Source organism: Enterobacter sp. 01-M-02-SI-ECC (genome assembly GCF_047530595.1).
Lineage (GTDB): Bacteria > Pseudomonadota > Gammaproteobacteria > Enterobacterales > Enterobacteriaceae > Enterobacter > Enterobacter cloacae_M.
In genome coordinates this window covers 288,358-346,028 of record NZ_JBLKCZ010000003.1, presented here as the reverse complement: position 1 = coordinate 346,028, position 57,671 = coordinate 288,358, and the positions used below count along the sequence as shown (strand labels likewise).

The 57,671-nt window shown below is 55.4% G+C and carries 52 protein-coding genes and 5 tRNA genes (1 of these 57 running past the window's edge); 17 read left to right on the top strand and 40 right to left on the bottom strand.

Annotation, left to right across the window (positions count from 1 at the left end; translation table 11 throughout):
- Positions 1 to 991: the 5' portion of a 3-deoxy-7-phosphoheptulonate synthase AroG gene (gene aroG, locus ACMWLG_RS07320; protein ID WP_008501110.1), read on the bottom strand. Its footprint begins 62 nt before the window's first position; 991 of the gene's 1,053 nt are visible here — the first part of the coding sequence; the start codon lies at positions 989 to 991; its stop codon lies off the left edge, out of view.
- 304 nt (positions 992 to 1,295) lie between these two features.
- On the opposite strand from aroG, the gene ACMWLG_RS07315 reads away from it, so the two are divergent.
- Complete coding sequence (locus ACMWLG_RS07315) at positions 1,296 to 1,676, top strand: protein YbgS (protein WP_023310803.1); 381 nt, start codon at positions 1,296 to 1,298, stop codon at positions 1,674 to 1,676.
- Positions 1,677 to 1,782: 106 nt separating this feature from the next.
- Entirely contained in the window at positions 1,783 to 2,721 is a 939-nt protein-coding gene (gene zitB, locus ACMWLG_RS07310) for a CDF family zinc transporter ZitB (protein WP_045403816.1), read from the top strand.
- On the opposite strand, the gene pnuC is transcribed toward zitB, so the two are convergent.
- The 20 genes from pnuC to mngA all read right to left on the bottom strand — a co-directional run bounded on the left by pnuC (position 2,718) and on the right by mngA (position 19,722).
- Positions 2,718 to 3,437: a nicotinamide riboside transporter PnuC gene (gene pnuC / locus ACMWLG_RS07305; RefSeq protein ID WP_045357760.1), complete on the bottom strand. Its 720-nt coding sequence runs from the start codon at positions 3,435 to 3,437 to the stop codon at positions 2,718 to 2,720. The two genes, zitB and pnuC, sit on opposite strands and share 4 nt — an antisense overlap.
- A gap of 22 nt (positions 3,438 to 3,459) precedes the next feature.
- Complete coding sequence (gene nadA, locus ACMWLG_RS07300) at positions 3,460 to 4,503, bottom strand: quinolinate synthase NadA (RefSeq protein WP_008501105.1); 1,044 nt, start codon at positions 4,501 to 4,503, stop codon at positions 3,460 to 3,462.
- 222 nt (positions 4,504 to 4,725) lie between these two features.
- A tRNA-Lys gene (locus ACMWLG_RS07295) sits at positions 4,726 to 4,801 on the bottom strand.
- A 31-nt stretch (positions 4,802 to 4,832) separates the two neighbouring features.
- A tRNA-Lys gene (locus ACMWLG_RS07290) sits at positions 4,833 to 4,908 on the bottom strand.
- 141 nt (positions 4,909 to 5,049) lie between these two features.
- Positions 5,050 to 5,125, bottom strand: a tRNA-Lys gene (locus tag ACMWLG_RS07285).
- 3 nt (positions 5,126 to 5,128) lie between these two features.
- A tRNA-Val gene (locus tag ACMWLG_RS07280) sits at positions 5,129 to 5,204 on the bottom strand.
- A 126-nt stretch (positions 5,205 to 5,330) separates the two neighbouring features.
- A tRNA-Lys gene (locus tag ACMWLG_RS07275) sits at positions 5,331 to 5,406 on the bottom strand.
- 161 nt (positions 5,407 to 5,567) lie between these two features.
- A complete protein-coding gene (cpoB, locus tag ACMWLG_RS07270; protein WP_023310799.1) occupies positions 5,568 to 6,362 on the bottom strand; it encodes a cell division protein CpoB in 795 nt (264 codons plus the stop codon).
- A gap of 9 nt (positions 6,363 to 6,371) precedes the next feature.
- Positions 6,372 to 6,893 (bottom strand): peptidoglycan-associated lipoprotein Pal, encoded by a 522-nt coding sequence (pal, locus tag ACMWLG_RS07265; RefSeq protein ID WP_003858578.1) that lies wholly within the window; start codon positions 6,891 to 6,893, stop codon positions 6,372 to 6,374.
- Positions 6,894 to 6,928: 35 nt separating this feature from the next.
- On the bottom strand, positions 6,929 to 8,221 hold the full coding sequence (gene tolB, locus ACMWLG_RS07260) for a Tol-Pal system beta propeller repeat protein TolB (RefSeq protein ID WP_013097529.1): 1,293 nt from the start codon (positions 8,219 to 8,221) through the stop codon (positions 6,929 to 6,931).
- 134 nt (positions 8,222 to 8,355) lie between these two features.
- Entirely contained in the window at positions 8,356 to 9,627 is a 1,272-nt protein-coding gene (gene tolA, locus ACMWLG_RS07255) for a cell envelope integrity protein TolA (protein WP_045402223.1), read from the bottom strand.
- A gap of 28 nt (positions 9,628 to 9,655) precedes the next feature.
- The gene (gene tolR / locus ACMWLG_RS07250; protein ID WP_003858589.1) at positions 9,656 to 10,084 is read right to left on the bottom strand and encodes a colicin uptake protein TolR; all 429 of its coding nucleotides are present in this window, start codon (positions 10,082 to 10,084) and stop codon (positions 9,656 to 9,658) included.
- 3 nt (positions 10,085 to 10,087) lie between these two features.
- Complete coding sequence (tolQ, locus tag ACMWLG_RS07245) at positions 10,088 to 10,780, bottom strand: Tol-Pal system protein TolQ (protein ID WP_008501101.1); 693 nt, start codon at positions 10,778 to 10,780, stop codon at positions 10,088 to 10,090.
- Entirely contained in the window at positions 10,777 to 11,181 is a 405-nt protein-coding gene (gene ybgC, locus ACMWLG_RS07240) for a tol-pal system-associated acyl-CoA thioesterase (RefSeq protein WP_003858593.1), read from the bottom strand. The genes tolQ and ybgC overlap by 4 nt, the downstream gene beginning before the upstream one ends.
- A 148-nt stretch (positions 11,182 to 11,329) precedes the next feature.
- The gene (gene ybgE / locus ACMWLG_RS07235) at positions 11,330 to 11,620 is read right to left on the bottom strand and encodes a cyd operon protein YbgE (protein WP_045402221.1); all 291 of its coding nucleotides are present in this window, start codon (positions 11,618 to 11,620) and stop codon (positions 11,330 to 11,332) included.
- Positions 11,620 to 11,733: a cytochrome bd-I oxidase subunit CydX gene (cydX, locus tag ACMWLG_RS07230; RefSeq protein ID WP_003858598.1), complete on the bottom strand. Its 114-nt coding sequence runs from the start codon at positions 11,731 to 11,733 to the stop codon at positions 11,620 to 11,622. Before cydX ends, ybgE begins: the two co-directional genes overlap by 1 nt.
- A 14-nt stretch (positions 11,734 to 11,747) precedes the next feature.
- The gene (gene cydB / locus ACMWLG_RS07225) at positions 11,748 to 12,887 is read right to left on the bottom strand and encodes a cytochrome d ubiquinol oxidase subunit II (RefSeq protein WP_023334940.1); all 1,140 of its coding nucleotides are present in this window, start codon (positions 12,885 to 12,887) and stop codon (positions 11,748 to 11,750) included.
- A gap of 15 nt (positions 12,888 to 12,902) precedes the next feature.
- On the bottom strand, positions 12,903 to 14,471 hold the full coding sequence (cydA, locus tag ACMWLG_RS07220; RefSeq protein WP_023310795.1) for a cytochrome ubiquinol oxidase subunit I: 1,569 nt from the start codon (positions 14,469 to 14,471) through the stop codon (positions 12,903 to 12,905).
- 680 nt (positions 14,472 to 15,151) lie between these two features.
- Complete coding sequence (gene mngB / locus ACMWLG_RS07215; RefSeq protein ID WP_045402218.1) at positions 15,152 to 17,782, bottom strand: mannosylglycerate hydrolase; 2,631 nt, start codon at positions 17,780 to 17,782, stop codon at positions 15,152 to 15,154.
- Positions 17,783 to 17,805: 23 nt separating this feature from the next.
- Positions 17,806 to 19,722, bottom strand: a complete 1,917-nt coding sequence (gene mngA / locus ACMWLG_RS07210; protein WP_045402216.1) for a PTS 2-O-a-mannosyl-D-glycerate transporter subunit IIABC — start codon at positions 19,720 to 19,722, stop codon at positions 17,806 to 17,808.
- Positions 19,723 to 19,892: 170 nt separating this feature from the next.
- On the opposite strand from mngA, the gene ACMWLG_RS07205 reads away from it, so the two are divergent.
- Complete coding sequence (locus ACMWLG_RS07205; RefSeq protein WP_021241016.1) at positions 19,893 to 20,609, top strand: GntR family transcriptional regulator; 717 nt, start codon at positions 19,893 to 19,895, stop codon at positions 20,607 to 20,609.
- Between the two features lie 83 nt (positions 20,610 to 20,692).
- Here the strand turns inward: ACMWLG_RS07205 and sucD are convergent, their stop codons facing one another.
- From sucD to sdhC, 8 genes are all read right to left on the bottom strand, one after another.
- Complete coding sequence (gene sucD, locus ACMWLG_RS07200; protein WP_045402214.1) at positions 20,693 to 21,562, bottom strand: succinate--CoA ligase subunit alpha; 870 nt, start codon at positions 21,560 to 21,562, stop codon at positions 20,693 to 20,695.
- Positions 21,562 to 22,728, bottom strand: coding sequence for an ADP-forming succinate--CoA ligase subunit beta (gene sucC / locus ACMWLG_RS07195; RefSeq protein WP_006809579.1), 1,167 nt, complete (start codon positions 22,726 to 22,728; stop codon positions 21,562 to 21,564). The genes sucD and sucC overlap by 1 nt, the downstream gene beginning before the upstream one ends.
- Positions 22,729 to 22,810: 82 nt before the next feature.
- Positions 22,811 to 24,031, bottom strand: a complete 1,221-nt coding sequence (odhB, locus tag ACMWLG_RS07190; RefSeq protein WP_028019435.1) for a 2-oxoglutarate dehydrogenase complex dihydrolipoyllysine-residue succinyltransferase — start codon at positions 24,029 to 24,031, stop codon at positions 22,811 to 22,813.
- A gap of 14 nt (positions 24,032 to 24,045) precedes the next feature.
- On the bottom strand, positions 24,046 to 26,853 hold the full coding sequence (gene sucA / locus ACMWLG_RS07185) for a 2-oxoglutarate dehydrogenase E1 component (protein ID WP_045402209.1): 2,808 nt from the start codon (positions 26,851 to 26,853) through the stop codon (positions 24,046 to 24,048).
- Between the two features lie 270 nt (positions 26,854 to 27,123).
- Positions 27,124 to 27,840 carry a succinate dehydrogenase iron-sulfur subunit SdhB gene (gene sdhB / locus ACMWLG_RS07180; RefSeq protein WP_008501090.1) on the bottom strand — a complete coding sequence of 239 codons (717 nt, stop codon included), beginning with the start codon at positions 27,838 to 27,840 and terminating at the stop codon, positions 27,124 to 27,126.
- A 15-nt stretch (positions 27,841 to 27,855) separates the two neighbouring features.
- The gene (gene sdhA / locus ACMWLG_RS07175) at positions 27,856 to 29,622 is read right to left on the bottom strand and encodes a succinate dehydrogenase flavoprotein subunit (RefSeq protein ID WP_023310789.1); all 1,767 of its coding nucleotides are present in this window, start codon (positions 29,620 to 29,622) and stop codon (positions 27,856 to 27,858) included.
- On the bottom strand, positions 29,622 to 29,969 hold the full coding sequence (gene sdhD / locus ACMWLG_RS07170; RefSeq protein ID WP_008501088.1) for a succinate dehydrogenase membrane anchor subunit: 348 nt from the start codon (positions 29,967 to 29,969) through the stop codon (positions 29,622 to 29,624). Before sdhD ends, sdhA begins: the two co-directional genes overlap by 1 nt.
- On the bottom strand, positions 29,963 to 30,367 hold the full coding sequence (gene sdhC / locus ACMWLG_RS07165) for a succinate dehydrogenase cytochrome b556 subunit (RefSeq protein WP_020684965.1): 405 nt from the start codon (positions 30,365 to 30,367) through the stop codon (positions 29,963 to 29,965). Before sdhC ends, sdhD begins: the two co-directional genes overlap by 7 nt.
- A 639-nt stretch (positions 30,368 to 31,006) precedes the next feature.
- Here sdhC and ACMWLG_RS07160 point away from each other — a divergent pair.
- A complete protein-coding gene (locus ACMWLG_RS07160; protein ID WP_045402205.1) occupies positions 31,007 to 32,290 on the top strand; it encodes a citrate synthase in 1,284 nt (427 codons plus the stop codon).
- Between the two features lie 99 nt (positions 32,291 to 32,389).
- Here ACMWLG_RS07160 and nei read toward each other — a convergent pair whose 3' ends face one another.
- From nei to ACMWLG_RS07125, 7 genes are all read right to left on the bottom strand, one after another.
- A complete protein-coding gene (gene nei / locus ACMWLG_RS07155) occupies positions 32,390 to 33,181 on the bottom strand; it encodes an endonuclease VIII (RefSeq protein WP_023310787.1) in 792 nt (263 codons plus the stop codon).
- A 19-nt stretch (positions 33,182 to 33,200) separates the two neighbouring features.
- Positions 33,201 to 33,941, bottom strand: a complete 741-nt coding sequence (pxpA, locus tag ACMWLG_RS07150; protein ID WP_045402202.1) for a 5-oxoprolinase subunit PxpA — start codon at positions 33,939 to 33,941, stop codon at positions 33,201 to 33,203.
- Positions 33,928 to 34,860, bottom strand: coding sequence for a 5-oxoprolinase subunit PxpC (gene pxpC / locus ACMWLG_RS07145; RefSeq protein ID WP_414762968.1), 933 nt, complete (start codon positions 34,858 to 34,860; stop codon positions 33,928 to 33,930). Before pxpC ends, pxpA begins: the two co-directional genes overlap by 14 nt.
- A complete protein-coding gene (gene pxpB / locus ACMWLG_RS07140; protein WP_045402199.1) occupies positions 34,854 to 35,510 on the bottom strand; it encodes a 5-oxoprolinase subunit PxpB in 657 nt (218 codons plus the stop codon). The genes pxpC and pxpB overlap by 7 nt, the downstream gene beginning before the upstream one ends.
- Before the next feature lie 14 nt (positions 35,511 to 35,524).
- Positions 35,525 to 36,268 carry a type 2 GTP cyclohydrolase I gene (locus ACMWLG_RS07135; protein WP_045402231.1) on the bottom strand — a complete coding sequence of 248 codons (744 nt, stop codon included), beginning with the start codon at positions 36,266 to 36,268 and terminating at the stop codon, positions 35,525 to 35,527.
- A gap of 10 nt (positions 36,269 to 36,278) precedes the next feature.
- Positions 36,279 to 37,691 carry a deoxyribodipyrimidine photo-lyase gene (gene phrB / locus ACMWLG_RS07130; protein ID WP_045619228.1) on the bottom strand — a complete coding sequence of 471 codons (1,413 nt, stop codon included), beginning with the start codon at positions 37,689 to 37,691 and terminating at the stop codon, positions 36,279 to 36,281.
- 391 nt (positions 37,692 to 38,082) lie between these two features.
- A complete protein-coding gene (locus tag ACMWLG_RS07125; protein WP_023310781.1) occupies positions 38,083 to 38,289 on the bottom strand; it encodes a YbfA family protein in 207 nt (68 codons plus the stop codon).
- 309 nt (positions 38,290 to 38,598) lie between these two features.
- Between ACMWLG_RS07125 and kdpF the strand changes: the two genes are divergently transcribed.
- From kdpF to potE, 9 genes are all read left to right on the top strand, one after another.
- The gene (kdpF, locus tag ACMWLG_RS07120) at positions 38,599 to 38,688 is read left to right on the top strand and encodes a K(+)-transporting ATPase subunit F (protein WP_014069365.1); all 90 of its coding nucleotides are present in this window, start codon (positions 38,599 to 38,601) and stop codon (positions 38,686 to 38,688) included.
- Positions 38,688 to 40,367, top strand: a complete 1,680-nt coding sequence (kdpA, locus tag ACMWLG_RS07115; protein WP_023310780.1) for a potassium-transporting ATPase subunit KdpA — start codon at positions 38,688 to 38,690, stop codon at positions 40,365 to 40,367. The genes kdpF and kdpA overlap by 1 nt, the downstream gene beginning before the upstream one ends.
- A gap of 18 nt (positions 40,368 to 40,385) precedes the next feature.
- Positions 40,386 to 42,434 (top strand): potassium-transporting ATPase subunit KdpB, encoded by a 2,049-nt coding sequence (gene kdpB, locus ACMWLG_RS07110; protein ID WP_023310779.1) that lies wholly within the window; start codon positions 40,386 to 40,388, stop codon positions 42,432 to 42,434.
- Positions 42,435 to 42,446: 12 nt separating this feature from the next.
- The gene (gene kdpC, locus ACMWLG_RS07105; RefSeq protein ID WP_023310778.1) at positions 42,447 to 43,022 is read left to right on the top strand and encodes a potassium-transporting ATPase subunit KdpC; all 576 of its coding nucleotides are present in this window, start codon (positions 42,447 to 42,449) and stop codon (positions 43,020 to 43,022) included.
- Positions 43,023 to 45,710 (top strand): two-component system sensor histidine kinase KdpD, encoded by a 2,688-nt coding sequence (gene kdpD, locus ACMWLG_RS07100; protein ID WP_045619231.1) that lies wholly within the window; start codon positions 43,023 to 43,025, stop codon positions 45,708 to 45,710.
- A complete protein-coding gene (kdpE, locus tag ACMWLG_RS07095; RefSeq protein ID WP_008501074.1) occupies positions 45,707 to 46,384 on the top strand; it encodes a two-component system response regulator KdpE in 678 nt (225 codons plus the stop codon). The genes kdpD and kdpE overlap by 4 nt, the downstream gene beginning before the upstream one ends.
- A gap of 279 nt (positions 46,385 to 46,663) precedes the next feature.
- Positions 46,664 to 46,768 carry a leader peptide SpeFL gene (gene speFL, locus ACMWLG_RS07090; protein ID WP_003858645.1) on the top strand — a complete coding sequence of 35 codons (105 nt, stop codon included), beginning with the start codon at positions 46,664 to 46,666 and terminating at the stop codon, positions 46,766 to 46,768.
- A gap of 254 nt (positions 46,769 to 47,022) precedes the next feature.
- Complete coding sequence (speF, locus tag ACMWLG_RS07085) at positions 47,023 to 49,221, top strand: ornithine decarboxylase SpeF (protein WP_045402185.1); 2,199 nt, start codon at positions 47,023 to 47,025, stop codon at positions 49,219 to 49,221.
- The gene (potE, locus tag ACMWLG_RS07080) at positions 49,218 to 50,531 is read left to right on the top strand and encodes a putrescine-ornithine antiporter (RefSeq protein ID WP_045402182.1); all 1,314 of its coding nucleotides are present in this window, start codon (positions 49,218 to 49,220) and stop codon (positions 50,529 to 50,531) included. Before speF ends, potE begins: the two co-directional genes overlap by 4 nt.
- A 104-nt stretch (positions 50,532 to 50,635) precedes the next feature.
- Here potE and pgm read toward each other — a convergent pair whose 3' ends face one another.
- Positions 50,636 to 52,276 (bottom strand): phosphoglucomutase (alpha-D-glucose-1,6-bisphosphate-dependent), encoded by a 1,641-nt coding sequence (gene pgm / locus ACMWLG_RS07075; protein ID WP_045356603.1) that lies wholly within the window; start codon positions 52,274 to 52,276, stop codon positions 50,636 to 50,638.
- Between the two features lie 24 nt (positions 52,277 to 52,300).
- On the bottom strand, positions 52,301 to 52,849 hold the full coding sequence (gene seqA / locus ACMWLG_RS07070) for a replication initiation negative regulator SeqA (protein ID WP_045402178.1): 549 nt from the start codon (positions 52,847 to 52,849) through the stop codon (positions 52,301 to 52,303).
- A 183-nt stretch (positions 52,850 to 53,032) separates the two neighbouring features.
- Between seqA and ybfF the strand changes: the two genes are divergently transcribed.
- The 4 genes from ybfF to fur all read left to right on the top strand — a co-directional run bounded on the left by ybfF (position 53,033) and on the right by fur (position 55,645).
- Positions 53,033 to 53,806 (top strand): esterase, encoded by a 774-nt coding sequence (gene ybfF, locus ACMWLG_RS07065; RefSeq protein WP_045402175.1) that lies wholly within the window; start codon positions 53,033 to 53,035, stop codon positions 53,804 to 53,806.
- Positions 53,807 to 53,934: 128 nt separating this feature from the next.
- Positions 53,935 to 54,222 (top strand): LexA regulated protein, encoded by a 288-nt coding sequence (ybfE, locus tag ACMWLG_RS07060; RefSeq protein WP_023310772.1) that lies wholly within the window; start codon positions 53,935 to 53,937, stop codon positions 54,220 to 54,222.
- A 155-nt stretch (positions 54,223 to 54,377) separates the two neighbouring features.
- Positions 54,378 to 54,908, top strand: coding sequence for a flavodoxin FldA (gene fldA, locus ACMWLG_RS07055; protein ID WP_008501067.1), 531 nt, complete (start codon positions 54,378 to 54,380; stop codon positions 54,906 to 54,908).
- Positions 54,909 to 55,198: 290 nt separating this feature from the next.
- Positions 55,199 to 55,645 (top strand): ferric iron uptake transcriptional regulator, encoded by a 447-nt coding sequence (gene fur, locus ACMWLG_RS07050; RefSeq protein WP_023310771.1) that lies wholly within the window; start codon positions 55,199 to 55,201, stop codon positions 55,643 to 55,645.
- A gap of 141 nt (positions 55,646 to 55,786) precedes the next feature.
- On the opposite strand, the gene chiQ is transcribed toward fur, so the two are convergent.
- Positions 55,787 to 56,113 carry a ChiQ/YbfN family lipoprotein gene (gene chiQ / locus ACMWLG_RS07045; RefSeq protein ID WP_032668313.1) on the bottom strand — a complete coding sequence of 109 codons (327 nt, stop codon included), beginning with the start codon at positions 56,111 to 56,113 and terminating at the stop codon, positions 55,787 to 55,789.
- A 47-nt stretch (positions 56,114 to 56,160) separates the two neighbouring features.
- A complete protein-coding gene (gene chiP, locus ACMWLG_RS07040; protein WP_023310769.1) occupies positions 56,161 to 57,558 on the bottom strand; it encodes a chitoporin ChiP in 1,398 nt (465 codons plus the stop codon).
- Positions 57,559 to 57,671: the final 113 nt, after the last annotated feature.

Here is a 57,671-nt window from a genome sequence, read left to right as displayed (position 1 = left end):
AGCCAATGCAGGCATCGGTGACGCTTTTGCCATACACCAGCGGCTCGCTGCCTTCCAGGTTCTGGTTACCTTCAACCAGATGGCTTTCGATCATCACCCCAATCACCGCCTTCTCACCGCCGGCAATCTGCTGGCAGACGTCTGCACCCACTTCCATCTGCTTTTTAAACTGCTTGCTGGAGTTGGCATGGCTGAAATCGATCATCACCTGCGGTGGCAGCCCGGCTTTTTCCAGCCCGACCTTCACTTCTGCCACGTGTTTCGCGCTGTAGTTCGGCTCTTTGCCGCCGCGCAGAATGATATGGCAGTCACCGTTCCCGCTGGTGTTAACGATGGCGGAATGGCCCCATTTGGTTACGGACAGGAAGCAGTGCGGCGCACCCGCTGCGTTGATGGCGTCGATAGCCACCTTAATGGTGCCGTCAGTGCCGTTTTTGAAACCCACCGGGCAAGAGAGACCGGAAGCCAGCTCGCGGTGAACCTGAGATTCAGTCGTGCGCGCACCAATTGCGCCCCAGCTCATCAGGTCTGCCAGGTATTGTGGCGTAATCATGTCCAGGAATTCACCGGCAGCAGGCAGGCCGCTGTCGTTGATCTCCAGCAGCAGCTTGCGCGCAATGCGCAGACCGTCGTTGATCTGGAAGCTGTTATCCATATGCGGATCGTTAATCAGCCCTTTCCAGCCCACGGTGGTGCGCGGTTTTTCAAAATAAACGCGCATGACGATTTCAAGCTCGTCCTTCAGCTCTTCACGGAGGGTGAGCAGACGGGCTGCGTACTCTTTCGCAGCTGCAGGATCGTGAATGGAGCACGGGCCAATCACCACCAGAAGACGATCGTCATTACCTTTCAGGATCTTATGGATCGCTTTACGAGCATGAGAAACCGTGTTTGCGGCATTTTCAGTGGCGGGGAATTTCTCAAGGAGCGCTACAGGAGGTAATAACTCATTGATCTCTTTAATGCGTAAATCGTCGTTCTGATAATTCATCTTCGTTCCAGCTCTGCCATATCTTTAGTAATGAAAGCAATCCTTTCAATCTATCTTGTCGACCTGGAAGTGTAAACACGGTTTTACACTTCACGCAGATAATTCCTGGAATTCGCCTAAAAATCGCCACAAAATAGCGAAAAACGAGATCTAACCTAAGCTTTTTAACTGTAACAACCAATTTTAAACGCTTAAACGCGATTCCCTACTGACGTAAGTCCGTGAGGAGGAATCTTTCGCCTCTGAAACAGATGCACTGTTGGAGAAAGTTATCCAGCGTAACGACAAGAACAGGAGCACCATGATGAAAATGACTAAACTGGCAACCCTCTTCCTGACCGCCACACTCACTCTGGCAAGCGGCAGCGTCCTGGCCGCGGAAACGGGCACATCCGATAGCAACGGGGATGCCAATGCCGCTGCGGCAGCAGGCCAGCCCGCCCCTGATGCGAAACAGAACATCGCCCCGAATAATGTCGACAACAGCCAGATCAATACCGGTAACACCAACACCGGCGGCACTATGCTGCATCCCAACAGCAGCGGTTCCGGCACCATGAATCATGACAATATGAGTTCGGATGAGGTTCATAAGAACTCGATGTGTAAGGACGGCAAATGCCCCGATCCTAATGATAAAGTAGGGAACGACGCGAATACCAAAACCGATGGCACAACCCAGTAAGGGGTGGTAACCGGTAAGAAAAAGGAGAGCTCAGGCTCTCCTTTCTTTTTGGAGTAACCTATTAAAAACGCTACACTAAAAACAATAACACATCAGGAAAGCAGATATGGCGCACTCCCATTCCCACTCACACTCTCCCGGCAACGATAACGCTAAACGACTGATGCTGGCCTTTGGCGTCACGGCAACGTTTATGGTTATCGAGGTCATTGGCGGCCTGATTTCCGGCTCTCTGGCGCTACTGGCTGATGCCGGGCATATGCTGACCGATGCCGCAGCGCTGCTCTTCGCCCTCCTGGCGGTACAGTTTGCGCGTCGTCCTCCCAATGCGCGCCATACCTTCGGCTGGCTGAGGCTGACGACCCTTGCCGCGTTTGTGAACGCTATTGCGCTGGTGGTCATCACCGTTCTTATCGTCTGGGAGGCCGTACAGCGCTTCAGACACCCGCAGCCAATCGCCGGGACAACAATGATGGTGATTGCCGTGGCGGGGCTGCTGGCAAATATCCTGGCCTTCTGGATTCTGCACCGCGGCAGCGGAGAAAAGAACCTCAACGTGCGCGCTGCGGCTCTGCATGTCTTGGGTGATTTGCTCGGCTCAGTCGGGGCGATCGTCGCCGCGCTGGTGATCCTATATACCGGCTGGACGCCTGTCGATCCGATTCTGTCCGTGCTGGTGTCATGTCTGGTCTTGCGCAGCGCCTGGCGACTGCTGAAGGAGAGCGTGAATGAACTGCTTGAAGGGGCACCGACATCTATGGATATTGAAGAGTTGAAGCGCAACCTGCGCCGTTCAGTCCCGGAAGTCCGCAATGTTCATCACGTGCACGTCTGGCTGGTGGGGGAAAAACCGGTCATGACGCTGCACGTTCAGGTGATCCCGCCTCACGACCACGATGCGCTGCTTGAGCGCATCCAGCATTTTCTTGAACATCACTACGAAATTGGCCACGCCACCATCCAGATGGAATATCAGCCCTGTAACGGGCCGGACTGCCACCTCAACGAGGCGCAGTCCGGACATTCACATCATCATCACCACTAGCTGGAAAGCGCGCGAGAACCTCGCTCACGCGCGCTGTTAATCCACATCCGGCTGCCGTTCAGCGCGATGAAGGTCAACAGCAGATATTCCAGCGACATCGCATAGACGCCCTGCAGAGCGAAGATCGCTACGCTAATAACGTTGATGATGACCCACAGCAGCCAGTTCTCAACGTATTTTCGCGTCATCAGGATCATCGCCGCAATCGACAGTACCATCATGCAGGAATCCCAGAACGGGAAGGCATCCGGCTGGAGCTCGGGCATCGTCACGTTCAGGCCGAAACCGGACATGACCGACACGGCAACGCGGGTCAGGAACGCAAACACCGGGTTGATGTAGACGGTCATTAAGCCAATGGCCACCACGCAAGCGACGAACCAGGCGATAGCTTTGGGCAGGGGCAGCCAGCGGATCTGCAGCTCGGCCTCCTGCTGGCTGTTCTGACGCGACCACGCGTACCAGCCGTAAATATTGGCGGCAAAGAAGAACAGCTGCAAAAGCAGGCTGGCGTACAGCTGGATCTGGAAGAAGATAATCGCAAACAGCGTAACGTTAATCAGCCCGAACGCGTAGTTGCTGATCTTCTCCAGGCTTGCCAGCCAGATACAGAGTAATCCCGCCAGCGTGCCAACGGCCTCAATCCATGACAGGTCATAGCCACCTGCACCAATCGGTATATGAACCAGAATGTTCTGCGTGCTAAAAAAATCCATCTTTTCCCCGGGACGTTTTGAATTAAGTACGTAGTGTAGCCGCAAAATCCAGCATGCGGTTAAGCGGAATTAACGCACCTTCACGCAGGGCGGCATCCACATGGATTTCATGTGCCGCACCGCCTGTCTCGAGCCCTTCGGCAATGGCCTTCAGGCCGTTCATCGCCATCCACGGGCAGTGCGCACAGCTGCGGCACGTTGCGCCCTCACCCGCCGTTGGCGCTTCAAGGAGCTCTTTCTCCGGCACGGCCTGCTGCATCTTGTAGAAAATACCGCGATCGGTCGCCACGATGAGCTGCTTGTGAGGCAACGTCCTGGCCGCGTTGATAAGCTGGCTGGTTGAGCCCACGGCGTCCGCCATGTCGACAATAGACTGGGGTGATTCAGGGTGAACAAGAATAGCGGCGTCAGGATAAAGTGCCTTCATGCGCGCCAGCGCCTGGGTTTTGAATTCGTCGTGCACAATGCAGGCACCCTGCCAGCAGAGAACGTCAGCCCCCGTCTGCTTCTGGACATAATTTCCAAGATGGCGGTCAGGCGCCCAGATAATTTTCTCGCCAAGGCTGTCCAGATGTTCAATCAGCTCAACGGCGATGCTGGAGGTGACAACCCAGTCTGCACGCGCTTTTACCGCCGCAGAGGTGTTGGCGTAAACCACCACGGTCCGGTCAGGGTGGGCGTCACAGAAGGCCGTGAATTCGTCAATCGGGCAGCCGAGATCAAGGGAACACTCCGCATTAAGCGTCGGCATCAGAATGGTTTTTTCAGGGCTCAGGATCTTTGCCGTTTCACCCATAAAACGCACGCCAGCAACCAGCAGCGTGGAAGCGGGATGTCTTGCACCGAAGCGTGCCATCTCCAGTGAGTCAGAAATACAGCCCCCGGTCTCTTCCGCCAGCTGCTGAATTTCCGGGTCGGTGTAGTAATGGGCCACCATCACCGCATCTCGTTCTTTAAGAAGACGTTTGATCTTCTCACGGTAGAATTGCTTTTCGTCCTGGCTTAGCGGGACAGGCTTTGGCGGAAACGGATAAATTGCGGCTTCAGGATCAAACATCACACTCATTATGGCTTCTCGTTTTACGGGCTTAACAATATTGCCTTTCTTTTGCATGACATAGCAAAACGCATGGCAATTGTGTTTTGTATACTAAACAAGATAGCGAATATGAGAGGAAAAGTCACCGGAAATAGGTGCGGATAGCATTTGTCGGCCGGCGGCTTCGCCTTGCCCGACCTGCACAGACGGCAGATAGCAAAAAGGCGCCTTTAGGGCGCCTTTCTACACTGGTGGGTCGTGCAGGATTCGAACCTGCGACCAATTGATTAAAAGTCAACTGCTCTACCAACTGAGCTAACGACCCCTTGCGGGATGTACTTCAAATTTATTCAGGCTGGTGGGTCGTGCAGGATTCGAACCTGCGACCAATTGATTAAAAGTCAACTGCTCTACCAACTGAGCTAACGACCCTTTTGGGTGTTGCCTGAATTATCACTCGGAACCAATAAAATTGGTGGGTCGTGCAGGATGACTCGGCTTCGCCTCGCCCTTCGGGCCGTTGCTAAAGCAACGTTATCCTTCACGTTTAATATCTGAGTAAGACATTAAATTTGGTGGGTCGTGCAGGATTCGAACCTGCGACCAATTGATTAAAAGTCAACTGCTCTACCAACTGAGCTAACGACCCGAGTGGTGGGTGATGACGGGCTCGAACCGCCGACCCCCTCCGTGTAAAGGAGATGCTCTACCAACTGAGCTAATCACCCACTCTGTACTGCCGATATGCGTTAAGTGGTGGGTCGTGCAGGATGACTCGGCTTCGCCTCGCCCTACGGGCCGTTGCTGACGCAACGTTATCCTTCACGTTTTACTACTACTTCCACCTGACTTAGTGGTGGGTCGTGCAGGATTCGAACCTGCGACCAATTGATTAAAAGTCAACTGCTCTACCAACTGAGCTAACGACCCACTTTTACGCTGTTTTCACGTTGTTTGATATCCCGTGGCAACGGCGGCATATATTACTGATTTAAGAATTCAGCGCAACAAAAATTTCGATGAAGATCACTTAACTGCTTACGAATCATGCTGCACGACCAGAAATAACGCGATTTCTGGTCATGCGATAATCATCCCATCGAATTCAGACGTTTTTGCGCCTGCTTAGCACCTTCGGTACCCGGGAATTTGGAGACTACCTGCTGGTAAACCGCTTTAGCTTTCGCAGTGTCGCCTTTGTCCTGCATGATGACGCCCACTTTGTACATCGCATCAGGCGCTTTTGGCGATTTCGGGTAGTTTTTTACCACGGAGGCAAAATAAAACGCCGCATCGTCCTTTTTACCCTTGTTGTAATTCAGCTGACCGAGCCAGTAATTCGCATTTGGCTGATAAGTGGAATCAGGGTATTTCTTAACAAAGTTCTGAAACGCAGCAAGCGCGTCATCCTGACGAGATTGATCCTGCACCAGGGCAATGGCCGCGTTGTAGTCCGTATTCGCGTCACCGCTCTGTACAGGCGCACCTGTTGAAGCAGAAGCATCCGCAGCCGGAGCTGATGTCGCCGCACCGGTCTGATCGCCCGCGGCTGGCTGTGCTTGTGCTGCTGCACCACCGCTGCTCAGGCTATCCATCTGCAGCAAAATCTGCTTCTGACGTTCCACAACCTGGTTCAACTGATACTGGCTTTCCTGAATCTGGCCGCGGAGAGAGTCAATATCGTTTTGGTTATCGGAAAGTTGTTGCTGGAGTTGGGTTAAAAGCTGGCTGTGAGCGTTAGAAATACGCTCGAGTTGAGTGACCCGGTCTTCTACCGAGCCTGAGCCGACACTACTGATTGGTGCCTGAGCAAAAGCGGCCCAGGGGGCCGCTATTCCAACCAGTAACGACAGACTCAACAGATGATGTCTGAAGTTACTGCTCATGCAATTCTCTTAGTAAACCAGTACGGCACGACGGTTTTTGGAGTAAGCCGCTTCGTCGTGACCCAGTACTGCAGGTTTTTCTTTACCGTAAGAAACGATGGAGATCTGGTCAGCAGAAACGCCTTTACCCTGCAGGTACATTTTAACAGCGTTAGCACGACGTTCACCCAGGGAGATGTTGTACTCTGGAGTACCACGTTCGTCCGCGTGACCTTCTACGGTGACTTTGTAAGATGGGTTGCTACGCAGGAAGTTAGCGTGAGCATCCAGCATGGCAGCGAAGTCAGAACGGATGTCGTATTTATCCAGATCGAAGTAAACGATGTTGTTCTGCTGCAGCTGCTGCATCTGAAGACGCGCTTGCTCTTCAGAAGACATGTTGCCATTGCCGTTCGCGTCCATACCGGTGCCGGCACCCATCATGCCTTCGCCGCTCTGGTCATTGCTGGCGTTCTTGTTAGAAGAACACGCTGCGATTGCCATTACAGGCAGAGCGATCATCAGCCCCTTCAGCACTTTGTTCAGTTGCATTTCTATGATTCCTTTAGTAATCAATTAATTATTATTTACAGATACGGCGACCAGGCAGGTGATTTTACCTGTCCATCAGTTGCCGGAATACGCGCTTTGAAACGCCCATCTGTAGAAACCAGATTCAGCACAGATCCCATCCCCTGAGAAGAGCTGTAGATTACCATCGTGCCGTTAGGTGCCAGACTTGGCGTTTCATCCAGGAACGTTGACGACAGAACTTGAACGCCACCCGCTACCAGATCTTGTTTGGCAATGTGCTGCTGCCCACCGTTGGAGCTCACCATTACCATAAATTTACCGTCGCTGCTCACGTCTGCGTTCTGGTTCTGCGAACCTTCCCAGGTAATACGCTGCGGAGCACCGCCGTTGATGTTGACTTTGTAAATTTGTGGACGGCCAGCCTGGTCAGAGGTAAACGCCAGGTTTTGACTGTCCGGGAACCATGAAGGTTCGGTGTTGTTGCTGCGACCGTCGGTCACCTGACGAATCTGGCCAGAGCCAATGTCCATCACGTACAGGTTCAGGCTACCGGTTTTTGACAGCGCAAACGCCAGTTTGGACCCGTCCGGAGAGAAGGAAGGCGCACCGTTGTGACGTGGGAAAGAGGCCACCTGACGAACAGCACCGTTTGCCAGCGTCTGGATAACCAGCGCTGAACGACCGCTTTCGAAGGTTACATAGGCCAGTTTAGAACCGTCCGGAGACCAGGCTGGAGACATCAGCGGCTGAGAAGAACGTTTCACCAGGAACTGGTTGTAGCCGTCGTAGTCAGATACGCGCAGCTCATACGGGAACTGACCACCGTTGGTCTGAACCACATAAGCAATACGGGTACGGAACGCCCCTTTAATGCCGGTCAGTTTTTCAAATACCGCATCGCTGGCAGCGTGTGCCGCGTAGCGCAGGTACTGCTTAGTGACCTTGTAAGAGTTCTGTGCCAGAACGGTACCCGGTGCACCGCCGGTATCGACCAGCTGCCAGGCCACGTTGTAAGAGCCGTCCGGGTTAGGCGTAACCTGACCCACAACCACGGCATCAATACCCAGTGCAGACCATGCTGCAGGCTGTACTTCCTGCGCGCTGCCCGGCTGCTGCGGCAGACGAGAACGATCTAACGGGTTGAATTTACCGCTGTTACGCAGGTCAGCCGCCACGATGCCACCGGCATCTTCAGGTGCAGCGCCAGGACCGGCCCACTGGAACGGAACAACACCGATTGGGCGTGCCGAGTCCACCCCCTGGGTGATCTCGATACGTACTTCTGCGTGCAGTACTGCTGCCCACAGCATTAAAAAACTAAATGCTACACGTAATGCCTGCTTCATCATATCTCCCTTATCCGGGTAACCTTACCCACGATAATTTAGCAGAATGTTAACAAACTCAAATAGACAAAACTACCAGAACCCTGTGACTAAACCTGGTCTATTTTTCCCCGTTTGCACGGGGAAAATGTAACTTAAGGTTTGAAGTCCAGCGGCGCATTTTTGAAGACTTCGTAAACTGCCTGAGACGGCGGTTTAGGCATCTTCGCCTGACGCGCTGCAGCCAGGGCCGCAGTACATAAAGCCGGGTCGCCACCTTCAGACTTAATATCCAGCAGCATGCCGTCCGGAGCCAGTTTTATACGCAACGTACACGTTTTACCGGTATAGGAAGACGCATCATAGAATCGGCTTTCAATAGCGGATTTAATCTGCGCGGCATAACCGTTGATTTCAGCCCCTGTCGCACCGTTACTCTTAGTGTTACCACTTCCCGTCGGCGCTGCGTTGTTTCCTTTCGCCCCACCGCCCGTTTTCGGTGCATTCTTACCGGAGCTCAAATCGCCCAGCAGATCGTCAACCCCTGCGGCGGCAGCGGCTTTTTCAGCAGCAGCGGCCTTTTTGGCAGCCGCTTTATCAGCAGCAGCTTTCTTATCGGCAGCGGCCTTCTCAGCTGCAGCTTTCTTATCGGCAGCAGCCTTCTCAGCTGCAGCTTTCTTATCGGCAGCAGCCTTCTCAGCTGCAGCTTTTTTATCGGCAGCGGCTTTTTCAGCGGCGGCAGCTTTTTCTGCAGCCGCTTTCTCAGCCGCAGCCGCTTTCTTCGCGGCCTCGGCAGCAGCTTTCTTCTCTGCTTCCTGAGCGGCTTTTTTCGCGGCTTCCGCTTCGGCTTTCTTCTGAGCATCAGCTGCGGCTTTCTTCGCGGCTTCCGCTTCAGCTTTCTTCTGGGCATCAGCAGCGGCTTTCTTCGCCGCTTCTGCCGCTAATTTTGCCTGGGCATCAGCCTGTGCTTTCGCGTCCGCTGCGGCTTTTGCTGCCGCCTCTTCCGCCTGCTTTTGCTGTTCCTGGGCTTTTTTCGCGGCCTCTTCGGCTTGCTTCTGCTGTTCCGCCTGCTCTTTCGCAGCTTCCTGCGCCTGCAAACGCTCCTTCTCAAGCTGCTTCAGACGCTCCTGCTCTGCGGCCTGCTTTTCACGCAGTTCTTCCGCCTGCTGTTGCGACTGTTTTTCACGCTGCTCTTCAGCCCGTTTGGCACTCGCCTTCTGCTGTTGTTCGCGATTATAGTTCTGTACTACCGCACCGGGATCCACCATCACGGCGTCAATGGAAGACCCTCCACCGCCGCCGGCTGATGCATCAATATGCTCGTCGAACGAACTCCAGATCAGCGCTGCAAAGAGAATCACGTGCAGCACTGCGGAGACGATTATCGCTCGCTTAAGCTTGTCGTTCTGTTCGGTTGCCTTTGACACTATCGGTTCCCAAAAACTACGCGGATGATCAAATAGGTTGGGTCATTAAGCCAACTGACTTAACACCCGCACTATGTAGCAAGTTCAGCGCTTTAATAATTTCATCGTAGGGTACGTCTTTCGCGCCACCGATTAAGAAGACCGTTTTCGGATTTGACTCGAGGCGACGCTGCGCTTCAGCAATAACCTGCTCAGGCGGCAGCTGATCCATACGATCTTTCTCTACCACGACGCTGTATTGCCCTACGCCGGAAACCTCAATGATAACCGGAGGATCGTCATTGGTGCTCACCGCCTGTGATTCTGTCGCATCCGGCAGATCCACTTCCACACTCTGGGTAATGATTGGCGCTGTCGCCATGAAGATCAGCAGCAGTACCAGCAGGACGTCCAGCAGTGGAACGATATTGATTTCGGACTTGAGCTCGCGACGACCTCGTCCACGCGATCTGGCCATGGTTTACCCCTTGTTGCTCTCGGTGCTGGTAAACGCCTGACGGTGCAGAATCGCAGTGAACTCTTCCATAAAGTTGTCGTAGTTCAGTTCCAGTTTGTTCACGCGCTGGTTCAGACGGTTGTAAGCCATAACCGCAGGAATTGCCGCAAACAGACCGATAGCGGTCGCAATCAGTGCTTCAGCGATACCCGGTGCAACCATCTGCAACGTTGCCTGCTTCACCGCGCCCAGCGCGATAAAGGCGTGCATAATCCCCCACACGGTACCAAACAGGCCGATATACGGGCTGATGGAACCAACAGTGCCGAGGAATGGAATATGCGTTTCGAGATTTTCCAGCTCGCGGTTCATAGAGATGCGCATCGCACGCGAGGCACCTTCTACCACCGCTTCCGGAGCATGATTGTTTGCACGATGCAGACGAGCAAACTCTTTGAAACCGCTATAAAAAATTTGCTCGGAGCCTGTAAGGTTTTCACGGCGTCCCTGGCTTTCCTGATACAGACGAGAAAGCTCAATACCCGACCAGAACTTATCTTCAAACGCTTCAGCTTCACGGCCAGCGGCATTGAGGATACGCGTTCTCTGGATGATGATGGCCCAGGATGCGATTGAAAAACCAATCAAAATCAACATGATAAGTTTAACCAGAAGGCTTGCCTTCAGGAACAAATCAAGGATATTCATGTCAGTCACTGCTTAAACTCCGCGACAATAGACTTAGGAAGCGCACGAGGCTTCATTATGGTTGGATCAACACAAACAATCAGCACTTCAGCTGAGTTCAGTACGGTATTCTCTGCGTTGACTATCCGCTGCGTGAAAACCAGTGAGGTCCCGCGCATTGATGTAATTTCAGTTTGGACTTCGAGCATATCGTCGAGTCTGGCAGGCGCAAAATACTCAAGCGTCATCTTGCGTACCACGAAGGCAACTCGCTCAGCCAACAGCACCTGTTGACTAAAGTGATGATGGCGCAGCATCTCTGTGCGTGCCCGTTCATAAAAAGCAACGTAGCTGGCGTGGTAAACCACACCACCGGCATCGGTATCTTCGTAATAGACACGAACCGGCCATCGAAACAGCGTTGTATTCACTTTACATCCCGGTAATGCAACAAAAGTTAATGCTTTTAAACTTCGCTACTATACGCGCGGGAAAGAGGGTTGGGAATGGGAGAAAGTAAACGGAGAGTAAATTTTTATGGGCTCGGGTAAGCCCATAACGTTAACGGACATTTCTTATTCAGAAGAAGAAGAAAATCAAACCGGCGAGAAGCACCAGCTCGGCAATCAGCGGGCAGAAAATTCCCTGCCAGTGAACGGCTTTCGGACGAAAGCCCACGCCGTGGATCACACCTGCACACACCGCCCACATAATGAGGAAGCCGTGCCAGATTTCAAGCTCGCTGGTTTTCGCTGCAAAGCGCGAAGGGTCCCAGAAGATACAACCTGCCAGCAGTAATGCCATCACTAAAGAAAGCGCCCGTAACGGGCGCTTGTCCATTACCGCGTAAAGCGTCGCGATAATATTCATCAGTGTTTTTCTTCACCCGCTTTGGTCGCTTCGACGTGCTCAAGCGCCAGGGCAGTGATGACACCAAATGCACAGGCAAGAAGCGTCCCTAAAATCCATGCGAAATACCACATATTCAGCTCCTTACTTAGTACATAGAGTGGGTGTTGCTTTCGATATGTTCTTTAGTGATACGACCGAACATTTTCCAGTAACACCAGATGGTGTAGGCCAGAACAATCGGAACGAACACGCAAGCAACATACGTCATCAGGTTCAGCGTCATATGGCTGGACGTTGCGTCCCACATGGTCAGGCTAGCATTCAGCATGGTGCTGGATGGCATGACGAATGGGAACATCGCGATACCCGATGTCAGGATGATGCACGCCAGGGTCAGTGATGAGAACACGAACGCCAGCGCGCCTTTCTCCAGACGAGACGTCAACACGGTCAGCAGCGGCAGCAATACGCCCAGAGCCGGGATAGCCCACAGCGCAGGGGTATTGTTAAAGTTCACCAGCCATGCACCTGCCTGACGCGCCACTTCTTTGGTCAGCGGATTAGACGGCGCAGTATGGTTGATTGCAGACGTCACCACGTAGCCATCGATGCCGTACACCACCCACACACCGGCCAGTGCAAAGCAGACCAGCGTGACCAGCGCAGCGACCTGAGCCGTCGCGCGCGAACGCAGGTGCAGTTCACCAACCGTACGCATCTGCAGATAGGTTGCGCCCTGAGTGATGATCATCGCCACGCTCACCACGCCGGCCAGCAGGCCAAACGGATTCAGCAGCTGGAAGAAGTTACCGGTGTAGTAAAGACGCATGTATTCGTCCAGGTGGAACGGTACGCCCTGCAGCAGGTTACCGAACGCCACGCCGATCACCAGCGGTGGAACGAAGCTACCGATGAAGATGCCCCAGTCCCACATGTTGCGCCAGCGGGTGTCTTCAATCTTGGAACGGTAGTCGAAACCAACCGGACGGAAGAATAAAGAGGCCAGCACCAGAATCATCGCCACGTAGAAGCCGGAGAACGCAGCCGCGTAGACCATCGGCCAGGCAGCGAACAGCGCGCCGCCAGCGGTGATCAGCCACACCTGGTTACCGTCCCAGTGAGGGGCGATGGAGTTGATCATGATTCGACGCTCAGTGTCATTACGACCGAGGAAACGGGTGAGCATCCCCACCCCCATGTCGAAACCATCCGTGACGGCGAAACCGATCAGCAGAACGCCGATCAACAGCCACCAGATAAAACGCAATACTTCATAATCGATCATTTGATGACTCCTGTCTTAGCGTGCCGGCTGAGTAGTCGCAGTGGACTGCTCGTAGTGATAGCGACCGGTTTTCAGGCTGCTTGGGCCAAGGCGCGCGAACTTGAACATCAGGAACAGTTCAGCCACCAGGAACAGGGTGTACAGACCACAGATCAGCAGCATGGAGAAGATCAGGTCGCCCGCTGTCAGGGACGAGTTAGCTACCGCCGTTGGCAGTACCTCACCAATCGCCCATGGCTGACGGCCGTACTCCGCAACAAACCAGCCGGATTCGATCGCGATCCACGGCAGTGGAATACCGTACAGCGCGGTGCGCAGCAGCCATTTTTTCTCGCCGATGCGGTTGCGAATCACGGACCAGAAGGACGCCGCAATGATCAGCAGCATGATGATGCCGCAGCCCACCATGATACGGAATGCGAAGTACAGTGGCGCAACGCGTGGAATCGAGTCTTTGGTTGCCATCTGGATCTGCGCTTCTGTCGCATCAGAAACGTTCGGGGTATAACGCTTCAGCAGCAAACCGTAACCCAGATCTTTCTTCACGTTGTTGAACTGGTCGCGAACGGCCTGGTCGGTAGAACCGGCACGCAGCTGTTCCAGCAGCGAGTAGGCTTTCATACCGTTACGGATACGCTCTTCGTGCTGAACCATCAGCTCTTTAAGACCTGTCACCTGCTTATCAACAGAACGGGTGGCGATGATACCCAGCGCGTAAGGGATCTGAATGGCGAAGCGGTTTTCCTGCGCGTCCTGATCGGGAATGCCGAACAGCGTAAAGGCAGCAGGCGCCGGTTGGGTTTCCCATTCGGCTTCGATGGCAGCCAGTTTGGTTTTCTGCACGTCACCCATTTCGTAACCGGATTCATCACCCAGAACGATAACAGAGAGGATTGCTGCCATACCGAAGCTTGCAGCGATAGCAAAGGAGCGCTTAGCAAACGCGAAGTCACGACCGCGCAGCATGTAGTAAGAGCTGATGCCCAGTACAAACATCGCACCGCACACGTAGCCAGAGGCGACGGTGTGAACGAATTTAACCTGCGCAACCGGGTTCAGGACCAGCTCGGCAAAGCTGACCATCTCCATACGCATAGTTTCGAAGTTGAAATCAGACGCGATAGGGTTCTGCATCCAGCCATTCGCCACCAGGATCCACAGCGCGGACAGGTTCGAACCTAATGCCACCAGCCAGGTCACCGCCATATGCTGGACTTTACCCAGACGGTCCCAGCCGAAGAAGAACAGACCTACAAAGGTGGATTCGAGGAAGAATGCCATCAGACCTTCAATGGCCAGCGGCGCACCGAAGATATCCCCGACATAGTGGGAATAGTAAGACCAGTTAGTCCCGAACTGGAACTCCATGGTCAAACCGGTTGCCACGCCCAGTGCGAAGTTGATACCAAACAACTTGCCCCAGAACTTGGTCATATCTTTATAAATCTGTTTGCCGGAGAGAACGTATACCGTTTCCATAATGGCCAGCAGGAACGCCATACCGAGCGTCAGTGGCACAAACAGGAAGTGGTACATCGCGGTCAAGGCAAACTGTAAGCGCGACAGTTCGACTATATCTAACATCATGACTCCTTGCTCATCGCATGAAGACTCCGAGAGTGAACCCCGTCAGAGAGAGATCCACACGCATGCCCCAATACAAATTATTCGCATCCTTGTCGTCGTTATTACCCTGAAGAAGGATAAAAACGATGACGTGAGGTTACAAATACGTTAATAAAAAACTCAAATTGATCCCGCAAATATAATACGCTGCAAAACCCTTACAATAAACAGGTTTTTATTGAATCACATTTACGTTTTTCGACGGCGATCAATTTATAGCAAAATTACCACTTTTCGGCCATTTTGATCGGGGATCAATTTAGCGCTTTTCGACACCTTTTTCCAAGGATTAAACTTTGATTTAAATCAAAAACAAACCTTGATGTTAACTATGTTTAATCGTGGTAAGAATGGTAAAAACCATGTTAATGATATGTGCATGTAAAGATGTGATTGGTTATCGAAGACGAAAAAAAATATAAACAGAAGTGATTTTAATTAACGCGAAACAAAAGCCTCATTTCGATGCGCGGCAAACAATAAAGCACAGTCAGGCCGGGTTATTTTTCCATGGCATTTATGCAACCCTTCGTAATTACATTTATTTTACTTTTACCCCCCCCTAACTTAACACCGCGGAGTGACTATTAATGAAAAAGGCCGCAAACAGTGCAGCCTTTTAATGATATCAGCGGTTCTCAGGCAAGAAGAAGGCTAAAGGTTCGCGACTGTCCCGGTTTGAACGCCCCGACAATGCCTTCGTCTTCACCGTGGTCCTTCAGCCGTTCATTCATGTCCGTTTCGCAGCACCGCTTCACCCCCGGATTGACGGCTAGCGTCGCGTCACATGCTCTGGACTGCGAAGGGTTGAACAGACGAAGAATGAGCTCATCGCGATCTTCCGCTTTTTTGATCGCACTGAGTACGCATCCCGTTGGCGAAAGCGCTAACAGGCTGTAACTTTCCGGCGTGGTCAACGAGGCGCGATTCAGCTTCATTGCATCCCAGGGGATCTTGTTATAACACTGCACCGGCGTTAACCACGATTGAGCCTGCTGCGCGACACCCGCGTTTTCCGGCGAGCCGCTGAAGCTGAAGAGGCTAAAGCGACAGCTTAGCGGACCACGCACCTGAGAGTCCGGGACCGGCATTTTGATACCGGATGGTCTGCCGGGGCGCAGGAGCAGATCTTCTTTGCCGAGTACCCCCACGCCGCGCAGCAAGGTCAGAGCAAATGCTTTTTGTTCATCGCCCACGACTTCAAATTCACGCAGCCCCTCGGTAAATAGCGCAAGCCCGTTTCGTTTTTCCTGCAATACGGCGTAGTTAAGTAAATTCCAGACGGGAACCGGCGCTTCTTTCCACCCCTCCTCCCGCCAGTTTTCCATCGCCGCGTCCTGCACCGGGCGAGTGATCGAGCCAAACTGCGTATCCGCTAACACTTCCTCTGTCATAAACGGCGTTGGGATCAGCACGCGAACGCGGTGGTCGTTGGCCTGATTATCCAGGCGCACCGCCACGTCAATGCGTCTGCTGTTATGGCTTAGCGTAATCTCAAATTCAGCGTCGAGATAGCCGTTTCGCTGGCGCGCCGCGCGTTCGGCCAGGTTCGCCGGAACGGCTATTCGATGGCGGATAACCGCCCTGCTCTGCCAGCCTTCATGCGTAACCTCAAATTCATGCTCGCCCTGCGTGGAAGTGAGTCTCCACTCTTCCCGCGAAGGTGAGTAGTCGTACTCATCGCCATCATCCGAGCTCTCTTCGATTTCCAGCACGCGGTCATAAACAAGCCCGGTTTCTTTGTCGCGCAGGCGCAGCGTACCGTCGTCATTTAAGTCAATCTGCCAGAAGGCGTTTTCAAGTAAGGATGCGGTATTTACCCCCGGAGAGAGCACCTTCCCGGCCACGTTAGGTTCGATAAACAGCGTACGGTAGCCCATCGCCGGCAGTATCTGGCTGAGCTGAATATCAAACTCCATAAACGGTTCGTAATTGCCGTAGTGAACAATCTGCCGGTCAATGAGGCCCGGGTCTAGGTCGCGCGCGCTGCGAATGAAATACGGGATCTCATTGCCTTTGTCATCCCGCAGACGGAACTGGCTGGCGCGCAGTCGAATCGTGGTGTTCATCACCTCTTCACGCGGCCAGGGCATCAGGTTGAACATCACCAGCTTATCGGCGTCGCTTTGCGGCATGTTGTCGACAATCTTGCGCATAAAGAAACGCGCCAGGTTATCTGCCATGTCCTCAGCCAGTTCAAAGCGGGAGACAATCTCGCGATGCACCTTGTCGCTGCAGCAGCAGCCGATGCTGTCGTGAGCGTGGTTTTTCAGGATCTCTTTCCACATTTTCTCCAGCAAGCCGTGGTGATAGTCGAAGCCCAGCGTCCAGGCAAGCGTCGCCAGCGGCTCAAGGATATTGACAATTTTGTTCTCAATACGCGCATGGGCGATTTTGATATCCATGCGCGTGGAGCCGATGGTCCGGTGCACGCGCATGTATTTCCCGTCGATAAACTCACCTTTTAAGGTTGCCAGGTCATCGCGGTGCGCGTCGATGCGATCAAAGACCTCCTCAAACCGGCTCATCACAAATTGACGCTGCGGATAGATTTCACGAAGCTTATCCATCACCGCGAAAATGTTCTGCTGCAGCGGCATCTGGTCGTGGCCGTTGGGCAGCAAAATCGCTTTGGTGACGGACGCCTTTTCCAGAACCTCAAAATAGCTGTCGAGCCGTTTTCGCAGCCCCGCTTCGTCCTCCGGTAAGTACTTACCAATCGCGTAGCCCAGCGGCAGCACCTGTGCCGTCACTTCACTGCCGTCCTGGCTCTGCCAGAGAAATTCGGTTTTATCGGTCCCGTGGCGTTCAGAACAGCCGCGCCAGAACATCGTGCGGGTAATGCCAAACCCGTTATAGATATGCGGAAGCTGGCAGGACATGCCAAACGAATCCGGCAGATAGCCGATTTTCATCGGCTCGCCGAAGGCCATACAATCCCGGATGCCGTACATCAGGTTGCGGACAATCGACTCGCCGCTCACAATCGTGGTATCGGTCTGGGTATACCAGGGGCCGATAATCAGTTTTCCACGTTCGACAAGCGCCTTCACGCGAGAGCGGTTTTCGGGCACAACGGCAAAATAATCCTCCAGCACCGCCGTCTGTCCATCGAGGACGTAGTATTTGTACTCATCATCCTGCTCCAGACGGGTCAGGATCTCTTCCATATTATTGACCAGAAGAATACGCGACTCTTCGGTGGTGAAGTACCACTCACGGTCCCAGTGCATATGCGGCGTGATATGAACGCGAGATACAGCTTTCATCTTCGTTTCCTGTTTGTGCGTTTTTACGATAAGGCGTCTTCAGTGACGTAGTTGCCCTTTTTTACCGCCTGGCGTCGCCAGAGCAGCAGAACCAGGGTGGAGATAGCGGTACCCACCAGCGCCGCGCCAAACCAGCCCGCCGCAGCAACCACACCACCCAACCCGGCATCGTGAAGTAAAAAAAGAGAGAAAATCCCGGCCCCCGGCGTAGACAACCCGATCCCCATCGCACCGACAGCCGCGCCTGTCACCATGGATCCGAGTACAAATGAGCCAATAACGCGAAGCGGATCTTCTATCGCCATCGGAATCGCCCCTTCGGTAATGCCCGCGAGGCCGAGCAGCCAGGTCGATTTGCCGGTTTCAATTTCAAATGACTTGAACAGCTTCGGTGCCAGCATCGTTGACGCCGTGACGGTAAAGGCTGAGACCATTTTGACGGAAGCAAAGATGGCATAGGGACCGTATAACCCGTTCGCCATCGCCCCCAGGCAGAACGCGTAAGAGGCTTTGTTGACTGGGCCACCCAAATCGAATGAGCACATAAACCCGAGGATTGCCCCCAGAAGCAGCGCATTCGCGCCGGACAGACCGTTAAGCCAGACGGTGAGCGTGTCATTGAGCCAGGCCACCGGTTCGCCAATCACAAACAGCATCAGGCTGCCCGCGCCCAGCACGCCAATCACCGGATAGAGATAAAAAGTCAGAAAGCCGTTGTAGCGGCTACTAAGCCGGATGTGGTTTTTCACCCAGCGCATCAGATAGCCCGCGATCAGCCCGCCGACGATAGCGCCGAGAAAACCGGAGCCGATCATGTTGGCAGCCAGACCGGCCGCAAAGCCCGGCGTCAGCGCAGGTTTATCCGCCAGCGAGTAGGCGGTGTAGGCCGACAGGACAGGCACCATCAAAATGCCGAGCATGCCGCCGCCAAGCTTACGGTACATCCACAGCCATGAGTTTTCCTGGTCAAACAGGTGCTGCAGGCCAAGGATTTGCGCCAGCAGTACCGATACGGCCAGCACCGTACCGCCGGCGACGATCAGCGGCACCGCAAAAGAGATGCCGCTGAGAAGCGCCTGCTTGAGTTCAGCTTTAACGCGCTTTTTCGTTTCGGTATCGACCTGGGCATGGCGCGCATCGGTAGAAGGCTTTAGCGCCAGCGCGCGCTCAATCAACGCTTCAGCATTGCGCAGGGGTTCCGCGACGGGCACGGAAATGGCGGGGATGCCCTGAAAGCGCTCGCTCTCTTTGATCGCCACTTCTGCGGCAAAAATACATGCTTTCGCCTCCAGCAACTGCTGGGCAGTAATACGCCCTTCAATACCGTTCGCACCCTGCTTTTCGACCACCACGTTGACGCCGAGCTTACGTCCCGCTTTTTCCAGGTACTCTGCGGCCATATAGGTATGCGCGATCCCCGCCGGACAGGCAGTGACACAGACGACGGTTGGTGCATTCACCCGCGTATCAGCCTCGTCTTCCTTCGAGACACCGTTCAGCGCATCAAGCAGATCCTCTGCCGTCTCTGCAGCCATAACGCGTTCCCGGAGGGCATCATCGGCAAGGCGAGACGTCAGCGCCGTCAGCACCTGGATATGCGTGGATCCTGCTTCAGCTGGCGGGATGCCAAGCAGGACGATCAGCTCTACGCGTTCAGGGCCATCCACCCCCTCCCACTCCAGCGGTTCGCGCAGCGTAGCAACCGCAAAAGCCGCTTCGTTCACCGCGCTCGATTTACCATGCGGGACAGCCAGCCCTTCACCCAGGGCGGTTGGCCCCTGCGATTCGCGACGGTAGACCTCCGCCAAAAATGCATCGCCATCTGTAATTTTGCCCAGCGCCACCAGCCGCATTGTAAGCTGGCGAATGGCCTCATCACGGCTGGCATAGTGCGCCTGCACGCAGACAGCACTGGTGTGGGTCAGAGTCGTCAGGTTCATAAGATCCTCACACTTAAGTTGTTATTGTCTGGCGGCAATTGTGGCAGGTCGCACAATACATTTATGTGATCATTTTCACTAACAATGCAAATTTGTATTTAAGTTGTATTATTTACAAATTTTAAGTGAGAGGCATAATTCCATGCAAAGGTATTAGAAAGGCAGATTCGATGGGTAACAAACCGATGTACCGGCAAATAGCCGATGCGCTTCGCGAAAAAATCAGCGCGGGAGAGTTAAAGCCTGGCGATGCGTTACCGACGGAATCCAGCCTTCAGGAGGCATTCAACGTGAGTCGCGTCACGGTTAGACAGGCGCTAAAGCTGCTTACGGAAGAGCAGATCGTCGAGAGCATTCAGGGCAGCGGCACCTACGTAAAAGAAGAGCGCGTCAATTACGACATTTACCAGCTCACCGGGTTTTACGAAAAACTGGCGGACCGGAACGTGGATACCCACAGTGAGGTGAGCATTTTCGAAGTGCTGAAAGCCGATGCGAAACTTGCCGAAAAGCTGAATCTCTCTCATGACGATAAAGTCTGGCACGTCAAACGCGTCCGCTTTATCAAACAAAAACCGGTAAATCTGGAAGAAACGTGGATGCCGCTGGCCCTGTTCCCCGACCTCACCTGGGAAGTGATGGAGAATTCGAAATACCACTACGTTGAGCAGATCAAAAAGCTGGTTATCGATCGCAGCGAACAGGAGCTGGTGCCGATCATGCCGTCAGAGGAGGCGATCGCCGCGCTGTCGCTCGATCCGGCAAAGCCGATCCTGGAAAAAGTCTCCCGCGGGTTTCTGAAGGACGGACGGGTATTTGAATACAGCCGCAACGTGTTCAATACCGACGATTACAAGTTCACGCTAGTCGCCAGACGCAGGCAATAAAAAAGGCCGCTTTACAGCGGCCAACCATGTCGAAACGGACATTTTTATACTTCAACGCCCCCCTTCCGGGGAGCAGAGAGGACTTACTTAATGATGGATTTCAGTGCTTCGCCGATATCCGCCAGGCTGCGAACGGTTTTCACGCCTGCGGCTTCCAGCGCTGCGAATTTCTCATCAGCCGTACCTTTACCACCGGCGATGATCGCGCCCGCGTGACCCATACGCTTGCCTTTCGGCGCGGTCACACCCGCGATGTAACCGACAACTGGTTTGGTCACGTGTTCTTTGATGTAAGCAGCGGCTTCTTCTTCCGCGCTACCGCCGATCTCACCGATCATCACGATCGCTTCGGTCTGTGGATCTTCCTGGAACAGCTTCAGGATGTCGATGAAGTTAGAGCCCGGGATCGGGTCACCGCCGATGCCCACACAGGTGGACTGGCCGAAGCTGTAATCGGTGGTCTGTTTGACCGCTTCATAGGTCAGCGTACCGGAACGGGACACGATGCCCACTTTGCCCGGCTTGTGAATGTGGCCTGGCATGATACCGATTTTGCATTCGCCTGGAGTGATAACGCCTGGGCAGTTCGGGCCGATCATACGCACGCCAGCTTCATCCAGCTTAACCTTCACGGTCAGCATATCCAGCGTCGGGATGCCTTCAGTGATGGTGATGATCAGTTTAATACCTGCATCGATCGCTTCCAGAATGGAGTCTTTGCAGAACGGTGCCGGAACGTAGATCACGGTCGCGGTTGCGCCCGTCGCTTCTACAGCTTCACGCACGGTGTTAAACACCGGCAGACCCAGGTGCGTAGTACCGCCTTTACCTGGCGTTACGCCGCCAACCATCTGCGTACCGTAGGCAATCGCCTGTTCGGAGTGGAAAGTCCCCTGGCTACCGGTGAAGCCCTGGCAGATAACCTTGGTATCTTTATTAATTAAAACGGACATTATTTCCCCTCCACTGCGGCAACAACCTGCTGAGCTGCATCCGTCAGACTTTTCGCTGCAATAATATTCAGGCCGCTGTCAGCCAGTTTTTTCGCGCCGAGTTCAGCGTTGTTACCTTCCAGACGTACAACTACCGGAACGTTAACACCCACTTCTTCCACTGCACCGATGATACCGTCGGCGATCAGGTCACAACGCACGATACCGCCGAAGATGTTAACCAGAACGGCCTTCACGTTGTCGTCAGACAGGATGATTTTGAACGCTTCGGTTACGCGCTCTTTGGTTGCGCCACCGCCTACGTCGAGGAAGTTTGCTGGCTCACCGCCGTGCAGCTTAACGATGTCCATGGTACCCATTGCCAGGCCCGCACCGTTAACCATGCAGCCGATGTTGCCATCCAGCGCCACGTAGTTCAGTTCCCACTGTGCAGCCTGCGCTTCACGCGGGTCTTCCTGGGACTGGTCACGCATTTCGCGCAGATCCGGCTGGCGGAACAGCGCGTTGCCGTCAGCGCCCAGCTTGCCATCGAGGCAGATCAGGTCGCCCTGAGTGGTGATCACCAGCGGGTTGATCTCGATCAGCGCCAGGTCACGCTCCAGGAAGATGGTCGCCAGACCCATGAAGATCTTGGTGAACTGTTGAACCAGTTTACCTTCCAGACCCAGTTTGAACGCCAGCTCACGACCCTGGTAAGGCATTGGGCCTGCCAGCGGATCGATAGCCACTTTGTGGATCAGGTGCGGGGTTTCTTCTGCCACTTTTTCGATTTCCACGCCGCCTTCGGTAGACGCCATGAACACCACGCGACGGGAACTACGGTCAACAACCGCACCCAGGTACAGTTCTTTCGCGATGTCGGTCGCGGCTTCTACCAGGATCTGGTTAACCGGCTGGCCGTTCGCATCTGTCTGGTAGGTCACCAGACGCTTGCCGAGCCAATGTTCAGCAAACGCACGAATCTCTTCTTTGCTCTTAACAACCTTCACACCGCCCGCTTTACCACGGCCACCAGCGTGAACCTGACACTTAACTACCCAAGGGCCGGAACCGATTTTAGATGCGGCTTCTTCTGCTTCACGCGGGGTAGTACAGGCATAACCCACCGGAGCCGGTAAGCCATACCGGGCAAACAGCTGTTTGGCCTGATATTCATGTAAGTTCATGTGTTCTATCCATCCTTCAGGTAATCGTTAGGTCGTGCTTTTATAGGCCCGGCAGCTATATGCCGCCGGGCAAGACTGCAAACTAGACGTCGAGCAGCAGACGCGTTGGATCTTCCAGCAGCTCTTTAATCGCCACCAGGAAGCCCACGGACTCGCGGCCATCGATCAGACGGTGATCGTAAGACAGTGCCAGGTACATCATCGGCAGGATCTCAACTTTACCGTCTACCGCCATAGGACGATCTTTAATGGCATGCATACCCAGGATCGCGCTCTGCGGCGGGTTAATGATTGGGGTAGACATCAGCGAACCGAATACGCCGCCGTTGGTAATGGTGAAGTTACCGCCGGTCAGGTCATCTACGGTCAGCTTGCCGTCGCGGCCTTTCACAGCCAGCTCTTTAATATTTTTCTCGATATCAGCCATACCCAGGGTATCCACGTCACGCAGTACTGGGGTCACCAGGCCACGCGGAGTAGATACCGCCATGCTGACATCGAAGTAGTTGTGGTAAACCACGTCATCACCGTCGATGGACGCGTTCACTTCCGGGTAGCGTTTCAGCGCTTCAACCACCGCTTTCACGTAGAAGGACATAAAGCCCAGACGGATACCGTGACGTTTTTCAAACGCGTCACCGTACTGCTTACGCAGGTCCATGATTGGCTTCATGTTCACTTCGTTGAAGGTGGTCAGCATCGCGGTGGAGTTTTTCGCTTCCAGCAGACGCTCAGCCACACGCTTACGCAGGCGAGTCATTGGCACACGTTTTTCGCTGCGGGCACCCAGAGCAGGCTGTGCTGCTGGCGCTGCCGCAGGGGCTTTTGCTTCTGCTTTCGCAGGCGCTTTCGCCAGGTGCTTCTCGATATCTTCACGGGTCAGACGACCACCCACACCGGTGCCTTTAATGGCCGCCGCGTCCAGGTTGTGCTCAGCCAGCAGGCGACGGATCGCCGGGCTGAGCGCATCGTTGGTCTGCTCTTCCAGAGAAGCCTGCTGGCGTTGAGCCGGCGTAGAGGCTTTCTCTTCAGATTTCGCGCTGGACTCTTTGCCCGCGCTGTTGCCTTCGCGCAGGCGACCCAGGATCTGACGAGAGGTTACGGTTGTGCCTTCATCTTCCAGCACAGCATCCAGAACACCATCCGCCGAAGCCGGTACTTCCAGTACCACTTTGTCAGTTTCGATTTCTACCAGCACTTCATCGCGCTTAACGGCATCGCCTGGTTTTTTGTGCCAGGTAGCGACGGTCGCATCTGCTACGGATTCAGGCAGGTCGGGAACAAGAATATCTACGCTACTCATTATGTATCCTTTAATTAATCGACGTTCAGCGCGTCATTGACCAGATCTTGTTGCTGCTTCTGGTGAACGGACATATACCCTACCGCCGGAGAGGCGGAGGCCGGGCGACCTGCATAACGCAGGGCTGACCCAAATGGAATCACTTCACGGAAATGATGCTGGCTGCAGTACCATGCGCCCTGGTTAAGCGGCTCTTCCTGGCACCAGACAAAATCATGAACGTGAGCGTACGGTTTCAGCGCTTCCTGCACCGCCTGGTGCGGGAACGGATAAAGCTGTTCGATACGCACGATGGCGACATCTTTCTGATCGTTCTTACGGCGCTGTTCCAGCAGGTCGTAATAAACCTTACCAGAACACATCACCACACGCTTCACGGCCTGCGGATCCAGCTCGTCAATTTCACCGATGGCCGGCAGGAAGGTGCCGTTTGCCAGCTCATCCAGGCTCGACACCGCCAGCGGGTGACGCAGCAGGGACTTCGGCGACATTACCACCAGCGGACGGCGCATACCGCGCAGCGCCTGACGACGCAGCATGTGGTAGACCTGCGCCGGGGTGGACGGCACGCAGACCTGCATGTTCTGCTCGGCGCAGAGCTGCAGATAACGTTCCAGACGCGCGGAGGAGTGCTCCGGACCCTGACCTTCATAACCGTGCGGCAGCAGCATTACCAGGCCACACATACGGCCCCACTTCTGCTCGCCGGAGGAGATGAACTGGTCGATCACCACCTGCGCACCGTTGGCGAAGTCACCGAACTGCGCTTCCCAGATGGTCAGGGTACGTGGTTCAGCGGTGGCGTAACCGTATTCGAAGGCCAGAACCGCTTCTTCAGACAGCACGGAGTCCCAGACCTTGAACTGGCCCTGACCGTTGTGCACGTGCTGCAGCGGGGTGTAGGTTGAACCGTTGGACTGGTTGTGAACAACCGCGTGACGGTGGAAGAAGGTCCCACGGCCGGCATCTTCACCGGACAGACGAACAGGAATGCCTTCGTCAACCAGCGTTGCGTAGGCCAGCGTTTCCGCGCCGCCCCAGTCGAACAGCTTCTCGCCTGCCGCCATGGACTGACGGTCAGCGTAGATTTTCGCCACGCGAGACTGCATCTCGATAGCGTCCGGTACGGTGCTGATGCGTTTAGCCAGCTCCTGCAGGCGCTTCATCTCAACCTTGTTCGGGTAGCTCTCATCCCACTCGTGGTTGAGGTACGGCGACCAGGTAAAGGAGTGCATGTTCATCGGGCGCAGTTCTTTCACCACGCATTCACCTGCATCCAGCGCGTCGCGGTAGAGGTTGACCATTTCGGTCGCATCTTCCAGCGTCGCCACTTTGTCGCTCTCCAGCTTGTCAGCATAGATTTTGCGCGGGGTCGGGTGTTTTTTGATTTTCTGGTACATCAGCGGCTGGGTTGCACTTGGCTCATCCGCTTCGTTGTGGCCGTGACGGCGGTAGCAGAAGAGGTCAATGAACACATCGCGCTTGAAGGTGTTACGGAAGTCCAGCGCCAGACGGGTAACAAAAGCAACGGCTTCCGGGTCATCCGCGTTAACGTGGAAGATTGGCGCCTGCACCATCTTACCGATGTCGGTGCAGTATGGGGTAGAACGCGCGTCAAGCGGGTTAGAGGTGGTAAAGCCCACCTGGTTGTTAATCACGATGCGAACGGTACCGCCCACTTCGTAACCACGCGCTTTCGACATGTTCAGGGTTTCCTGAACTACGCCCTGCCCTGTTACCGCCGCATCGCCGTGGATGGTGATCGGCAGCACTTTATTGCTGCTCGGCTCGTCCAGACGATCCAGGCGCGCACGCACGGAACCGATAACCACCGGGCTAACGATTTCCAGGTGTGACGGGTTAAACGCCAGCGCCAGGTGAACCAGACCGCCTTCAGTTTCGATATCTGACGAGAAGCCCATGTGGTACTTCACGTCGCCGGTGCCGAGGTGTTCTTTATGTTTGCCCGCGAACTCGTCAAACAGGTCCTGAGGTTTTTTACCCAGCACGTTGACCAGCACGTTCAGACGACCACGGTGCGCCATGCCCAGTACCACTTCGCGGGTGCCGCTCTTGCCTGCGTGACGAATCAGCTCTTTCAGCATCGGCACCAGCGCGTCGCCGCCTTCCAGCGAGAAGCGTTTTGCGCCCGGGAATTTCGCGCCCAGATAGCGCTCAAGCCCTTCCGCTGCGGTCAGTTCGTTCAGGAAGCGTTTTTTTTCGTCAGCCGAGAAGGTCGCGTGGCCCGCTACGGATTCGATGCGCTGCTGGATCCAGCGTTTCTCTTCGGTAGAGGTAATGTGCATGTATTCCGCGCCGATGGAGCCGCAGTAGGTTTGCTTGAGCGCGTCAATCAGATCGCCCAGCTTCATCGTGTCTTTGCCGATGGCAAAGGAACCTACGTTAAAGCTTTCCTGGAAATCGGCCTCGGTCAGATCGTGATATGCCGGATCGAGATCGGCCACACGGTCTTGTTTCCACAGTCCCAGCGGATCGAGATTCGCATGCTGGTGACCGCGGAAGCGATAAGCGTTGATAAGCTGCAGGACTTTAACCTGCTTCGCATTGGTGTCAGGGTCGGAAATCGCAGAAGAGTAACGTGAGGCATCCTTCGCCAGACGACGGAAATAATCACGTGTTTTGGAATGGAATTGATCCGGTTTGACCCCTGTGCCAGGCAACTGCTGGAACATGGAACGCCAGTTAGCGTCCACTGAGTCAGGATCGGTTAAGAAGTCTTCATAGAGCTGTTCAATCCAGCTCTGGTTCGCACCAGAAAGGAAAGAAGAGTCCAGCCAGGCTTTCATTGCGCCGTTCTGCATCGTGATCCCTTAAGCATTTTTATGCTTACTTTCGCCGTAGAAACTACCACGCACACCACGTGTACGTGCCGGGGTTCACCTGCGAGCTCTTTTCATTTGGCCCGCGAAGGAACCTTTAGAAACTGTCTAAGGGTCTTTACCCTCACCCCTACCCTCTCCCTAAGGGAGAGGGGGAATGCCGTCGGCAGTTTTTAAAGATTTCCTGCAATCTGTCCCCTCTCCCTTTGGGAGAGGGTTAGGGTGAGGGGAACACCGCTCCCCTCTCACTACTTACGCACTGCGCTGCAGCAGCATCGACTTAATATGGCCGATGGCGCGCGTCGGGTTCAGCCCCTTCGGACACACACTGACGCAGTTCATGATGCTATGGCAGCGGAATACGCTGAAAGCGTCACTCAGTCCTTCCAGACGGCTATCGGTTTCGGTGTCGCGGCTATCGATCAGGAAGCGATAGGCAGCCAGCAAACCGGCCGGGCCGATAAACTTGTCCGGGTTCCACCAGAACGACGGGCAGGACGTTGAACAGCATGCGCAGAGAATACACTCGTACAACCCATCGAGTTTTTCACGCTGCTCAGGAGACTGTAAGTGCTCGCGAGCGGGTGGATTTTGCCCATTATTCAATAAGTAAGGCTTAATCTTCTCATATTGTGCATAGAATTGCCCCATGTCTACCACCAAATCACGCACGACCGGCAGGCCAGGCAGAGGACGGATAACAATTTTCTGACCAGGACGCTGCAACGCTGAAATTGGCGTGATGCAGGCCAGGCCATTTTTGCCGTTCATGTTCACACCGTCAGAGCCGCAAACCCCTTCACGGCAGGAGCGGCGAAACGACAGCGTTGGATCTTTTTCTTTAAGCTGGATTAAGGCATCCAGCAGCATCATATCGCGACCTTCTTCCGCTTCCAGGGTGTAGTCCTGCATACGCGGAGCGTCATCAACATCCGGGTTATAACGATAAACTGAGAATTCGAGTTTCATTATCCTGTCTCCGCATTAGTAAGTACGAATCTTCGGCGGGAACGCCGGACGCAGTTTCGGTTCCATGTTGACGCTACGACGCGTCATGGATTCCGACTCTGGCAGATACAGGGAATGGCACAGCCAGTTTTCGTCATCACGATCCGGGAAGTCGAAGCGGCTATGCGCGCCACGGCTTTCGGTACGGAAGTTTGCCGACATCGCCGTCGCGAACGCGGTTTCCATCAGGTTATCCAGCTCCAGGCACTCAACGCGCTGGGTGTTGAATTCGCTGGAGGTGTCGTCCAGACGGGCATTTTTCAGACGCTCGCGGATCGCTTTCAGCTGCTCAAGACCTTTGGCCATCGCGTCGCCTTCGCGGAATACCGAGAAGTTGTGCTGCATACATTCCTGCAGCGCTTTACGGATTTCCACCGGATCTTCGCCGTTGCGGTTACCGTTCCAGCGGTTGAGGCGCTCAAGAGAGGCATCAATTTCGTCGTCGGTCGCGTCACGCAGCGCGCCCTGCTCGGCAATGGATTCCTGCAGATGCAGACCGACTGCACGACCAAACACCACCAGGTCCAGCAGGGAGTTGCCACCCAGACGGTTTGCACCGTGTACGGATACGCAGGCAATTTCGCCTACCGCGAACAGGCCAGGAATAACCACGTCTTCGCCCTGCTCGTTTACGGTCAGCGCCTGACCGGTCACTTTGGTCGGAATACCGCCCATCATGTAGTGGCAGGTTGGGATAACCGGAATCGGCTCTTTCACCGGGTCGACGTGTGCGAAGGTGCGGGACAGTTCCAGGATGCCCGGCAGACGGGACTCCAGAACTTCTTTACCCAGGTGGTCGAGCTTCAGCTTCGCGTGTGGACCCCATGGGCCGTCACAGCCGCGGCCTTCACGGATTTCGATCATGATGGAACGCGCCACCACGTCACGACCCGCCAGGTCTTTCGCATTCGGGGCATAACGCTCCATGAAGCGCTCGCCGTGTTTGTTCAGCAGGTAGCCACCTTCACCGCGGCAGCCTTCCGTCACCAGAACGCCCGCACCGGCGATACCGGTTGGGTGGAACTGCCACATCTCCATATCCTGAACCGGCACGCCCGCGCGGATAGCCATACCGACGCCGTCACCGGTGTTGATGTGGGCGTTGGTGGTGGACTGATAGATACGGCCTGCGCCGCCGGTAGCCAGCACGGTAGCACGGGCTTTGAAGTAAACCACTTCACCGGTTTCGATGCACAGCGCGGTACAGCCGACGATTGCGCCATCGGCGTTTTTCACCAGATCCAGCGCGTACCACTCGGAGAAGATGGTGGTATGGTTTTTCAGGTTCTGCTGATACAGGGTGTGCAGCAGTGCGTGACCGGTACGGTCAGCCGCCGCCGCGGTGCGTGCCGCCTGCTCGCCGCCGAAGTTTTTCGACTGGCCGCCAAACGGACGCTGATAGATAGTGCCATTTTCCAGACGGGAGAACGGCAGCCCCATATGGTCCAGCTCCAGAATCGCTTCCGGGCCGGTTTTACACATATATTCGATGGCATCCTGGTCGCCGATGTAGTCGGAACCTTTTACCGTGTCGTACATGTGCCATTCCCAGTTATCTTCATGGGAGTTACCCAGCGCAACGGTGATACCGCCCTGCGCAGACACAGTGTGGGAACGGGTCGGGAAAACTTTAGAGAGCAGCGCACAGGTCTGGCCGCTCTGGGAAATTTGCAGTGCGGCACGCATACCTGCGCCACCGGCACCAATTACAACAGCATCAAATTCTCTGACTGGCAGTTTCATTACACACCCCACACCACAACGAATCCATAAATAACGTAAACCACCAGTGCAACAACAATGGCCAGCTGCAGTGGGAGGCGAATCGCCAGCGGTTTAACGTAATCGGTCAACACCTGCCACATGCCAATCCACGCATGAATAAGGATGGAGAACAGAGCCAGCAGGGTGAACACTTTGGTGAAGGCGGATCCGAAGAACCCACTCCAGATTTCCCACGTCAGCGTGCCGCTGGTCGCGAAGAAACCGATCATATAGATGATGTAAAGAGTGAGAACGATGGCGGTAGCACGGACCAGAATGAAGTCATGTACGCCGTTGCGTCCTAATGCGGAGGCGTTGCTTACCATACGAGAACTCCTGCGAGAAGTGAAAGCACGACAGTAATCACAAATGAAATGTTAGCGGAGCGTTTTCCGGCTTCGAAAGTCTCTTCCAGGTAGCCAAAGTCCATCAGCATATGGCGAACACCCACAACGACGTGGTACGCCAGCGCGGTCAGAATGCCCCACATGATGAATTTCACGAAGAAGCTGTTCATGATGGCAGAGGCCTGGAGGAATCCTTCAGGGGAAGAGAGGCTGGTGCCCAGTAACCACAGCAAAATACCGACCGCCACAAACGTAATCACACCAGAAACACGGTGCAGAATGGACGCTATTGCTGTTACAGGGAACCGGATCGTTTTGAGATCCAGATTGACAGGTCTTTGTTTTTTCACATTTCTTATCATGAATAACGCCCACATGCTGTTCTTATTGTTTCCTTCCTCCGGACTGCGATGCGGGTCAAGCAGCGTTCCTTTTCTATAACTGCGCGTCATGCAAAACACTGCTTCCAGATGCTTAAACGACACGTTACAACGCTGGGTGGCTCGGGATTGCAGGGTGTTCCGGAGACCTGGCGGCAGTATAGGCCGTTCACAAAATCATTACAATTAACCTACATACAGTTTGTCGGGTTTTCTCTGGAACAGTGATCAGGGTCACGATAACAACATCTTTTTAATTTTTAATCATCTGATTTGACAAATGTTAAACAATATTGTTACAAACGTCATTAGAAAAGGCATATAATGCGCAAAAGTTATGAGGTCTCTCTTTCACCTGACAAATAGTTATGTAACAGTGTGATGGTATTGACCGAAGTTATCAGGACAGTTATTAGTGATATACAGGTTTGAATAATTCGGACTGCAAAAACGCTGATTTGCTGTGGTTTCACTGATATTTCATTCGTTTACCTGCAAGGCGCCATAGCTCTGTACCCTGGTTTGTCCTCGTGAGCTGAGCGGAAAGCCAAATAACAATCTGGTAACGGTGATTAACAGCTGAAAGCAAATCCGGTAAAGCGCAGTCTTAAGCATAAGGCGCTAAGGAGACCGTAAATGGCTGATACAAAGGCAACGCTCACCCTAAATGGTGACACTGCTATTGAACTGAATGTGCTAAAAGGCACGCTCGGTCAGGATGTTATTGATATCCGTACGCTGGGCTCTAAAGGTGTATTCACCTTTGACCCTGGATTTACCTCTACCGCATCTTGCGAATCCAAAATCACCTACATTGACGGTGACGAAGGTATCCTGCTCCATCGCGGCTTCCCCATCGATCAGTTAGCCACCGAATCCAACTATCTGGAAGTGTGCTACATCCTGCTGAACGGCGAAAAACCAACGCAGGCACAGTACGATGAATTCAAAACCACCGTGACCCGTCACACCATGATCCATGAGCAGATTACCCGTCTGTTCCATGCGTTCCGCCGTGACTCTCACCCGATGGCGGTGATGTGCGGTATCACCGGTGCGCTGGCGGCGTTCTACCACGACTCCCTTGACGTGAATAACCCGCGTCACCGTGATATCGCGGCGTTCCGCCTGCTGTCCAAAATGCCGACCATGGCGGCGATGTGCTACAAATACTCCATCGGCCAGCCGTTTGTGTATCCGCGCAATGACCTCTCTTACGCGGGTAACTTCCTGCGCATGATGTTCTCCACACCGTGCGAAGAGTACGAAGTGAACCCGGTGCTGGAACGCGCAATGGACCGTATTCTGATCCTGCACGCTGACCACGAACAAAACGCCTCTACCTCTACCGTCCGTACCGCGGGCTCTTCAGGCGCGAACCCGTTCGCCTGTATCGCTGCGGGCATCGCTTCCCTGTGGGGACCGGCGCACGGCGGCGCGAACGAAGCGGCACTGAAGATGCTGGAAGAGATCAGCACCGTTGAGCACATTCCTGAGTTCGTGCGTCGCGCGAAAGACAAGAATGACTCCTTCCGCCTGATGGGCTTCGGTCACCGTGTTTACAAAAACTACGACCCGCGCGCCACCGTCATGCGTGAGACCTGCCACGAAGTGCTGAAAGAGCTGGGTACCAAAGATGATCTGCTGGAAGTGGCGATGGAGCTGGAACACATCGCACTGAACGACCCGTACTTCATCGAGAAGAAACTCTACCCGAACGTCGATTTCTACTCTGGCATTATTCTGAAAGCGATGGGCATTCCGTCTTCCATGTTCACCGTGATCTTCGCTATGGCCCGTACCGTAGGCTGGATTGCGCACTGGAACGAAATGCACAGCGAAGGCATGAAAATCGCCCGTCCTCGTCAGCTGTATACCGGCTACGAGCAGCGTGATTTTAAGTCTGACCTGAAGCGCTAAAAGATGTTGGGTGCGGCCTGATGCCCTCACCCCGGCCCTCTCCCACAGGGAGAGGGTGAAAACATTAAAAACGGTAACCCAAGGGTTACCGTTTTACTTTTATTTCTGGCAGTGCGGGCACCAGTAAAAAGGTCTGGAAGAGAGCATAATCCTGTCGATAATCCCGCCGCATCGCTCGCACTTCTTCCCCGCCCGATGAAACACCTTGAACCGGAACAGCGCCCCGTGATGCGTGTTCTCATCCGCCACGCCGCGCGTGTTGTACGAGAGCCGGGGAATATCCAGCAGCGCGTGGGACAACGCCTCCAGCTGTTCATCATTCAGCTCAGACGCTTTATGCTGCGCCGCCAGCCCGACTTCCCAGAGGATCTCTACCCGCAGGTAGTTGCCCAGCCCGGCCAGAAAGGCCTGGTCGAGAAACAAACCGGAAAACTGTCGGTTACGAAATTTAGGTGATAACAGCCGGGCCTTCACGTCGCTCGCCGTCAGGCGCATGTCCAGCACGTCCGGCCCGACCCGCTGCAGAAACGGGTGCGTCAGCAGCTGCTCCGGCGTAAGCATTTCGATATCCGACGCGCTATAGAGCAGGATCGCCTTATCCGCCGTTTGCAGCCTGACGCGCAGCACGCGAGTGGTTTGCGGCTGCTCGTCCGCCTCCACCACGCGCCAGACGCCGTAAAGCTGGTTATGGCTATATAAAGTCAGGTTATGGGAAAAGTGCGTAAGCAAGGCTTTGCCGCGCGTTTCAATATGGGTCACCGTCTGGCCCACCAGCTGTGATTCAAACGGTTTCAGTTGAGGAAAAGCAAACCAGACATCCGTCAGGGGTTTGCCCTTTATCGCCGCCTCCAGGCTATCCGCCGCGCGGCGGATCTCCGGACCTTCAGGCATTTTTGTGTCCTTATCGTCATTATTCGGCGCTGACGAGGATACCCTCTTCAGAGAACGCTGCCCGCAAGCGGCGCGCGAACTGGAGCGCATGCTCGCCGTCGCCGTGTAAACATACCGTATCGGCCTGCACGTTTGCCGGTGTTCCGTCCACGGCGATCACCCGCCCGGCGCGCACCATCTCCAGCGTCTGCGCCAGCGCTTTAGCTTCGTCGGTAATCAGCGCCCCGGCCTGCGTCCGCGGCACCAGGCTGCCGTCCGGCTGGTATCCCCGATCGGCAAACACTTCCTGACGGGTGGTCAGGCCCAGCCGTTCTCCGGCACGAATCAGCTGGCTGCCCGCAAGGCCTACCAGAATCAGCTGCGGATTACAGTCCCGCACCGCGCGGGCAATGGCGTCCGCCAGATCCGCATCTTTCGCCGCCTGGTTGTAGAGCATGCCGTGCGGCTTCACGTGGCGCATCACGCCGTTCTGGGCGCGCACCATCGCCTCCAGCGCGCCGATCTGGTAGAGCACCTGAGCGTAGACCGTCTCAGGGGGCAGATCCATCGCCGTGCGGCCAAAGTTTTCCCGATCGGGAAAGCTGGGGTGAGCCCCAATCGCGACGCCGTTTTTAATGGCATTACGCACGCTCTCCAGCATGGTTTGGGCATCACCCGCGTGAAAGCCGCAGGCGATATTGACCGAGGAGACCAGGGTCATCAGTTCCGAATCAGCGCTGCTTCCCTCCCCCAGATCGGCGTTCAAATCAATCTTTACCATCAAGCCTCCACGCCAGCTGTTCAAGATAACGCTGCTGATCCTGCCGCGCCTTAAGCGCCTCCTCCAGCGAACACTGCACGAAGTGAATCGGCTGGCCGAGGGGAATTTGCGCCAGATGGTAGCGATCCGCTTCAATGATGCAGGCAATGCGCGGATAGCCGCCGGTAGTTTGCGCATCGTTCATTAATACGATGGGCTGACCGTTTCCCGGCACCTGAATAACCCCAGGCAATAAACCGTGGGAGAGCAGCTCCCGGTCCGTCGTGCGGGTCAGCGGCTGCCCCTGAAGGCGGTAGCCCATGCGGTTACTCTGCGGGCTGATCTTCCACGGCGCACGCCAGAAGGACTCTTTAGAAGCCTCGTCAAACTCATGATATTCCGGCCCCGGTAAGGCGCGGATCTGGTTTCCCCACAGCAGCTGTTTTACGCCCTGCGTGGTCGAGAAATGGCGCGCGGAAGGTTTGATTGCCAGCCGATCGCCGTCGCGCAACAAACGTCCTTCGTTACCGCCGATCCCGGCCTTCTGATCGGTACTGGATGAACCCAGCACCTCCGGCACGTCAATGCCGCCAGCCACCGCGAGATAGCTACGCACGCCGTGCAGCGGACGTTTGAGCGTCAGGCGCTGCCCGGCTTTCGCCCGCAGCCGCCAGCCGGTCCACACCGCTTTGCCATCCAGCGTCGCATCACACCCTGCGCCGGTTAAGGCAAACCAGGTTTCCTGACCAAACTCAATCACACACTGACCCAGCGTAATTTCTAGCGCCGCCGTGCTGCCTTCGTTGCCCACAAGCAGGTTGGCAATCTCCAGCGAAGGACGGTCAAGCGCACCGCAGTAGCTCACGCCCGACTGGCGCAGACCAAAGCGACCGGCATCCTGTACGGAGGTGTAAAGCCCGGCGCGAATAAGCGTTAACATACCCCCTCCTTCTGCGGAATAAAGCGAAGGGTATCCCCGGGACGCAAGAGTATTGGCGTCTCCAGCCCGGGTTCAAATAACGGTGTCGCGGTATGCCCAATAAGCTGCCAGCCGCCAGGCGATGTCAGCGGATAAACGCCGGTCTGCTCACCGCCGATAGCCACCGTCCCCGCCGGCACGCTCACGCGCGGCTCGGCACGGCGTGGCGTATGCAGCCGGGGAGATAATCCGCCCAGATACGGGAATCCGGGCTGAAACCCAAGGAACCAGACCACGTAGTCAACCGAGCTGTGCAGCTCAACAACCTGCTTTTCTGTTAATCCGCAGTGGTCTGCCACCACGCCAAGATCTGGCCCACCCGTACCGCCATAAACGACCGGGACCTGAATGGCACGCGACTCCGGTTCCAGCGCCTCGCTCTCTTCCCACCAGCGCTGCAAACGTTCAATGGCATCCAGCGCCAGGGTATGCGGGCTACGCAGCACGACGGTTATGTTATTCATACCCGGAATGGTCTCAACCACTTCAGGCATGTCGGCCAGACGCTGGGTCAGCCGCCAGATACGCTTTTGCGTGGCAAGCGTCACCGGTGGTTCAAGCTCCAGAACCACTGCGGTTTCACCCAGAAGATAACAACGCGCTCGCTGCACTTAACTACCTCTCGTCAGGCCGGGTTAGGGATATCAATAAAGGTCACATCCAGATCGGTATTTTCCGTCAGCCACTCGCTGAGGGCGCGAATGCCGCCGCGCTCGGTGGCGTGATGGCCAGCCGCGTAAAAATGCAGCCCCTGTTCACGCGCCGAATGAATGGTCTGCTCGGAAACCTCGCCGGTGATAAAAGCATCGACGCCGAAGCGCGCGGCGCTGTCGATAAAGCCCTGTCCGCCACCGGTACACCATGCGACACGCTTCACCGTATCCGGACCGGTATCACCGCTCCACAGCGGACGACGGCCCAGGCGCGCTTCAATCCACGAGGCCAGCTCCAGCCCCGGAACCGGCATCGCCAGCTCGCCCCACGGCACCAGCGGCTCGATTTCGCCCATTACGGTAATCCCCAACAGTCGGGCAAGCTGAACGTTGTTGCCCAGTTCCGGGTGCGCGTCCAGCGGCAGATGGTAGCCGTACAGGTTGATGTCATTTGCCAGCAATGTTTTCAGGCGGTTGCGCTTCATGCCGCGAATAATCGGCGATTCGTTTTTCCAGAAGTAACCGTGATGAACAATCACCGCGTCGGCGTTCTGACGAACGGCCTCGTCCAGCAGCGCCTGGCTTGCCGTCACGCCGGTGATAATTTTTTGCACCGTCTCACGGCCTTCAACCTGGAGCCCGTTCGGGCCGTAATCGCTGAAGGAGGTACTGTTCAGTTTTTCGTTAATCAGGCTTTCCAGTTCGCTGTTTTTCATCATCACTCTCTTATGCTTTGCGGGCAGCTTCGTACGCCGCCAGCGTGGCGACACGCGCCTGTTTATGGTCGACAATCGGACGAGGGTAATCCAGCTTTACACGCTGTTTATCCGCCCATGCCCACGGTTCGTGGATCGCTTTAGCAGGTATACCGTTAAGTTCAGGAACCCAGCGGCGGATAAACTCGCCGTCCGCATCAAATTTTTGCCCCTGCGTGGTCGGATTGAAAATCCGGAAATAGGGTGCGGCATCGGTGCCGGTAGAGGCCGCCCACTGCCAGCCGCCGTTATTCGCCGCGAGATCGCCATCGATCAGCTGAGAGATAAAATAGCGCTCTCCGATACGCCAGTCGATAAGCAGATCCTTCACCAGAAAGCTGGCGGTAATCATCCGCAGGCGGTTGTGCATCCACCCCGTCTCATTAAGCTGACGCATGGCGGCATCGACTATCGGATAGCCCGTCTGCCCGCTTTGCCAGGCTTTCAGCTGCTTATCATTCGATTGCCACTTTACATTATCGGTCCAGCCAATGAAGGGCCGATGCTTACACAAACCAGGATGAAAGGTCATCAGATGACGATAAAACTCGCGCCAGATAAGCTCATTCAGCCAGACAGACCCTGCGCCGCCATCCAACGCCTGCGGCTGCTCCGCCAGCAGACGATGCAAACACTGGCGCGGTGAGATCGCACCCAGCGCCAGACAGGCCGACAGGCGGCTGGTACCCTCGATGGCGGGAAAATCCCGACGCGCGTCGTAACTGGCCGCGTCCTGCTTGCAGAACTGGCGCAGTTGGGCGATGGCAGATTTCTCATCGGCGGGGAACAGCGTTTCATCAAACGGCTGCTGAGGGTAATCAAACGTCAGCTCAGGCAGCTCTTTTATGGCTTCGCCTCGCACGGCAGGCGCGGCAACGCACTCCGGCAGCGCCTCTTTCAGACGTTTGATAAAGGCATTTTTGAACGGAGTAAAAACTTTATACATCTCGTGGTTGCCGGTCATCACGCTGCCCGGTGCCAGCATCACGCTGTCATCAAACCCTTCGCAGACCACCCCTTCCAGCATCTTCTCCAGCTGACGGTCGCGCTGCTGCTCGTTGAATTCGTACTGATAGTTGTAAAAAAGATGCGTGACCTTGTGCTGCTTACAGATCTCCTGCACCGTCTGAAGCTGTGCGGCAAAATCACCCACCTCTTTATAGAGAAGCGGTATGCCTTTTCCAGCGAGCGAGTGCTGCAGATCGTTCAGATACGCCCGGAGCAAGGCCGCCTGCCGGGGGGCCATATCGTGCTGCCGCCACTGCTCGGGCGTGGCCATAAACAGTGCCAATACGTTAGCGTCTTTGGCGCGGCAGGCTGCCGCAAGGGCGATGTTGTCATGTACGCGCAGGTCCGCGCGAAACCAAACCAGATGGGTGGGCATAAAACTCCAGGCAATTATCCATTATGTCCGTAAGGGCATGCCGTAAAAGGAAAAAGCATGCATTGAACTACTTTGCCATGAAGTGTAGACGGGATGAAATAAAAAAGGCCGCCCGAGGCGGCCTTACAGACTGCTAACAAAGAGCTTGATGTGCGTTTCGCCCGGCGGCGCTACGCTTGCACGGGCCTGGAATGAAACATGCCATACTTGATATCCTTGCACTGTGTAGGCCGGGTAAGCGCAGCGTCACCCGGCAAGAAAGAGGGCTAAATATATGCCTGTAACCTCTGACGAGGGCCTGAAGCCACCCAACGGACCGCGAATCCCGAGGGACAAAAAAACCGCCACATTGCTGTTGGCGGTTTTTTTATTGCTATGTGTAGTCTTCGTATCAGTAGAAATCGCAGGTCGCTTTCTCGGCCTGATCCATCCACACCGGCTTCTCGCTGGTTTTCGCCCAGACGCGGTGCAGATAGCTGTAAAAACGTGCACGATCTTTCCAGAACAGCATCACCGGCAGAGCCAGCACGCCAGCCACTACGGCGAAAGCGCGGCGCAAGAACACGATATGAGCCGGATACTCTTTATAAAGATCCATATTTTTCTCCCCTATAGTTGGCCGGAAACGTCATCCGGAAAATTCAAAATCTGTGACCTGGCTAAAATAATATCGCTTTGTTTGTAATTTTACTACTCATCCGACCACTTATTTTTGCCCATTTAGTGAATATTTACATTCTCTCCGTAATTAAGTTACAAAAAAGTTAACAATTTACTTATCAATAGTTAAATTGTGGGCTTTGCCATTTTTATACTTTTTTTACACCCGCCCTCCCCATTTTTGCGAAATCTTTGCGCCGGAAATCCTACCGTTAGTACAACAACGAAAGTCACCCGGAGGTGGATTGTGAGTGCAGGTCTTATTGCCGGCATCGTGCTGGTGTTCCTGTTATTGGGTTATCTGGTCTATGCCCTGATAAATGCGGAGGCCTTCTGATGGCTGCTCAGGCGTTTCTGCTTATTGCCAGCTTCTTAGTGGTACTGTTCATTCTGGCAAGGCCACTGGGATCGGGACTGGCACGATTAATCAACAACGTCCCTTTGCCCGGCACGGGAAGCGTTGAAAAAGGGATCTGGCGCGTACTGGGAATAGACGATCGGGAGATGAGCTGGCGTCAGTATCTGATCGCCATTCTGCTGCTGAATATCGTTGGGCTCATTGCGCTTTTTGCCATGCTGATGTTGCAGGGCATCCTGCCGCTGAATCCGCAACAGTTACCGGGCCTGTCCTGGCATCTTGCGCTGAACACGGCGGTGAGCTTTGTCACTAACACCAACTGGCAGTCCTACGCCGGTGAAACCACGCTGAGCTATTTCAGCCAGATGGTCGGGTTAACCGTGCAAAACTTCCTCTCGGCCGCCAGCGGTATCGCGGTGATCTTCGCGCTGACGCGTGCGTTTGCGCGTCAGAAAATCAATACCCTGGGTAACGCCTGGGTGGACCTGACCCGCATTACGCTGTGGATCCTGCTGCCAATTGCGCTGCTGATCGCTCTGTTCTTCATCCAGCAGGGCACCCTGCAAAACCTGATGCCTTACGCGTCCTATACCTCGCTGGAAGGTGCAAAACAGCTCCTGCCGATGGGGCCTGTAGCGTCACAGGAAGCCATCAAAATGCTCGGGACGAACGGAGGTGGCTTCTTCAACGCCAACTCGTCGCATCCGTTTGAAAACCCTACCGCATTGACAAATTATGTGCAGATGCTGGCGATTTTCCTGATCCCCGCCGCGCTCTGCTTTGCCTTTGGTGATGTGGTTAACGATCGCCGTCAGGGCCGCACCTTGCTCTGGACCATGTCTCTGATCTTTGTGGTCTGCGTGGCGCTGGTGATGTGGGCTGAATGGAGCGGCAACAGCCATTTCATGCAGCTGGGGGCCAACAGCAATATCAACATGGAAGGTAAAGAGAGCCGCTTTGGCATTCTCGCCAGCAGCCTGTATGCGGTGGTCACCACGGCGGCCTCGTGCGGGGCAGTCAACGCCATGCACGATTCCTTTACGGCGCTGGGTGGCATGATCCCGATGTGGCTGATGCAGATTGGCGAAGTCGTCTTTGGCGGCGTGGGTTCGGGTCTGTACGGCATGCTGCTGTTCGTGCTGCTGGCGGTGTTTATTGCCGGTTTGATGATTGGCCGCACCCCGGAATACCTCGGTAAAAAAATCGATGTTCGCGAGATGAAATTAACCGCGCTGGCGATTCTGGTCACCCCTGCGCTTGTGCTTCTTGGCACCGCGCTTGCGCTGATGACCGAGGCCGGACGCAGCGGCATCTTTAACCCCGGCATTCACGGTTTTAGCGAAGTGCTGTATGCCGTCTCTTCTGCCGCCAACAACAACGGCAGCGCCTTTGCGGGCTTAAGCGCCAACTCACCGTTCTGGAACTGTCTGCTGGCGTTCTGCATGTTTGTGGGTCGCTTCGGGATCATTGTGCCGGTGTTGGCGATTGCCGGATCGCTGGTGAATAAAAAAATCCAACCGACCACCACCGGGACATTGCCGACCCACGGTGCGCTGTTTATCGGCCTGCTGACGGGTACCGTGTTACTGGTCGGCGCCCTGACCTTTATCCCCGCCCTCGCGTTAGGCCCGGTCGCGGAATACCTCTCTTTACGCTGATTTTGCGGAGAAATTGTCATGAGTCGTAAACAACTGGCCCTGTTCGAACCGTCATTAGTTCGCCAGGCGCTCATGGATGCGGTGAAAAAGCTGAGCCCGCGCGTGCAGTGGCACAACCCGGTGATGTTTATTGTCTGGGCGGGAAGCGTGCTGACCACCGCCCTGGCGATTGCCATGGGTACGGGCCACATGCCGGGAAATGCGATGTTTACCGGCGCCATCAGCCTGTGGCTATGGTTTACCGTGCTGTTCGCCAACTTTGCGGAAGCGCTGGCGGAAGGCCGGAGTAAAGCCCAGGCCAACAGCCTGAAAGGGGTGAAGAAAACCGCCTTCGCGCGCAAGCTACGTGAACCGAAATACGGCGCGCAGATGGACCACGTTCCGGCGGATGAACTGCGCAAAGGCGATGTGGTGCTGGTGGAAGCCGGGGACATTATCCCTTGCGACGGTGAAGTTATCGAAGGGGGCGCCTCGGTGGATGAAAGCGCCATTACAGGGGAGTCCGCGCCGGTTATCCGCGAATCTGGCGGCGATTTCGCCTCCGTGACGGGCGGGACGCGCATTCTCTCCGACTGGCTGGTGATCCAGTGTAGCGTTAACCCGGGGGAAACCTTCCTCGACCGGATGATCGCCATGGTGGAAGGCGCGCAGCGTCGTAAAACGCCGAACGAGATTGCCCTGACCATCCTGCTGGTGGCCCTGACCATCGTCTTCCTGCTGGCAACCGCGACGCTGTGGCCGTTTTCCGCCTATGGCGGCACCGCGGTCACCATCACGGTGCTGGTGGCGCTGCTGGTCTGCCTGATCCCCACCACCATTGGTGGCCTGCTGTCAGCCATCGGCGTAGCCGGCATGAGCCGTATGCTCGGTGCCAACGTCATCGCCACCAGCGGGCGGGCGGTGGAAGCCGCCGGTGACGTGGACGTCTTACTGCTGGATAAAACCGGGACTATTACCCTCGGTAATCGCCAGGCGTCAGATTTCCTGCCCGCCCCGGGGGTGGATGAAAAAACGCTGGCGGATGCCGCACAGCTCTCTTCGCTAGCCGATGAAACCCCGGAAGGCCGCAGTATCGTGATCCTCGCCAAGCAGCGCTTTAACCTGCGCCAGCGCGACGTTCAGAGCCTGCACGCCACTTTCGTGCCCTTCACGGCGCAAACCCGCATGAGCGGCATTAACATTCAGGATCGCATGATCCGTAAAGGCTCTGTTGATGCCATCCGTCGCCACATTGAGGCCAACAACGGCCACTTCCCACCGGAAGTGGACAGCCTGGTCGAAAGCGTGGCCCGTCAGGGGGCGACGCCGCTGGTGGTGGCCGAGGGCGCACACGTGCTGGGGGTGATTGCCCTGAAGGATATCGTCAAAGGCGGCATCAAGGAGCGCTTTGCCCAGCTGCGTAAAATGGGGATCAAAACGGTGATGATCACCGGGGATAACCGTCTTACCGCCGCGGCGATTGCCGCCGAAGCGGGCGTGGATGATTTTCTTTCCGAAGCCACACCGGAAGCGAAACTGGCGTTGATTCGTCAGTATCAGGCGGAAGGCCGCCTGGTGGCGATGACCGGCGACGGTACCAACGACGCCCCAGCCCTGGCGCAGGCCGACGTGGCGGTGGCGATGAACTCTGGTACCCAGGCGGCAAAAGAGGCGGGCAACATGGTCGACCTCGACTCTAACCCGACCAAGCTGATTGAAGTGGTGCACATTGGCAAGCAGATGCTGATGACGCGCGGGTCGCTGACTACGTTCAGTATCGCCAACGATGTGGCGAAATATTTCGCCATCATTCCGGCGGCGTTTGCTGCGACCTACCCGCAATTAAACGCGTTGAACGTGATGCACCTGCACTCTCCGGCATCGGCCATTCTGAGCGCAGTCATCTTTAACGCTCTGATTATTGTCTTCCTGATCCCGCTCGCGCTGAAGGGCGTGAGCTATAAGCCGCTCACGGCCGCCGCCATGCTGCGCCGCAACCTGTGGATTTACGGGCTGGGCGGGCTGGTGGTGCCCTTCATCGGTATCAAGGTGATCGACCTGCTATTGACGCTGTTCGGCCTGGTTTAAAAGGTGAATCAAATGACGATGTTACGCCCCGCTATACTTCTGTTTATTCTGCTGTCTCTCATTACCGGCGGGCTGTACCCGCTGGTGACCACCGCGCTGGGCCAGTGGTGGTTTAAGGATCGGGCCAACGGCTCGCTGATTATGCAAAACGGTGAAAACCGCGGTTCGCGCCTGATTGGTCAGAACTTTACGGATGCCCGTTACTTCCAGGGACGCCCTTCCGCCACTGCCGAAAGCCCGTATAATCCGATGGCATCCGGCGGCAGTAACCTGGCGGGCAGCAACCCCGAGCTGGACAAAGCCGTTGCTGAGCGCGTGGCAGCCCTGCGCGCCGCTAATCCGCAGGCCAGCCGTGAGGTGCCCGTAGAGCTGGTGACCGCCTCGGCCAGTGGGCTGGACTACAGCCTGACGCCGGCAGCCGCGGCATGGCAAATCCCGCGCGTCGCCGCGGCCCGTCAGCTGACCGTCGAGCAGGTTAGCCAGCTGGTTGCAGAGCACACGCAAAAGCCGCTGGTCAGCTTTATCGGCATGCCCGTGGTGAATATTGTTGAGCTGAATCTGGCGCTGGACGCGCTAAGGAAAAACTAAATGACCGACGAGCCCATGCGCCCGGATCCGGACAGGCTGCTTGAACAGACGGCCGAAGCCCATCGCGGCAAACTGAAAATTTTCTTTGGCGCCTGCGCAGGCGTCGGGAAAACCTTCGCCATGCTGACGGAAGCCCAGCGGCTTCGGGCGCAGGGGCTCGATATATTGATAGGCGTGGTAGAAACCCACGGACGCAAAGAGACCGCATCGCTGCTGAAGGGGCTGGCCACCCAGCCGCCCCGCCGTATCAGCCACCGCGGTCGGCTAGTCACCGAATTCGATCTTGATGCCGCCCTCGCCCGCCGTCCCGCCCTTATCCTGATGGACGAACTGGCGCACAGCAATGCGCCAGGCTCACGCCATCCAAAACGCTGGCAGGATGTAGAAGAACTACTTGAAGCCGGTATAGATGTATTCACGACGGTTAACGTTCAGCATCTGGAGAGCCTGAACGACGTGGTCAGCGGCGTGACCGGCATTCAGGTGCGCGAGACGGTGCCCGACCCCTTCTTTGATTCTGCCGATGAAGTGGTGCTGGTCGACCTGCCCCCCGACGATTTACGCCAGCGCCTGCATGAAGGCAAAGTCTATATCGCCGGCCAGGCCGAGCGCGCCATCGAGCATTTCTTCCGTAAAGGCAACCTGATTGCCCTGCGCGAGCTGGCCCTGCGTCGTACTGCCGATCGCGTCGACGATCAGATGCGTGCCTGGCGCGATCTGCAGGGCCAGGAGCGCGTCTGGCATACGCGAGATGCCATCCTGCTGTGCGTAGGGCACGGCAGCGGCAATGAAAAGCTTGTCCGCACCGCCGCGCGCCTGGCGGCCAAATTTGGCAGCGTCTGGCATGCGGTGTATGTCGAAACGCCGCAGCTGCACGCGCTGCCCGAGAACCAGCGCCGCGCGATATTGAGTTCGCTTCGCCTGGCGCAGGAGCTGGGTGCCGAAACCGCCACCCTTTCCGACCCTCAGGAAGATAAAGCTATTTTGCGCTACGCCCGTGAGCACAATCTGGGGAAAATCGTGATTGGCCGTCGCCAGCATCGCCGCTGGTTTAGCCGCGAATCGTTTGCCGACAAGCTGGCCCGCCGCGCACCGGATCTGGACCTGGTGATCGTGGCGCTGGATGATAAGCCCACGCCGTTACCCAGCCGCGCGCCGGACAGCCGTGCCTTCAGCGATAAATGGCGCATTCAGCTGCGGGGCTGTCTTGTCGCCGTCGTGCTCTGCGCCCTGATTACCGTGATTGCCAGCCAGTGGCTGATCGCGTTTGATGCCGCCAACCTGGTGATGATCTACCTGCTTGGCGTAGTGGTGGTGGCGCTCTTTTACGGGCGCTGGCCGTCGGTACTGGCGACGGTGATCAACGTCATCAGCTTCGATCTGTTCTTTATTGCTCCGCGAGGGACGCTCGCGGTGTCGGACGTACAGTACATTCTTACCTTCGCGGTGATGCTCACCGTCGGGCTGGTGATCGGGAATCTGACGGCGGGCGTGCGCTACCAGGCGCGTATTGCCCGCTATCGCGAGCAGCGCACACGCCATCTCTATGAGATGTCGAAATCGCTGGCGGTGGGACGCACGCCGCTGGATATCGTGCAGACCAGCGAGCAGTTTATTCGTTCGACGTTTCATGCCAGCAACCTGATTTTGCTCCCAGACGAACACGGCAAGCTGCGCCCGCTGACGTCGGCCTCAGGCATGACGCCCTGGGACGAAGCCATCGCGCGCTGGAGCTTTGACAAAGGGTTACCTGCGGGCGCAGGGACCGACACCCTGCCCGGCGTGCCCTATCAAATTCTGCCGCTGCGCAGCGCCGATAAAAATCAGGGGCTGGTGATTGTTGAGCCCTCAAACCTGCGCCAGCTGATGATCCCCGAACAGCAGCGGCTGCTGGAGACCTTTACGCTGCTGGTTGCCAGCGCGCTGGAGCGGCTGGCCCTCACCGCCAGCGAAGAACAGGCCCGGCTGGCGAGCGAGCGTGAAAGCATTCGTAACTCGCTGCTGGCGGCGCTGTCTCACGATCTGCGTACCCCGCTCACCGTCCTGTTCGGCCAGTCAGAAATTCTGACGCTGGACCTGGCGGCGGAAGGCTCTAAACATGCCCTTCAGGCCAGCGAGATCCGCCAGCATGTGCTGAATACCACGCGTCTGGTGAATAACCTGCTCGATATGGCGCGTATCCAGTCAGGCGGTTTTAACCTCAAAAAAGAGTGGCTCACGCTTGAAGAGGTGGTGGGCAGCGCCCTGAAAATGCTCGAACCCGGCCTGGGCGGGCGGCATATTGCGCTGAACATGCCCGAGCCCCTGACCTTAATTCACGTTGATGGTCCGCTGTTTGAACGGGTGCTGATCAACCTGCTGGAAAATGCCGGCAAATATGCTGGCGCCAGCGCGCAAATAGGCGTGGATGCGATGGTGGACGACGGCACGCTTCACCTTGACGTCTGGGATACCGGCCCCGGCATTCCCGCCGGGCAGGAGTTGGCTATTTTCGAAAAATTCGCGCGCGGCAATAAGGAGTCGGCCATTCCGGGCGTGGGGCTGGGGCTGGCGATTTGCCAGGCGATCATTGACGTCCACGGTGGGTCCATCTCTGCAGAGAATCGTCCCGAAGGCGGCGCGCGGTTTTGTGTTACACTTCCTCTGGAAACCCCGCCAGAACTTAATGAATTACCAGAGGATTTGTGATCAACGTTCTGATTGTTGAAGATGAGATCGCCATTAGCCGTTTTCTGCGCGCTGCGCTGGAAGGGGACGGTCTGCGCGTTCATGATGCGGGTACGCTTCAGCGGGGTTTAATTGAAGCCGCCACCCGCAAGCCGGACCTGGTGATCCTCGATCTTGGTCTGCCGGACGGCGACGGCATCGATTTTATCCGGGAAGTTCGTCAGTGGAGCCAGATGCCGATCCTCGTGCTCTCCGCGCGTACGGAAGAGACGGATAAAATCGCGGCGCTGGATGCCGGGGCGGATGACTATCTGATTAAACCTTTTGGTATCGGCGAGTTACAGGCTCGCCTTCGCGTGGCGCTGCGTCGCCACAGCGCAACCACGCCTGCTGACCCAACCTACACGTTTGGGGATATCCGGGTTGACCTGGCCGCGCGGCGTATTGTGCGCGGTGAAGAAGAAATCCATCTGACGCCAATAGAATTTCGCCTGCTCGCCGTTCTGCTCAACAACCACGGCAAGGTTCTCACCCAACGCCAGCTGCTAAGTCAGGTGTGGGGGCCCAACGCGGTGGAACATAGTCATTATTTACGCATATATATGGGACATCTTCGTCAGAAACTCGAAGTTGATCCCGCTCGCCCTCGCCATTTATTAACTGAAACCGGTATCGGTTATCGGTTTATGCTTTGAATAACTATTCATTTTATTTTTAAATAAAATCAAAATACCTCAGAAAATATTTCATAAATAACCCATGCATTATTTTTACGGGTTATTTTTGTTCATTTAAAACATTGATAACACAACCTGTTAACGTAACACCAACAAATCAGAATTTTGATCTGCGATATTCATCTAAAACGAATATTTATTTCTGATTTGATCGGTTAACGGTGATCTACCTCACGGTTAATCGCCTTTTCCTGGATAAAATGACCATGCTTTCAATTACTGAAAGGAAAATGAAACATGGAAAACAACAATCGCTTAATGCCCCATATAAGGCGGACAACACATATCATGATGTTTGCCCACCGAAACTGCTTTGACTTTCATCTCTTTAATGCCCGGTAGTCCTTCGACTTCTGGCGCACCCGCTTACAGGTTATCCTGAAACATCTTATTTTACAGGTATTTGCCTGTGAACTCGTGCGCTCATTCATTTTAATTCAGACTCATCCGCACCGGGCGGACTGAATTTCAATCATCAAAAAAGCAATTCACTGATTTTAATCAGCGGCCACCCTTTGCTTTTTTTCCGGTAAATTGTCGATTTCTTTCTTGCAGGAAATCGAGGGACGCTTATTACCTAAAATAAAGAGAGAAAGATGAAAAGTTTAAAAATCGCAGCCAGTCGTGCATGTCCGGATTGCTTTACTACCCAGCGTGAACTGGTAGATGTCCGTGCCTCTGATTATATTGATGTTGCCGCCATTGTTCTGGCGGTCACGGATATTGCCAGCGGTATCCTGGACGAAATAGAAGCCACCGGTTTTGGCATTCCTGTTTTTGTCGCGACGCACAAAGAGGAATTCATTCCGGCAGACTATTTATCGCGCATTCATGGCGTATTTGAGTATTCAGACACCAGCAACGACTTTTATGGACGCCAGCTGGAAGCGGCAGCCCAAAAGTATGAAACCCAGCTGCGCCCGCCGTTTTTCCGCGCCCTGGTCGACTACGTGAAGCAGGGCAACAGTGCGTTCGACTGCCCGGGCCATCAGGGCGGCCAGTTCTTCCGCCGCCATCCTGCCGGCAATCAGTTTGTGGATTTCTTTGGCGAGACGCTTTTCCGCTCCGACCTGTGCAACGCCGACGTGGCGATGGGGGATCTGCTGATCCACGAAGGCGCGCCATGCATCGCCCAGCAGCATGCGGCAAAAGTCTTTAATGCCGATAAGACCTACTTCGTGCTGAATGGCACCTCGTCATCCAACAAAGTGGTGCTTAACGCCCTGCTCACCCCGGGCGACCTGGTGCTGTTTGACCGTAACAACCACAAATCTAACCATCACGGTGCCCTCCTCCAGGCCGGTGCAACGCCGGTCTATCTGGAAACCGCGCGCAACCCGTACGGCTTTATTGGCGGCATTGACGCCCACTGCTTTGAAGAAAGTTATCTGCGCGAGCTGGTGGCGGAGGTGGCGCCGAGCCGTGCACGCGATGCGCGTCCGTTCCGCCTGGCGGTGATCCAGCTGGGTACCTACGATGGCACTATCTATAACGCCCGTCAGGTGGTGGATAAGATTGGGCATCTGTGTGATTACATCCTGTTTGACTCCGCCTGGGTGGGTTACGAGCAGTTTATCCCGATGATGGCCGACTGCTCTCCGCTGCTGCTGGAGCTGAACGAAAACGACCCGGGGATTTTGGTTACCCAGTCCGTGCATAAACAGCAGGCGGGCTTCTCCCAGACCTCGCAAATCCACAAGAAAGATAGCCACATCAAAGGACAGCAGCGCTATGTCCCGCACAAGCGGCTGAATAATGCCTTTATGATGCACGCCTCCACCAGCCCGTTTTATCCGCTGTTCGCTGCGCTGGACATTAACGCCCGTATGCATGAAGGCCAGAGCGGCCGCAACATGTGGATGGACTGCGTGGTGAACGGTATTGAAGCGCGTAAGCTAATCCTGGAGAACTGCCGGTATCTGCGCCCCTTCGTGCCGGAGACGGTGGATGGCCGTCCGTGGGAAAGCTGGGACACGGCGGAAATTGCGACCGATCTGCGCTTCTTCCACTTCGTACCGGGTGAAAACTGGCACGCCTTTGAAGGCTACGCCGAGCATCAGTATTTTATCGACCCGTGCAAGCTCCTGCTAACCACGCCGGGCATTAACGCCCGCACCGGGGAGTATGACGACTTCGGCGTGCCCGCCACTATCCTTGCCAACTTCCTGCGTGAAAACGGCATCGTGCCGGAAAAATGCGATCTCAACTCGATCCTGTTCCTGCTCACGCCTGCGGAAGATATGGGCAAACTGCAACAGCTGGTGGCGCAGCTGGTGCGCTTCGAAAAACTGCTCGAGAGCGATGTTCCGCTGAAAGACGTCCTGCCTTCTCTCTACAAACAACATCCGGAACGTTACGCGGATTACACCCTGCGCCAGATCTGCCAGGAGATGCATGACCTGTACGCCCGCCACAACGTGAAACAGCTGCAGAAAGAGATGTTCCGCAAGTCTCACTTCCCGCGCGTGATGATGAACCCGCAGGACGCGAACTACGCCTATCTGCGCGGTGAGGTTGAACTGGTCTCCCTGCGCGACGCGGAAGGCCGCATCGCCGCCGAAGGCGCGCTCCCTTATCCACCGGGGGTATTGTGCGTGGTTCCAGGGGAAGTCTGGGGCGGTTCCGTGCTGCGCTACTTTGCCGCGCTGGAAGAAGGCATCAACCTTCTGCCGGGCTTCGCGCCGGAGCTGCAGGGTGTGTACGTCGAGGAGTGTGAGGGTCGCAAACAGGTTCGCTGTAACGTCATCAAACAACCCGCCGCTCAGCCCGCGCTGCTGAAAGGAGAGAAATTATGAGTAAGTCCAATAAGATGGGCGTGGTGCAGCTGACCATCCTCGCCATGGTGAACATGATGGGCTCCGGGATTATCATGCTGCCCACCAAACTGGCAGAGGTGGGTACCATCTCTATCATCTCCTGGCTGGTGACGGCAGTCGGTTCAATGGCGCTGGCGTGGGCGTTCGCCAAGTGCGGGATGTTCAGCCGTAAGTCAGGCGGCATGGGCGGCTACGCCGAATACGCCTTTGGCAAGTCGGGTAACTTTATGGCCAACTACACCTACGGCGTGTCGCTGCTGATCGCCAACGTGGCGATTGCCATCTCCGCCGTGGGCTACGGTACGGAGCTGTTTGGCGCGACGCTCAGTCCTGTGCAAATTGGGCTGGCGACCATTGGGGTGCTGTGGATCTGTACCGTGGCTAACTTTGGCGGCGCGCGTATCACCGGACAGCTATCCAGTATCACCGTCTGGGGCGTGATTATCCCGGTTGTCGGCCTGTGCATCATCGGCTGGTTCTGGTTTAGCCCGACGCTCTACGCCAACTCCTGGAACCCGCACCATGTGCCGTTCTTTACCGCGGTCGGCTCTTCTATCGCCATGACGCTCTGGGCCTTCCTGGGTCTGGAATCCGCCTGCGCGAACGCGGAAGTGGTAGAGAATCCTGAAAAGAACGTGCCGATTGCGGTCCTCGGCGGCACGCTGGGCGCGGCGGTGATCTATATCGTCTCGACTAACGTGATTGCCGGGATTGTGCCAAACATGGATCTGGCAAACTCTACGGCGCCGTTTGGGCTGGCCTTCGCGCAGATGTTCACGCCGGAAGTCGGGAAGGTGATTATGGGTCTGATGGTGATGTCCTGCTGCGGCTCGCTGCTCGGCTGGCAGTTCACCATCGCTCAGGTGTTTAAATCCTCGGCTGATGAAGGTTACTTCCCAAAAATCTTCTCCCGCGTGACCAAAGCGGATGCGCCGGTGCAGGGCATGCTGGCGATTGTCATCTTCCAGAGTGGATTGTCGCTGATGACTATTAGCCCGTCGCTGAACAGCCAGTTCAACGTGCTGGTCAACCTGGCGGTGGTGACGAACATCATTCCGTATATTCTGTCGATGGCAGCGCTGGTGATCATCCAGAAGGTGGCGAAGGTGGATCCCCGCAAAGCGCGTGCGGCCAATATCGTGGCGCTGATTGGGGCAATCTACAGCTTCTATGCGCTCTACTCATCCGGCCAGGAAGCGATGCTCTACGGGGCAATGGTGACCTTTATGGGCTGGACGCTGTACGGTCTGGTGTCACCGCGGTTTGAATTGAAGAACAAGCACAGTTAAGTAAAAGCAAAACGGCAACCCATGGGTTGCCGTTTTTAGTGTTTTCTCCCTCTCCCTATGGGAGAGGGCCGGGGTGAGGGCATCAGCCCGCACTCGAACATCACTTACGCGTTTTTCAGCACTTCGCTGACAATCTCTACCGCTTCTTTCTCAATCTGCTGACGGTGCTCAGCGCCGAGGAAGCTTTCGCAATAGATTTTGTACGCATCTTCCGTACCGGACGGACGCGCGGCGAACCAGCCGTTCTCGGTCATCACTTTCAGACCACCAATGGATGCGCCGTTGCCCGGTGCCGCCGTCAGACGAGCAGTGATCGGATCGCCCGCCAGGGTGCTTGCGCTGACCATCTCAGGAGAGAGTTTGGACAGAGCCGCTTTCTGGGCTGACGTCGCGCCAGCCTGAATACGGTTATAGCTTGGTGCACCAAAGCGTGCCGCCAGGTCGTTGTAGTGTTCCTGCGGGTTCTTACCGGTGACAGCGGTGATTTCCGCCGCCAGCAGGCACATGATGATGCCGTCTTTATCGGTTGACCATGGCGTGCCGTCGAAACGCAGGAAAGATGCGCCCGCGCTCTCTTCACCGCCGAAGCCGAAGCTGCCGTCGTGCAGACCGTCAACGAACCATTTGAAGCCCACCGGCACTTCCACCAGCTTGCGGCCCAGCGCCTCCACCACGCGGTCGATCATCGCGGAGGAAACCAGCGTTTTACCGACGGCCACCTCTTTGCCCCACTGCGGGCGGTGCTGGAACAGATAGTTAATTGCAACAGCCAGATAGTGGTTCGGGTTCATCAGCCCGGCAGGGGTGACGATACCGTGACGGTCATAATCCGGGTCGTTAGCAAACGCCAGATCGAATTTATCACGCAGCGCCAGCAGGCCCGCCATCGCGCACTCGGAGGAGCAGTCCATACGGATCGCGCCGTCTTTGTCCAGGTGCATAAAGCGGAAGGTCTGATCGACGTGATCGTTCACGATGGTCAGATCCAGCTTGTAATGCTCGGCGATACGTTTCCAGTATTCGATACCGGAGCCGCCCAGCGGATCCACGCCCAGCTTCAGCCCGGCTTTCTGGATGGCCGCCATATCGACGATATCCGCCAGCCCTTCCACGAACGGCTGAACCAGATCCTGCTCTTTCACGTGACCGGACGCCATGGCCGCATCCAGAGAAATGCGCTTCACGCCTTTCAGACCGTCAGCCAGCAGCGCGTTCGCACGATCTTCCACCACTTTGGTGACGTTAGTGTCGGCCGGGCCGCCGTTAGGCGGGTTGTATTTGATACCACCGTCTTCCGGCGGGTTGTGGGATGGCGTGATAACGATACCGTCCGCCAGCGCGCCACCTTTTTTGTTATGCACCAGGATGGCGTTAGAGACCGCAGGGGTTGGGGTGAAGCCATTGTTCTCCTGAACAATCACGTCGACGCCGTTTGCCGCCAGCACTTCCACAACAGAGATGAACGCCGGTTCAGACAAGGCATGGGTATCTTTCCCCACGTAGCACGGACCGGTAACGCCATTTTTAGCGCGCTCTTCCGCAATGGCCTGAGCAATGGCCAGAATGTGCGGTTCGTTAAAGCTGTGGCGCGCCGCGCTGCCGCGGTGACCGGATGTACCAAACTTCACTGCGTGTTCTGCGTTGCCCACGACCGGTTTCAGCACATAATACTGCGCGGTCAGCTGAGCGACGTTAATCAAATCGCTTTGTTGTGCAGGTTGGCCTGCACGGCTGTGATTTGCCATTACCGGGTCCTTCTGATGCAAGGGTTAAATTGTACCGCAAACCTTTTCAATCAATTCCGCCGGGAACTGCATGGACTGCATGATGTGTTCAATCATGCTGCACTTGCGGCCCGTATTGGTATTGGTGATCACCCAGTACGGGGTGCCAGGAACATGTTTGGGTTTGGTTTGATTGCCATTTTGCAGCAGCGTCTGCTCGTCGCCTGCGAAATAGACGCGAGTACGGCCGTGAAGCGACTCGGTCGCTTCAGCAAACGCTTTGTTATCCAGTGAGTAAAGTGTAGACAGCACCAGCATAAAGCGGTTAACGGCCTTTTTCTGCTCCGCGTATTCATCGGAGAGCAGCAGCTCGCGCATCGCGCGCACTTTATCTTTTGCCGGCGTCACGGCAGGTTTTGTTTGTGCAACAACGCTCGGCTGAGACACGACATCTTTGATGACTGGGGTAGCAGGCTGTGAAGCGGCGGAAATTTTAAGCATGCGCCGTAAAATGTCGGACGCGCTCTCCCCGATATGCCGCGTCTGGCTGGCAATATACTGATAGAGTTCGTCATCAACTTCGATTGTTTTCATCTTAATCCAGTGCGATATCTTATCTGAATACAAGTCATTGGGATTATAAGGTCAAATCCCAACAGCGGATAGCGTCAAACCAGGTTGGCAGCAAAAGTCAGATTAAACTGGAACCTTGCAGCCGGGCGGCAGAATGGTCAACATAATACCCTAACCTGACATACGTAAAAAAAGAACTTTGCCATGAAATTGAATACCCGAGCGCAAACTGCACAATCGCCGAACAATAATTCTCCCATCGTACTGGTTCACGGGCTTTTTGGTAGTCTGGATAACCTGGGCGTGCTGGCGCGCGATCTGGTTACCGACCACGATATTTTACAGGTCGATATGCGCAATCATGGTCTTTCCGGGCGTTCCAACGAGATGACCTACGCGGCGATGGCGCAGGATCTGCTGGATACGCTGGATGCCCACGACCTGCAAAAGGTGACCCTCATCGGGCATTCAATGGGTGGCAAAGCGGTGATGGCCCTGACGGCACTGGCCCCGGACCGTATTAGCGGCCTGGTGGTGATTGACGTCGCGCCCGTGGATTATGACGTTCGCCGTCACGACGAGATTTTTGCCGCCATTAATGCGGTCACAGAAGCGGGTGTCGCGACGCGCCAACAGGCGGCTGCCGTCATGCGTGAGCATCTTAATGAAGAAGGCGTCGTTCAGTTCCTGCTGAAGTCGTTTGTTGACGGGCAATGGCGTTTTAACGTGCCGGTGCTCTGGGACCAGTACAATAACATCGTCGGCTGGGAAACCGTCCCCGCCTGGCCATACCCTACTCTCTTTATTCGCGGCGGCAACTCGCCTTACGTTACCGACGCGTACCGCGACACGCTGCTGGCCCAATTCCCGCAGGCTCGCGCCCACGTGATTGCCGGTGCAGGGCACTGGGTGCATGCGGAAAAACCGGATGCTGTGCTGCGCGCCATTCGCCGCTATCTCGCTGATACTGCAAATTGATTAAAAAGAAAGCGACTGGAAGGCTGCGGGCTTCCAGTCGTTGGCGTGCCGTTTTTGGTGATGTATGATGGCGCGCTTATCGCCCGGGCATTAGCAGGGCGGCGTGTTTCCCCCGAAGTCTCAGAATCATGGCCAAAGAACAAACGGACCGTACGACACTAGATCTGTTCGCGAATGAGCGTCGCCCGGGACGACCCAAGACGAATCCGCTTTCGCGCGATGAACAGCTGCGTATCAATAAACGCAACCAGCTTAAACGCGATAAAAATCGTGGGCTTAAGCGTGTCGAACTGAAGCTCAACGCCGACGCGGTCGATGCACTTAATGAGCTGGCCGAGGCCCGAAATATCAGCCGTAGCGAGCTCATTGAAGAGATGCTGATCGCCCAGCTTGAGACGTTGCGCGGCCAGGCATAAGTCTGAAAATTCCCTTAATTACCCTTTTCATGTAGCACAGAGTGCAGTCCTGCGCGATAGCTGTTTCCGCAGGGTTGCCAGTTCTGCTATTATTGCCCTTATCCGTGGCCAAATTGCGCCACCATACTATTAAGTTTCAAGAGGTTATTTTACTCATGGCAATCATCGGCATTTTCTTTGGCAGTGATACCGGCAATACCGAAAATATCGCGAAAAACATTCAAAAACAGCTCGGTAAAGACGTTGCTGATGTGCATGACATCGCCAAGAGCAGCAAAGAAGATCTGGAAGGCTATGACATTCTGCTGCTGGGTATCCCAACCTGGTACTACGGTGAAGCCCAGTGCGACTGGGATGATTTCTTCCCGACGCTGGAAGAAGTGGACTTCAACGGTAAGCTGGTCGCCCTGTTTGGCTGTGGCGATCAGGAAGACTACGCCGAATACTTCTGTGACGCGCTGGGCACCATCCGCGATATCATTGAGCCGAACGGCGCGGTTATCGTAGGCCACTGGCCGACCGCCGGTTACCACTTCGAAGCGTCTAAAGGCCTGGCCGATGACGATCATTTCGTGGGTCTGGCCATCGACGAAGACCGTCAGCCAGAGCTGACCGCAGAGCGTGTTGAGAAGTGGGTTAAGCAGATCCGTGAGGAACTGCACCTGGACGATATTCTGAACGCCTGATTTTATCGCGGCGCAGCGGCGGCTGCGCCCGTGCTCCAGGTCAAACCGATTAAATTAATCGCTACAATCTTTTAACTTTTTCGCCCAGACCTGTACAATGTCTCCCTGATAAAACGTGGTTTTCCATTGAGCAAGTTTGTTGGTGATACCACGTTTTTATAAGCATATTTTGCCTGAGACTTGCAGTTTTCATTTAGCCATGGCAGTTCTATAATGAGACGCATTATCCCGGGTGCATTTTCTGTCACTTCCTACAGAAGTGAATCGTTTAGCAACAGGACAGATTCCGCATGACTGACAACAATACCGCATTAAAGAAGGCTGGCCTGAAAGTTACGCTTCCTCGGTTAAAAATCCTTGAAGTGCTTCAGGGTCCAGACAATCACCATGTCAGTGCGGAAGACCTCTATAAACGTCTTATCGACATGGGTGAAGAGATCGGGCTGGCTACCGTCTATCGCGTGCTGAACCAGTTTGATGACGCGGGCATTGTTACCCGTCATAATTTCGAAGGCGGTAAATCTGTTTTCGAACTGACCCAGCAGCAGCACCACGATCACCTGATCTGCCTCGATTGCGGCAAGGTCATTGAATTCAGCGATGATTCCATTGAATCACGCCAGCGTGAAATCGCGGCGCGTCATGGCATCCGCCTGACGAACCACAGCCTGTATCTTTATGGTCACTGCGCTGAAGGCGACTGCCGCGAAGACGACCACGCGCACGACGCGAAATAATCAGTATTCATACTCTGAGCCAGCCGCAAGGTTGGCTTTTTTTTTTGCCTGAAAAAGCCCGGTGGCGCTACGCTTACCGGGCCTACGGGCTATGACACCTATGTAGGCCCGGCAAGCGCAGCGCCACCGGGCGTAAAGCACTTATTTATTGTTATTGCGTATCTCGTTCCAGATCTTATCGCAACGCTTCGCCACTTCCTGATCGTTACCGGTTTTACGCGCCTGGATACAGGCCTGGTAATCCATCACGCGGACGTTCTCCTGCGTCGCGAACTGCTCATGCGCTTTCTCTTTCTTCAGCACGTTCAGCACGCTCTGACAGGCTTGAATTTTCTCCGGCGATCCTTCCGCAGTATTTATGCAGGCGCTATACGCCTCCTTCAGACGGGAGTCCTCTTTCGGCGCCTGATTCTGAGCACACGCCACCAGCCCTGATGCCAGCAACGCGACGATAACGATTTTTTTCATCATGTGCAGTCTCCATACCGGCGGGACTCAGCCCGCCGGTGCGTTCATCAGAAGATGGTGAATGGGGCAATAACCATGAATTTCACGTCACGTTCATCCTGGAAGATGTTGCCGTAACCGCCCGCATAGCTCGGGATATCGGAGTGGTTGTCATACTGAGTGAAGTGCAGTTTGAACATCGTGCCTTTCGCGCGGCCATCCTGCAGGGTATAGATAGCATCGAGGCTGTAGGAAGACTCTTTCAGGCGATAGTTAGGATCGTAGTATGCGTCCGGCGTGGCCATATCGGCAGGTTTTGCGTCCCAGGCGTAAGCGTAAGAGGCACCCACGGCCCAGCCCGGCAGATTCCAGTTTTTCAGGTCATACATTGCGCCAAAGAAGACCGCTTTCTCACCGTCGGCGTTGAAGTCAGAGCGGTTATCCCACCAGATATCAAGACGACCGTTGGAGGAGGCGTAGGTCGGGGTCATACGCTGCAGGAAGTAGCCCTGCTGCCCTTCCGCCTTCACCCATGTGCCTTCCAGACGTAAATCAACCTGACCGACCTTGTAGCCGAAGGTTAACGCCTGCAGCCACGCGGTGCCGTCATAAATGTCGTTGACGCCACCGTTGCTGACCTTGTCGCGCGTACCGTAGAACTGGTAGCTGGTGCTCAGCGGGCTACCCGCGACATCGAATTTATAGCTGGCCTTGGCAAAATACTGATCGACATAGCCTTGTGCCTGACCGAATGCCGCTTCAAGCACCAGATCGTTTTTGAAGTCGTACTTCGCGCCCAGCGAGTGCAGGTAATCGACTTTGGTTTTTTTATCGTTCTGGTAGAACTTGTCCATTTCAATGTGCCACGGCGCTTTGTACTCGTTGGTCCACATATAGGAGAAGCTCAACGCCCCCGCATCACCGTAGTCAAAATTCGCCCCGGCTTCCGCACCCTGATAGGTACCCGGCATAAAGCTCCAGTGCGGCGCTAACAGAGTCTGACCGGTTGGCTGAATATAACCCCCGCGCGCCCAAACCGGACCGTATTTAAATTTTGCAGCGGCTTTATAAAGGCTGATACCGCTCTTATCCCCGGACCAGTCTTCTTTATAGGCTTTGTTGCTGGAGGAGAAGGCAATTTCGTTCGGGTGGGCGCTGTCACCGTTTTCCGCCATTTCAATCGCGGTAAACGCAGCAATATCCAGACCGAACATATCCGCGGCATAGCCTGACTGGAAGTCCAGGTTGGCGTTCCAGGTGGAGTGAGAAAGGTTGGTTTTGTATTTGTCTTCGGTGACGTCTTTACGGTCACGTTCACGCTGCCAGTAATAAATACCGCCCGTGAGGGTAGAATCGTCGATGAAGCCTGCCGCTTTCGCCTCTGGTGTCACCACCAGGCCCGACATTGCTGTCACACCGGCAATAGCCAGCGCCAGCGCACTACGTTTGCCACTGAACGTACGCATAGATTATTCCTCTTTGACGAATTAAAACGCCTGAAGCGGCGTAAATAAAAAAGACCAAATGGTCAGGGGTAGTTTTAAATACCCTCGAATTAACTACCGTCTTTAGGTTATTT

Coding starts and splice junctions, on each gene's coding strand:
- ACMWLG_RS07315 (WP_023310803.1), top strand. CDS start 1,296: ATGAAAATGACTAAACTGGCAACCCTCTTCCTGACCGCCACACTCACT.
- zitB (WP_045403816.1), top strand. CDS start 1,783: ATGGCGCACTCCCATTCCCACTCACACTCTCCCGGCAACGATAACGCT.
- pnuC (WP_045357760.1), bottom strand. CDS start 3,437: ATGGATTTTTTTAGCACGCAGAACATTCTGGTTCATATACCGATTGGT.
- nadA (WP_008501105.1), bottom strand. CDS start 4,503: ATGAGTGTGATGTTTGATCCTGAAGCCGCAATTTATCCGTTTCCGCCA.
- cpoB (WP_023310799.1), bottom strand. CDS start 6,362: ATGAGCAGTAACTTCAGACATCATCTGTTGAGTCTGTCGTTACTGGTT.
- pal (WP_003858578.1), bottom strand. CDS start 6,893: ATGCAACTGAACAAAGTGCTGAAGGGGCTGATGATCGCTCTGCCTGTA.
- tolB (WP_013097529.1), bottom strand. CDS start 8,221: ATGAAGCAGGCATTACGTGTAGCATTTAGTTTTTTAATGCTGTGGGCA.
- tolR (WP_003858589.1), bottom strand. CDS start 10,084: ATGGCCAGATCGCGTGGACGAGGTCGTCGCGAGCTCAAGTCCGAAATC.
- ybgE (WP_045402221.1), bottom strand. CDS start 11,620: ATGAATATTATCGCGACGCTTTACGCGGTAATGGACAAGCGCCCGTTA.
- cydX (WP_003858598.1), bottom strand. CDS start 11,733: ATGTGGTATTTCGCATGGATTTTAGGGACGCTTCTTGCCTGTGCATTT.
- cydB (WP_023334940.1), bottom strand. CDS start 12,887: ATGATCGATTATGAAGTATTGCGTTTTATCTGGTGGCTGTTGATCGGC.
- cydA (WP_023310795.1), bottom strand. CDS start 14,471: ATGTTAGATATAGTCGAACTGTCGCGCTTACAGTTTGCCTTGACCGCG.
- mngB (WP_045402218.1), bottom strand. CDS start 17,782: ATGAAAGCTGTATCTCGCGTTCATATCACGCCGCATATGCACTGGGAC.
- mngA (WP_045402216.1), bottom strand. CDS start 19,722: ATGAACCTGACGACTCTGACCCACACCAGTGCTGTCTGCGTGCAGGCG.
- ACMWLG_RS07205 (WP_021241016.1), top strand. CDS start 19,893: ATGGGTAACAAACCGATGTACCGGCAAATAGCCGATGCGCTTCGCGAA.
- sucD (WP_045402214.1), bottom strand. CDS start 21,562: ATGTCCGTTTTAATTAATAAAGATACCAAGGTTATCTGCCAGGGCTTC.
- sucC (WP_006809579.1), bottom strand. CDS start 22,728: ATGAACTTACATGAATATCAGGCCAAACAGCTGTTTGCCCGGTATGGC.
- odhB (WP_028019435.1), bottom strand. CDS start 24,031: ATGAGTAGCGTAGATATTCTTGTTCCCGACCTGCCTGAATCCGTAGCA.
- sucA (WP_045402209.1), bottom strand. CDS start 26,853: ATGCAGAACGGCGCAATGAAAGCCTGGCTGGACTCTTCTTTCCTTTCT.
- sdhB (WP_008501090.1), bottom strand. CDS start 27,840: ATGAAACTCGAATTCTCAGTTTATCGTTATAACCCGGATGTTGATGAC.
- sdhA (WP_023310789.1), bottom strand. CDS start 29,622: ATGAAACTGCCAGTCAGAGAATTTGATGCTGTTGTAATTGGTGCCGGT.
- sdhD (WP_008501088.1), bottom strand. CDS start 29,969: ATGGTAAGCAACGCCTCCGCATTAGGACGCAACGGCGTACATGACTTC.
- sdhC (WP_020684965.1), bottom strand. CDS start 30,367: ATGTGGGCGTTATTCATGATAAGAAATGTGAAAAAACAAAGACCTGTC.
- ACMWLG_RS07160 (WP_045402205.1), top strand. CDS start 31,007: ATGGCTGATACAAAGGCAACGCTCACCCTAAATGGTGACACTGCTATT.
- nei (WP_023310787.1), bottom strand. CDS start 33,181: ATGCCTGAAGGTCCGGAGATCCGCCGCGCGGCGGATAGCCTGGAGGCG.
- pxpA (WP_045402202.1), bottom strand. CDS start 33,941: ATGGTAAAGATTGATTTGAACGCCGATCTGGGGGAGGGAAGCAGCGCT.
- pxpC (WP_414762968.1), bottom strand. CDS start 34,860: ATGTTAACGCTTATTCGCGCCGGGCTTTACACCTCCGTACAGGATGCC.
- ACMWLG_RS07135 (WP_045402231.1), bottom strand. CDS start 36,268: ATGAAAAACAGCGAACTGGAAAGCCTGATTAACGAAAAACTGAACAGT.
- phrB (WP_045619228.1), bottom strand. CDS start 37,691: ATGCCCACCCATCTGGTTTGGTTTCGCGCGGACCTGCGCGTACATGAC.
- ACMWLG_RS07125 (WP_023310781.1), bottom strand. CDS start 38,289: ATGGATCTTTATAAAGAGTATCCGGCTCATATCGTGTTCTTGCGCCGC.
- kdpA (WP_023310780.1), top strand. CDS start 38,688: ATGGCTGCTCAGGCGTTTCTGCTTATTGCCAGCTTCTTAGTGGTACTG.
- kdpB (WP_023310779.1), top strand. CDS start 40,386: ATGAGTCGTAAACAACTGGCCCTGTTCGAACCGTCATTAGTTCGCCAG.
- kdpC (WP_023310778.1), top strand. CDS start 42,447: ATGACGATGTTACGCCCCGCTATACTTCTGTTTATTCTGCTGTCTCTC.
- kdpD (WP_045619231.1), top strand. CDS start 43,023: ATGACCGACGAGCCCATGCGCCCGGATCCGGACAGGCTGCTTGAACAG.
- speFL (WP_003858645.1), top strand. CDS start 46,664: ATGGAAAACAACAATCGCTTAATGCCCCATATAAGGCGGACAACACAT.
- speF (WP_045402185.1), top strand. CDS start 47,023: ATGAAAAGTTTAAAAATCGCAGCCAGTCGTGCATGTCCGGATTGCTTT.
- potE (WP_045402182.1), top strand. CDS start 49,218: ATGAGTAAGTCCAATAAGATGGGCGTGGTGCAGCTGACCATCCTCGCC.
- pgm (WP_045356603.1), bottom strand. CDS start 52,276: ATGGCAAATCACAGCCGTGCAGGCCAACCTGCACAACAAAGCGATTTG.
- seqA (WP_045402178.1), bottom strand. CDS start 52,849: ATGAAAACAATCGAAGTTGATGACGAACTCTATCAGTATATTGCCAGC.
- ybfF (WP_045402175.1), top strand. CDS start 53,033: ATGAAATTGAATACCCGAGCGCAAACTGCACAATCGCCGAACAATAAT.
- ybfE (WP_023310772.1), top strand. CDS start 53,935: ATGGCCAAAGAACAAACGGACCGTACGACACTAGATCTGTTCGCGAAT.
- fldA (WP_008501067.1), top strand. CDS start 54,378: ATGGCAATCATCGGCATTTTCTTTGGCAGTGATACCGGCAATACCGAA.
- fur (WP_023310771.1), top strand. CDS start 55,199: ATGACTGACAACAATACCGCATTAAAGAAGGCTGGCCTGAAAGTTACG.
- chiQ (WP_032668313.1), bottom strand. CDS start 56,113: ATGAAAAAAATCGTTATCGTCGCGTTGCTGGCATCAGGGCTGGTGGCG.
- chiP (WP_023310769.1), bottom strand. CDS start 57,558: ATGCGTACGTTCAGTGGCAAACGTAGTGCGCTGGCGCTGGCTATTGCC.